Source organism: Variovorax sp. 54 (assembly GCF_002754375.1).
Lineage (GTDB): Bacteria > Pseudomonadota > Gammaproteobacteria > Burkholderiales > Burkholderiaceae_C > Variovorax.
On sequence record NZ_PEFF01000001.1, the window covers coordinates 3,888,874 to 3,945,787 of the forward strand.

Genomic DNA, 56,914 nt, shown 5'->3' on the forward strand with positions numbered 1-56,914 from the left:
CGCGCGGCGATCCATGCCTCGCACGGTGCGAGCTGGAGGCGCAGCGATTGCCACTGCGCCTCCTCCAGCGCGTCGCGTTCGCCGAGCAACGGCACCACGGTGTCGCGCGCGAACGTGGCCATCGCATCGGCCCAGGCGGGGTTGAGGCACGCGCCGTGCAGTGGCAATGCGCGACGCGGGGTCACGGGCGCCAGCGGCAGTTCGGCGATTGGCTGCGCGTTCGCGTCGAGCGTGTGCCCGGCGAGCGCGTCGTAGGCTTCGGGCGAAGGGTTGAGCGCCGCCACGGCCTGCACGTCGTAGGCGGCCACGCGGCAGCGCGCGAAGAAATCGTCGACCTTGGGAACGACCGCGCGCAAGGCCTCGGCCGCCGCCAGCGTGCGCGCGCCCAGCGGCGGCAGCGCCTCTTCGTCGCCCTGCGCATACCAGTCGCGCATTGCCAGCGCGTCGGCCATGAAGGCTCCGGCGCGGGCGCGATCGAGGCCGGGCTTGTTCTGATGGCGATCGGGTGTGCTGCCGTGGGTGCGGATCGCTTCCTCGATGACCGCGCGCAGCGCGTCGTCGTCGTCCGCGGTGTCGGGCGTGACCACGCCGTCGCCGTTGAAGCGCATCGACGCCAGCCACTCGCCGCGGTCGGCGATGTCGGCGAGCGTCAGCGTGTGCGTGTCCTGCTTGCCGAGCAGGTCGAGGATGCGCCGGCCTTCCTTCGCAAGGTCGGCACCCGGCGCGCACGTGGGGTCGAGGTCGTCCAGCGACAGCGTGCCGCTGCCTGCGAGCAGCACATCGGCGCTGCGCAGCCGTTCGCACGCCCATTGGCAGGCCGCGATGACCTCGGGCGGACGCACGCGGCCGTCGCTGTCGGTGTCGATGAGGTCGAGCGTGCGCGCATCGAAGTCGATGCCACGCGTGGGGCAGGCGAGCGCGACCCAGAGCTTCTGGTCGAGTTCGGCGATGCGCGCAATGTCCTCGCCGTTGCGGAACACCACCTGGTCCACGCCGCCCGCGCGAAGAAACTGCCAGCGGTGTGGCGAGCGAGGTGGAGTGGGGTGGCCGGGCGTGCCGGCGGGAACGGGGGCGGTGGCGGTCGTCAACGGACTGAATCCCTTCTGATGAGTGGGCGGCGCACGCGTCACCAACGCGAGCGGGCTGCGTATCGGCCCGTGGGGGCAGGCGGTGGTGTCGAATCTTGCACCGTTTGCAAGCAACGAGGTCGAGCTCGACCCCAAGGGGCTGCCGATGAGCGTCGAGCTGAAATCGAGCACACAGCGTGTCGCCCCCACGGCAGGCGCCGTGGTCAAGCTGAAGTTCGAGACCTCGGGCGGCGGGCGCTCGGTGCTAGTGCGTGTGACCCTGGCCGACGGCACGCCGGTGCCGTTCGGTGCGCGAGTGACCGACGCGGACGGGCAAGAGGTCGGTACGGTGGGGCAGGACGGGCGGCTTCTGCTGCGCAGTGTGATGGGCGATGCCATGCGCTACGAGTTGGCATGGGGTGAAGGAGGCGACCAGCGCTGCAGGTTGCCGCTCGTGCTGCATGACACCCCAGCCGATGATTCCGTCCCCGGCCGTTCCTCGCCATGGCGAGTAATCGATGCCCGATGTGTGATGTGAGTGCCGAACATGGCATCCGAGCATTCAAGGAAAAGGGAGACCCGTGCGATGAACTGCAACCCGTGGCCATCGAAGCCTCTTGACAGGATTGCGGGCCGGTTGTTCGCCGGTCTGGCGTTGTTACTTTTCCTGTGGTGGCCGGCTTCTGCTGATGCACAGCCGAAGTGCGAGTTGACGACGACCGCCTTCAAGTACATGTACCAACCGTCCTACTTGCTCGCACCTCGCGATCTGCCGATCGGTGGTGCGCTTTCGGCCTGGTCGGCGCCGCCCACAGGGGATCATGTCTATCGATGCACCGGGACTGGTGCCTTTGGCTTGGCGATGAAGGTGACGGGGCTGTCGACCGCGGGTATGCAGACAACGGGGTCCGCGGGGGGCATGGTCACTGTTTTCAACACCAGCCTGCCTGGGGTTGGCGTTGCATTCGAGGGGCGTATCGAAGCGGGGAGTTGCAGGCTGACCAACGTGGACCTTGGTGGCCCTGGTGCGTCGTCAGGATCGGCTATCCCGAAATGGACCGCTACGGATGGTCAATGGCTTGAATGTACGAGCGCTGTTCAGGCGACCGAAGCCAACCCGGTTTTTCTGAGGGCTTCTGCTTGGATGCGCTACATCAAGACGGGCCCCACCAGTGCCGGACTGGCGACCTTCGACCAGCCGCTTATCGAGTTGCGCCACAGTATCAATGGCGTCATGACTCGTGCCAACTGGGGATACACGGCCTGGCCGTTGAATGTTCAAGGCCCCCCGACCTGCACGACGCAGGACCTGACCGTGGCGATGGGCACGCACAAGAGTTCGGCATTCACGGGCATCGGCACGACATCGGCGCCCGCGAAGATGTTCACCGTCTCCGTGGCTTGCCCTCCCGACATGCGCGGCAACATCGCGGGCGTCGGTGCTAGCTTGGTGAAGATCGGCTATAGGTTCTCCGCGCCCGCTGGCCTGGCCGTGCCTGCCCAGGGCGTGATCGTGCTGTCTTCCGGCTCAACGGCAACGGGCATCGGGCTGCAGTTGAAAGATGCCGCCGCTGTCCCGCTGCAGTTCGAAACGCTCTACCCACTCACGGGCTACGACTACAAAAACGGCACCAACTTTGCGATCGTGTTGCAAGCGGCCTACTACCAGACCAGCGCCACCGTCGGGCCCGGCACCGCGAATGCCGTGGTGACCTTCACGTTGAACTATCAATAGGCAGGAGCAGGCAGACGGGCAGGCCGCCTGCCTTCTTCATGCGCCCAAGCGCACCGATCTTCCCGCCTGTCGCTTTCGGGTCTCGGCATGAGTGAATGCACCGAGACAAACGTCATGTCCCGCGCGTAATATGCTCTCGCCGCCTTGTCAAAGGCGCCCTTGAATGTGTCGCCTCGGCGGCGGATGGTAGGGAAGGGGAAGAACATGAAACGACGTGCGCGCTCTTTTCGTCAGCTTGCCACCATGGCTTGCTTTCCTTTGATTGGCGGGCTGGCGCTTGGCAGCCACGCCGGCGACGGCGTCATTCATTTCGTCGGCGCCATCGTCGCCGCGCCCTATGAGATTGCCCCGGCCCCACCTCCTGCGCGGATGAAGGTGGCATCGGCACGCGGACGCCAAGCCGAACTGGTCTTTGTCCGAGAGGCCGTGGACCGCCCCAGTGCCAGGGTGAAGGTCGAAACGGTCCACACACAGGCGGTATCGGCGCGCTTCATGGACAGCCAGGGGCGGGCGCGAGCCATCGATCCCGCGCAATGGCATGTGATCGGCCAGCACGGCGGCACGCTGTCGCTGAGGACATCTGCAGCACCGCCGGCCGGCGGCCCGTCGGCTGCGCTGGTGACCGTCGCCTACGACTGAAGGTACAGCCCGGCGTTGGCGCGAAAGGTGCCCGCTGCGGCCATCGCGCCGACGCCAATGCCTTCCATCTCGAAGCGCGAGATCGGCAGCGTTTGGCTCCGGCTGTGGCGCATGGCCGCCTGCAGGCGGAACGCCTTGGGCGTCATGCCCTTGAGCTTCAGGAAGCGTCGGTTGAAGTTCGCGATGTTGTTGAACCCCGCGGCGTAGCAGATGCTCGAGATCTGCTGGTCGCTCTCCATGAGCAACTGGCAGGCCTTGCCGACGCGCAGCCGGTTCACGAAATCGGTGAACGCGACATCCGTGGACTGGCTGAACAGGCGGGAGAAGCTGCTCTGGCTGATGCGTGCGTGTTCACAGACGCTCGCAACTGACAGCGGTTGATCCAGGTGCAGCCGGATGTAGGTGACGGCCTTGCCGATCGCCTCGACGATCTCCGCATTGCCCTTGATCGGCAACCATCCCGAAGAGAGCACGCGGTGGTTCTTGCATCGCGCGAGCCGGTTCAGCAAGCGCAGGAACTCGGCAAAGCGCTCCGGCCCCTCGCTGCCTTGGAGGCGGTCGAAGTGCTCACGCACGCTGTCGCTGATGCCGAAGAACTCGACGCCATGACGCGCCTTCTCCAGCAATGGCGCGGCTTCCTGGAGTTCGTTGAACACCTCCATGCCCTTGCGCAGCGGCGCGTCCGAGAACTGAAGCGCCATGCTGCGTAGTTCCACGCCCTCGGACGGGAGGTTGTGCGAGACCCAGTTGTGCGGCAACCGCGGGCCGGTGAGCACCAGGTGGCCGGGCTCGAAGCGCCCGACGTGGTCGCCGACGAAGGCCCAGCCTCGGGTGTCCGCGATCAGGTGCAGTTCGTATTCGTCGTGGCAGTGCCAGCGCTCCAGCGGCGACGGGCTGCCGTGCTGCAAGCAGTGCAGGAAGCCGCGCTGGCCCGAAGGTGCAGGGCCGCTTTGCGATGCACGCATGAAGCTGTGCTCGATTTCCGGTGCGGGGTTGCGGCGCACGCCCTGCGGCATTGCGTTTCTCATTGCAAACGCGGTGCCGCAGCACGCCGTGCAGTCTTCGTCTCCAGTCCAGGCATCGGACGCTCCTCCTTCGCATGTCTTGTGTCGGGCGGCAGGTCCTCGGCATCGCGGGGCGAGCAGGGGACCTTCAAGACGCTATTGGGGCGGAGCTTCGTAAATAAAAAGTAAACAATTAAAAGAGATGACGAAACACTCGCAATGCAAACAAATGTGGGCGCGCGCGTGCGGGCCCACGTCGCGGCAGGCGGCGGCTCGAGTGGCTCTGGCAGTGGCTCAGGCGGAGAGAGCGGCGGGGGACGGCGAGTCGGCGCTGTGTGACGCCAGTGCCTGTGCAATGGCCTGCATCAGCTCGCCGTTGAGGAACGGCTTGCGCAGGATGCGCGTGTTCGGCGGCACCGCGTAGCGGCGCGCGAGCAGGTCGGAAGGGAGGCCCGAGATCAGCACCACGGGGATGCGGGGATGAAGGCGATGCACGTCGCGCATCAGCTGCAGGCCGTCGCCGCCCGGCCCCAAGCTGACATCGGACAGCACCAGGTCGAAGGCCTGGGCCTGGAGCGCCGCAGCCGCGTCCGTCGAGGACGCCACCGCCTGCACGCGCGCACCGCGCTCCTTCAGAAATTCGAAGGTGGCGTCGCGCACATCGGCGTCGTCGTCCACCAGCAGCACGCGCATCTGTGCGAGCGACAACGCGGACTGCGGCGGCGCGCACGCAGGCGCGGAATGCGGCGGGGCTTCGGGCAGCGCCAGCGTGAAGCTCGTGCCCTGGCCGACCACGCTCTGCACCCGGATGTCGCCGCCGGATTGCTTGACGAAGCCGTAGACGATGCTCAGGCCGAGTCCGCTGCCCTCATTCCCCTTGGTCGAGAAGAACGGCTCGAAGATGCGTTCCAGCATGTGGGGCGGCATGCCGCTGCCCGTGTCGCTGATGCGGATTTCCACCGTCGCGCGCTCGGGACCGTTGGCCGCCTCCCCCGGCACTGCAGGGCGCAGTGCGCTGTGCAGGGTGAGCACGCCGCCCCGGGGCATGGCGGCACCTCCGTTCAGTGCGAGGTTGAGGATCGCGTTCTCGAGTTGCCCGCCGTCGAGCAGCACATAGGCCCCGTGGGCCTGCAGGTCGAGCTCGACGCGGATGTCCTGCCCCAGCGAGTACGAAATCAGGTCTTGCAGCCCGGTGAGCATCTGGTCGACATCGAGCACTTCGACGCGCAGCGTCTGCCGGCGGGCGAAGGCCAGCAGGCGCGTCGTGAGCACGGCGCCGCGCTCCGAGGCCCGGAACGCGCGGTCCACGATGCGGCGCATGTCGGGCGACAGGTCGTCGCGCGCTTGCAGCAGCTGCAGGTTGCTGAAGACCGCCGCGAGCAGGTTGTTGAAATCGTGCGCAACACCGCCCGTGAGCTGGCCCAGCACTTCCATCTTCTGGGTCTGCCGCACCTGCCGCTCGAGCGCGCGGCTCTCGCTCTGGTCGCTGTACAGCGTGACGAAACCGCCGGTCGGCATGGCGTGGTTGCGCACGGCCAGCACCTGGCCGTTGTCGAGCAGACAGTCTTCGCGCCGCCGCTGCGCATCGGGCGGCCCCAGCAGGTCGACGGCGGGGCGGCCGTCGGCCAGCGGTGGAAGGGCGCCGCGCAGCGCGTCGAGTGTCGCGCCGGTATGCACCGCCTGCGAGGGAAGGCGCAGCAGGGTGGCAAAGCGCGGGTTCCAGGCCACGAGCCGGCCTTCGGCGTCGAACGCGCCCAGGCCGTCGTCGATGCTGTCGAGCACCGTGCGCAGCAGCCGCCGCTGTTCGGAGATGTCAGCGCCCATCCGGCGCATCGACAGTGTGTTCTCGCGGAACACGTTGAACGCGCCGATGAGCGCACCGACCTCGTCATCGCGCTTCGAAACATCGGGCTGCGGGCTCGCGTTGCCGTGCGACAGCTCGGTGATGGCGGAGGTGATGCGCGTCAGGTCGCCCAGCGAATCCCGCAGGCTCCAGAACCCGAGCAGCAGCGCGGCGGCTGCCACCAGCAACGCGAGGGTGACCGCGATCAGTCCGGAGCGGACGATCAGGCCGACCGAATGCTCGCGCGACGACACCTCGGCGCTGAGCATCGTCACATGGCGGTCGACCGAGCGCGTGAGTTCTTCCGACAGCATGCGCGTCGAGGTGAGCAGCAGGGTCTTGCGGTCGCGCAGCGCGAGGTGCTGCCTGCGCAGCGCGAAGATGCTGTCGGCCAGCTCGGCGATCTGTGCGCGGATCGTCCGGTCGATGCGCAAGGCGCTGCCGGATCGCGTGTACGCAAGGTACACGCGCTCGGCCTCGTCCAGGTCGAGCGTGTTGTGGGCGTACAGGGCAACACGCAGCAACTGCAGCGCGTGGTCCGCCGCGTGCCTCGGGCGCTCGGGCATGTCGGCGATGCGCTGCTCCAGCTGGCTCAGCGCATGAATGCGCCCGCGGCCTTCTTCGCGCAGCGCGAGGTCCAGGCGCTTGTATGCGATCAGATCGTCCAGCACCCCCTGCATCGCGTTCAGCACCTTCGGCACGCCGGTGGCCGCTCCGCTGGCCGGAGGCAGCTGCGCGGCGAGGGCGCGCGCTTCGTCTTGTCGTTTCAGCAGTTCGGCCTTCTCCTGGTCGAGCCGTGCCGAGATCGAGACTTCCGCCACGTAGGGCGCGGCCGCCGCAAGGTGCGTGACGCGCTCCGACAGCGCGAGCGACTTCGCCACTGAAGGCAGGATGCGTTCGTCGAAGCCCTGGATCGCGGCCTTGGCGTTGAACAGCGCCACCATGGCCACGGCGGCCAGCACGATCAGTGCGATCGACAGCACACCGAGTGCGAAGGCCCACCGGCTGCGCAGCGTGCACGACCGAAGCCCCCGGGCCGTAGGGAAGGACCGAAGAAGTCTGTGCATGAATTCGGCCTGAACCGCCGCCTCAGCAGCGGACCACGTTCGCGGCAAAGCGATAACCCGCGCCGCGTTCCGTGCAGATGAAACGCGGGTTGTCCGGGTCGTCTTCGATCTTGCGGCGCAGCCGCGACACCAGTACGTCGATCGTGCGGCTCACGGCATCCGACTGGGCGCTGCGTGTCTTGAGCAGCAGCTGCTCGCGGTCGATGACCCGGTTGGCGTGCAGCACGAAGACCTCGAGCAGGGCGAACTCGCCATGGGTCAGGTCGCAGGGCGAGCCGTCGCTGTGCAGCAGCTCGCGGGCGGTGATGTTGAGGGTCCAGTCGCCGAACAGGTAGCGTTCGTGGCTCAGTCGGTCGGCGCGCAGCGAGCGCGGCATGCCGGTGCCGGCCGAGCGGCGCAGCAGCGCACGGATGCGCGCGATGAGCTCGCGGTTGTCGAAGGGCTTGGCGATGAAGTCGTCGACGGCGGTTTCGAGGCCCAGCACGCGATCGGCGGCCGTGCCCTGGCCAGTGAGGATGATGATCGGAATGCGCGAATGCGTGCGCAGCTGGCGCGCGAGCTCGATGCCGTCTTCCTTCTTCAGGCGCAGGTCGATGATCACGAGCGAGAACGCGCGTTGGTCGAGGCGCGCCGCCATGGCCAGCCCGTCCGGCACGGCCTGCGCACGAAAGCCCGATGACTCGAGCAGTTCGACCAGCGTTTCGCAGACCTCGGGGTCGTCGTCGACCACGAGGATTTCGGGTTTCACTACATCAAGCATGGGGATTCCAAAGGGCTGAGCGTTGCGCCCGGCCATTCAGAATTTTTACAGACGTATGCACACCAATTGATACTAAATGGTGATATGCGACGTTTGTTCACGCTATTTTGAGACTTAATTCCATCGCCGATTCACACTTTCTTCGGCGAAGGCTCCGCTCGCGCCGCTGTCAGGGCGCTGGCGGCTCGACCGGCAACGCCCGCTTGTGGGCGCTCTTGCGGTGCGTCGACAGGATCACCGCGCGCGCCGCCGCAGACACGGGCTTGCCTTCCAGGAAGTCGTCGATCTGTTCGTAGCTCACGCCGAAGGCGTCTTCGTCGGGCTTGCCCGGCACCAGCGATTCGAGGTCGGCGGTGGGCACCTTGTAGACCAGCGCATCGGGCGCGCCGAGCAGCTGCGCCACCGCGCGCACGCGGCGCTTGTTGAGGCCGGTGAGCGGCGTCACGTCGGCCGCACCGTCGCCGAACTTGGTGAAGAAGCCCATCAGCGCTTCGGCCGCGTGGTCGGTGCCGATCACGAGGCCGTCGTGCGCGCCGGCCACCGCGAACTGCGCAATCATGCGCTGGCGCGCCTTGATGTTGCCGAGCACGAAGTCTTCGTGCTCCGCGTCGCGAAAGACCTGACCACCGGCGTGCAGCGCGGCCAGCATGGCATCGGCGGTGGGGCGGATGTCCACCGTCAGCAGGCGGTCGGGGCGGATCACCGCCAGTCCCGCCTGCGCCTCGGCCTCGTCGCGCTGCACGCCGTAGGGCAGGCGCATCGCGATGAAGGTGGCGTCGCGGCCTTCGGCGCGCAGCTTCTCGACCGCGCGCTGCGCGAGGCAGCCGGCGGTCAGCGAATCGACACCGCCGCTGATGCCCAGCACCAGCGTCTTCAGGCCGGTGCTGCGCAGGTAGTCCGCAAGGAAGTCGGTGCGCCGCGCGAGTTCGGCGGCGGCATCGAAGGCGGGCGCCACGTGCAGGGCCGCGATGATCTCGCGCTGCGTGGCATCGACGGGGGAGAGGTCTGCACTCATCGGTAGGGCCTGGATGTGAGGAAGATCAGAAATCGACAAGGCTGAGACCGATGCTCAGCACGGTGCGCTTGCGGTTGTAGTCCACCAGCGTGTCGCCGTAGCCGTGGAACAGCTGCGTGTGGAAGCGCAGGTTGCTCTTGGTCGGGTCGCCGATGGCCTTCAGCCATTCGAGGCGCACCGAGCCGCGGCCGCTGTCGCGCAGGTTGTTGCGCACCGTGAGGCCCAGCTGGTTGTCGCGGTTGAGGTTCCAGCGGCCCGTGACTTCGGCGCGGCCGATGTAGTCGGCGATGTCGGGGTTGTCGTCCTTCGCGGCGCTTTCCGACATGCGCTTCCAGATGCGGCCGGTGATGGTGAAGCGATCGTCGAGCTCGGCGCCACCCATCAGGTACACGCGGTTCCAGCTGCGCGACAGCGGCAGGCTCTGGCCGTTCGACTGGTGCACGATGCCCACGCCCGCATAGCGCCAGCGCCAGCCGCCGGGCAGCTTGAAGTCGGTCGGGTAGACATACATCAGCTCGGGTTCGTGGTCGGTGGTGCGGAAGGGCCGCGAGATGGCGCCGTTGAACAGCTGCCAGGTCGACTGCTGCGAGTACGCGAACCACAGCGAGTCTTTCTTGACCGGGTCGTTCTGCGTGAGCATGCCCTGCGCGAGCTTGGTGCGCACCGACAGGCCGATGCGCATCTCGTTCGCCTGGTAGGCCACGGGCTCGGCCGTGTGGCTGGCCGACGGCGAGGTCGGTGGCTGGGGCTTGTCGGTGGCGGCCGAGGCCGACACCGTGAGCGGGCGGTAGCCGCGGAAGCCGAAGGTGCCGCAGTCGGTGGCGTTCTCGAGTTCCCAGAAGCGCGACAGCGTGGAGTACTGCCGGTCGCGGCAGCCTTCGGTGGTGGCGACCGACACCACGCGCGTGGCCGGAATCGTGCCGTCCACCGGCGGCTGCGTGCTCGCGAGCACGGGCGGCGCGACGGGCACCGACACCGAGGGCAGCGTCTGCTGCTGCGACCAGCGGTCGTAGCAGGCCAGCCGTGCCTCGTTGTTCGCGCCGAGCGCGGCGCACTGCTGCCAGGTGAGCTGCGCATCGGCCAGCGGACTGGCGGGCTTGTCGACGGCCTGTGCTTGCGCGGCAGATGCAGCGCCGAGGCACGCGGCCACGGCCGCGACGGTGCGCAGATTGAACAAAGAGGCGGGGTGTCGTCGTTTCGTCTTCATGGCTTTCCTTCCTGTGCGACGGTCTTGCGCAGCACGAACGGGTGCGTGCGCTCGGTCGCGGCATCGCGCCACGTGCCGCGGAACTCGCGGCCGCAGGCGCCGGGTTGCAGCGTGCCCGACCAGACGCCGCTGATGGCGCGGCCGTCCAGCGATTCGTCGATGGACAGCGCGCCCTCGTCGTCGACGTCGCCCGCGAGCTGCGCGACGGTCGTCTCGGTTGAAGCGTCGGCGCGGCGCGTGATGGTGCCGCGCACGCCGGCGTACTCGGGGTGCTTGCCCAGCTGCACGACGGCCGCGCCGGGCAGGTCGTCGAAGCGGGCTTCCCACTGGCCGTACAGCGCCTGCAGCGGCAGCTCGCGTGCATCGGCGGGGCAGTTGGGGTCGCGGGGTGCGGCGCAACCGGCCGCGAGTGCGGCGGCGAGCAGCGCGGCCGCGATCGTTGCCGTCCTCGACATCATCCTCATGGCGTGGCCGCGGCCTTGGCCGCGCTGTCCAGCGCCTTGCGTGCGAACTCGGCGCGCAGCGCCTTCAGTTTCTCGCGCGGGTCTTCCTTGGTCGTGGCCTTGTCCAGGCCCATCTCGGCGATGAAGCGGCTCGGCATGCAGGGCACCATCTCGCGGCCCTGCTTGCGCTTCTTGGTCCAGCTCACGGCCAGGCTGCGCTGGGCGCGGGTGATGCCCACGTACATCAGGCGGCGTTCTTCCTGCAGGCGCTGCGTGGTCTCGTCGCTCACCACTTTCTGGCGGCCGTTGTCGTCGTCGAGCTTGAAGGGCAGCAGGCCCTCGGTCACGCCGATGAGCATCACGTGCGGCCATTCGAGGCCCTTCGATGCATGCAGCGTCGAGAGCGTGACCACGTTCTGGTCTTGTTCGCGCTCGCTGATGGTCGACAGCAGCGAGATGGTCTGCGCCACCTCGAGCAGGCTCTTGTGCTCGTTCGGGTTCGTGTCGTCCGCGCCCGAGGCGTCGTCGAGCGAACCGCCGGCGCGTTGCGACATCCAGTCGACGAACTCCAGCACGTTGGTCCAGCGCGTGGCGGCCGCGGCCTCGCTGTCTTCGCCTTCGTAGAGATGGCGCTCGTAGTCGATCTCCTTGAGCCATTCGAGCATGAAGGCCCGCGAGGCTTCGGCGCCCATGGTGCGGCGCGCGCGGTACTCCAGGTCGTTGATGTAGCGACCGAACTCGTGCACGCCGTCAAGCGTGCGCTTGGGAATCACGCTCGGCAGCGACGGGCTGAACAGCGCCGCGAACAGGCTCAGCTTGTACTGGCTCGCGAAGCTGCCCAGGCTGGCCAGCGTGGTGTGGCCGATGCCGCGCTTGGGCGTGGTGATGGCGCGCAGGAACGCCGGGTCGTCGTCGTTGTTGACCCACAGGCGGAACCAGCCGCACAGGTCCTTGATTTCGGCGCGGTCGAAGAAGCTCTGGCCGCCCGACACCTTGTACGGAATCTGCGCCTTGCGCAGCGCCTGTTCGAAGATGCGCGCCTGGTGGTTGGCGCGGTACAGGATCGCGAAGTCGCGGAACTCCTTGTACTGCTTGCCCTGCGAAATGGTGTCGCCCGCGCGCAGGCTGATGATGCGCGCCACCGTGCGCTCGGCCTCGTGCAGTTCGGTGTCGGCATCGACGATGCGCACCGGCTCGCCTTCGCCCAGTTCCGAGAACAGCGTCTTCGGAAACAGCTTGGGGTTGGGGCCGATCACGTTGTTGGCCGCGCGAAGAATGGCGCTGGTGGAGCGGTAGTTCTGCTCCAGCTTGATGACCTTGAGCGTCGGGTAGTCGACCGGCAGCTTCTTCAGGTTGTCCAGCGTGGCGCCGCGCCAGCCGTAGATCGACTGGTCGTCGTCGCCCACCGCCGTGAACTGGCCGCGCTCGCCGGCGAGCGCCTTGAGCACTTCGTACTGCGTGGCGTTGGTGTCCTGGTATTCGTCGACGAGGATGTGGCCCAGCGCGGCCTGCCACTTGGCGCGCACCTCGGGGAACTCGTACAGCAGTTTCAGCGGCATGCCGATGAGGTCGTCGAAGTCCACGCTCTGGTAGGCCTGCAGCCGCTCTTCGTACTGGACCATGATCTCGGCCGTGATGCGCTCGTTGTCGTCCACCGCGGCGGCCGCGGCCTGCGCAGCGTTCAGGCCCATGTTCTTCCACTTGCTGATCGTCCACTGCCAGATGCGGGCGGTGGCGATGTCGACGGTGCCGCCGCAGTCTTTCAATATCTTGGTGACGTCGTCGCTGTCCAGGATGCTGAAGGCTTTCTTCAGGCCCAGCACGTGGCCGTCCTCCCGCATCATGCGCACGCCCAGCGCGTGGAAGGTGCACACCACCACCTTGCGCGCGTCGCGCCCGATCAGGTCCTTGGCGCGCTCGCGCATTTCGGCGGCCGCCTTGTTCGTGAAGGTGATGGCCGCAATGCGCTCGGGCTTCAGGCCCGACTGGATCAGCCGGCCGATCTTGTGCGTGATCACGCGCGTCTTGCCCGAGCCCGCGCCTGCGAGCACCAGACAGGGACCGTGCATGTAGTTGACCGCTTCTTGCTGGGCGAGATTGAGACCGTGGGACATGGGGGAGGGGGAACCGGGAAAGCGGGAACGCGAAAACGCAGGAGGGGGCCGCAGGGCGCGGCCGTCGCAAAGCGGGCAATGATACGGGCCCGGCTCCGGCCGGCTGTGTCAGCGGGCATCGCGCGACGAAGGAGGACGACAATGCCGGCGTGCTGCCTGTTTTCCTTGTTACTTTTCCTTTCTTCGCCCTGATCGCGGCCGGCTACGCCGCCGCCCGCACCCGCATCCTTCCGCTGGAGGCGATTCCGGGGCTCAACACCTTCGTGCTGTATTTCGCGCTGCCCTGCATGCTGCTGCGCTTCGGCGCGGGCACGCCCATCGCGCAGCTGCTGGACGGCAGCGTTGCACTGATTTGGGGCATCTGCGCGCTGGCCGTGGTGGCGGGCGTGGTGCTGTTCACGCGCAACGCGCGCATCGGCTGGAACGACGCGGCCTTCGGCGCGCTGGTGGCGGCCTTTCCGAACACCGGCTTCATGGGCGTGCCGCTGCTGGTGGCACTGCTGGGCGCGCAGGCGGCCGGGCCGATCATCATCACGATCGCGTTCGACCTGGTCGTGACCTCGTCGCTGTGCATCGCGCTGTCGCGCCTCGACGGCGCCGGCAGCGCGGGCCGCCATGGCGCGACGTTGGCCGCGCGCAAGGCGCTGCGCGGCATCCTCGTGAACCCGATGCCCTGGTCGATCCTGCTGGGCGTGCTGCTGTCGGCCGTGCGCTGGCAGCTGCCCGGGCCGGTCGAACGCACCATCGCCATGCTGGCCGACGCGGCCTCGCCCGTGGCGCTCTTCACCATCGGTGCGGTGCTCGCACGCTCGGCGCTGCTGGCGCGCGAGCACGGCGCCAGCGCCATGGTGGCGGCGGCAATGGGCACCGGCGCGGGGCCCGCGCCGAAGGCCCCGCTGGCCGATGTGCTGCCCGTGGTGCTGGTGAAGCTGGTGCTGCATCCGCTGGCGGTCTGGGCACTGGGGCGCGGCGCGATCGCGCTGGGGCTGCCATTGGCGCCCTCGGCGCTGGCGGTGATCGTGCTGGTCGCGGCGCTGCCCAGCGCGAGCAACGTGTCGATGCTGGCCGAGCGCTTCGGCGCCGACAACGGCCGCATCGCACGCATCATCCTGTGGACGACGGTGGCGGCGTTCTTCACCTTCCCGGTAGCGGTCGGCGCGTTGCGCTGACCTGGGGCGCTACTCGGTCAGCACGCCGAGCTTGTACGGGTCGGCGTCGGAGAGCCGCTCGCACTTCGAGAAGTCGCGGCCCTGCGTGCCGTCGCAGTAATACGTGTTGTAGATGCGGCCGAACAGCGTCGGACTGGCCGTGAAGAGCACGCCGTGGTCGGGCTGCCAGTTGTCCTTCGGCGTGGGCGCGGTGGCTTCGATCGGGCGTGCCGCCTCGGCGGTGGTGGCTGCGGCTGCGGCGGGCGAGGGCGGCGTGAAGTCGGCCAGTGTCTTGCGGGCCTCTTCGCCGCGCCAGCGCACCGCCAGCTCGGCCGCCGTGGGGCGGGCCGCCACCGGCACCAGGATGCCGTTGACCTGCAGGCCGCGTCCGAAGCGGTGCGTCTTGCCGGCCAGGAAGGCATACGCACAGGCCGCCATGCAGTGGCCGCGCACCTCGGTCTGCACGCCGCTCTCGCGGATCGCGTCGGCATACGCGCCGGCCGCTTCGGCGGTGCCGCCGAACGAGTCTTCGAAGACCACGGTGCGCACCGTGCCGCTGCCCAGGTGCTCGGTGAAGGCCTTGACCTTGCTGCCGTCGAGCGTGCCCGACACCACCAGCCGCCGACCCTGCAGTTCGAGTTCTGCCGCGCCCGCGGACCCTGCAACAGCAAGGCACGAGAGCGACACGGCGACAGCGACAACGACCCCAGCCAGAAGAGACGACGATTTCACGGCGACCTTTGCATCAAGCGAACGGGCACGAAACAACGCGGACCCTGCAATGGAACCGCACAGGCACAGCTTGTGCAAGGCCGGGGGTACCGTCAACTCTTTTTGCAGATTATTTCGGGGTAATCCCAGGGCATGTCTTAAGGCATAGCGTGCGTTATCTCTTCAGATGAATGCTTGCGTATGCACTTGCGCTGCTACAGTGGTTCCGAGTCCAAGGTGTGAATGGTGCAAGTGTGAGGTCCAAGTGGGGCGCGCGATGGCAATACTGGTTCGCATCCTGATGTGGTTGGCCTGGCTCGCTGCGGTGGGCTGGTTCTGGCATGCCGGCACGCTCGGCACCGCTGCCGCGCTCGCGCTGGCCGCGCTGAGCCTCGTGGTGTTCGCCTGGCCGAACAGCATTGCACGGCGCCGTCACAACGAGCTGCGCTACGTCGACATGGGCAAGGAGCCCACCGGCTACCACTGACGACTGACACGCCGCGCATAGGACTTTGGTCCAATGCGCAACGACGCGAGGCTTCCTAGGATGGCGGCGCCCACCGCCACCAGGAACTTCGCCGTGTCTTTTTTCCCCCTGCGTTTTCGTTTCGCCCGTCTTCTGCTGCTGTCCGTTCCGATGGCCGTGCTCGTTGCCTGCGGCGGCGGGGGAGACGCAGGCTCTGGCGTCAGCTTCCTGCCGAACAGCGGCACGGGCACCACGCCGCCGCCCACCACTCCACCCACGGCACCGCCCGATGCGCCCGACGACGGCGATGCCTTGCGCAACGCGCCCTGGGTCGAAGGCGTGTTCCGCACCGCGAGCCTCTACAAGGACCGCTGCGCGGCCCCGCGCACCGGCACGGGCTACGACGGCAAACCCTTCGCGGACAAGGCCGGCCGCACGCTCGACGAGAACAACTGGCTGCGCGCGTGGGTCAACGACACCTACCTCTGGTACGACGAGGTCCCGGACCTGGACCCCGCGCGCTACGCCACGGCCGACTATTTCGACGTGCTCAAAACCCACGCCGTGACGCCGTCGGGCAGGGACAAGGACCAGTTCCATTTCACCTACACCACCGAGGAGTGGAATGCGCTCTCGCGCGCCGGCTCGTCCGTCGGATACGGCGCGCAGTGGGCCTTCCTTTCCTTCTTCCCGCCGCGCGATGTGCGTGTGGCGTACGTGGAGCCCGGCTCTCCCGCGGCCACGACGGGCGCCGGCCTGCCGCGTGGCGCCCAGGTGCTCAAGGTCAACGGTGTCGATCTGGTGAACGACGACACACCGGAAGGCGTCGACGCCCTCAATGCCGCGATCTTTTCGCCCGTGCCGGGGACGCTCACGCGCTTCACCGTTCTCGATGTGGGCAGCCGCACCCCGCGCGACATCACGCTGCCGGCGATGCCGGTGATTTCGACCCCCGTCCAGAACGTCAAGACGCTCCCGAACGCGGGCCGCACGGTCGGCTACCTGCAATTCAACGACCACATCGGCACGGCGGAACTGCAACTGAAGGCCGCCATGGAGTGGCTGCGCACGCAGCGGGCCACCGAGCTGGTCGTCGACCTGCGCTACAACGGCGGCGGCTACCTGGACCTGGCCAGCCAACTGGCTTTCATGGTCGCTGGCGAGGCGCAGACGCGCGACAAGGCCTTCGAGACCACGCGGTTCAACAACAAGCACACCGAGCGCGATCCGGTGTCGGGCGAGCCGATCCTTCCCACGCCTTTCTGGTCCACCACCAGCGGCCTGTTTGCCCCGGCCGACCAGCCTCTGCCCAGCCTCGACCTGCGACGCGTCTACGTGCTCACGGGGCCCGACACCTGCTCGGCCAGCGAGGCGTTCATCAACGGCCTGCGCGGCATCGACATCGACGTGGTCCAGATCGGTGACATCACCTGCGGCAAGCCCTATGGCTTCTATCCCCAGGACAACTGCGGCACCACCTACTTCAGCGTGCAGTTCCAGGGCGTGAACGCCAAGGGCTTCGGCGACTACCCGGACGGCCTCGCACCCACCTGCTTCGTGCCCGACGATTTCAGCCATGCGCTCGGCGATTCGCAAGAGGCGCGCCTGGCCGCCGCGCTTGCGTATCAGGTCACGGGCGCCTGTCCCGCCGTACCAGCCGGTCGCCTCGCCAAGAGCGCCGTCACCGGCCCCGCCGCGCCCTTGCTGCGCAAACCCGAAGGCCTGCGCAACCGCATCCTGCGCCCGCGCTGAGGCAGGCGCCTGCCTCAGATGCTGTGCGGGTCCACGTCCACCAGCCAGCGGATCACGCCCTTGCCCTCGGGCGTTCGCCGCAACTCGTGCAGCAGCGGCTGCCAGGCGGCCAGCAGGCGCTGCAGGGCGGCGCGTGACGGGCTCTCGATGAGCATCTGCGCGCGCTCCACATTCGCCACGCGCTGGATCGCCAGCGGCACCGCCGGGTAGCGCGTGACCAGGTCGGCGCCAGGCAGCGCCTCGGCCTTGTCGGCCGCGAGGTTCAGGAAGCCTTGCGCGACGGATTGCTCGCGCGCGTCGGCGCGCAGCAGTGCCTGGAACGCGAAGGGCGGCATGGCGGCGGCCTGGCGTTCTTCCAGCTGCTGCTTGGCGAAGGCCTCGTAGTCGTGCCGGCGCAGCGCCGCGAACAGCGGATGCGGCGCGTGGTGCGTCTGGATCCACATCTCGGCCTTGGTGCCCTGCGCCGCGAGGTAGGCGGCGTCGCGGCCCGCGCGGCCGGCCGACTGCATCAGCAGGCTGAACAGGCGCTCGGGCGCGCGGAAGTCGCTGGAGAACAGCGCACCGTCGGGGTTCACCGCGGCCACCAGCGTGATGCGGCGGAAGTCGTGGCCCTTGGCGATCATCTGCGTGCCGACGAGCACGTCGACCTCGCCCGCGTGCACGGCCGCGAGCTGCGATTCGAGCGCGCCCTGTTTCTTGGTGCTGTCGGCGTCGATGCGCGCGATGCGCACCGCGCTGCCGTCCGCATGCTTCACGCCGGCGAACAGCTCGGCCAGATGTTCTTCGAGCCGCTCGGTGCCGCGGCCGACGGGCGCGATGTCGGGGTTGCCGCAGGCCGGGCAGGCGCGCGGCACGCGCTCGGTGAAGCCGCAGTGGTGGCAGCGCAGCGTGCGGTCGATCTTGTGGAACACGCGGTAGGCGCTGCAGTGCGGGCATTCGCTTTTCCAGCCGCAGTCGCCGCAGGCCAGCACCGGCGCATAGCCGCGCCGGTTCAGGAAGATCATGCTCTGCTCGCCGCGCGCGATGCGCTGGCCGATGGCGTCGAGCAGTGCGCCCGAAATCACCGTCTTCGGCGGCTGCAGGTTCATGTCGACCAGCCGCACGGCCGGCAGCGCGCCCGCGCCGATGCGTGACGGCATCGCCAGTCGCACGTAGCGCCCGCCCGGGTCGTCGCCCTCGGGCGGCCGGCTCTGGTGCCAGCTTTCGAGCGAGGGCGTGGCCGAGCCCAGGATCACCTTGGCTTTTTCGCGCTGGCCGCGCCACACGGCGAGGTCGCGTGCCGAGTAGCGCGCGCCTTCCTGCTGCTTGTAGCTGGGGTCGTGCTCTTCGTCGACCACGATGAGCTTCAGCCCCGGGATCGACGCGAACACCGCCATGCGCGTGCCCAGCACGATGCGCGCGGCGCCGCCGTGCGCCGCCAGCCAGCTCGCGAGGCGCTGTGGGTTCGTCATGCCGCTGTGCAGCGACACCACGGCCTCGTCGCCGAAGCGGGCCTTGAAGCGGGCTTCGAGCTGCGGCGTGAGGTTGATCTCGGGCACCATCACCAGCGCCTGCGCCTCGGGGTCGCGCGCCAGCAGGTCGGCCACGCAGCGCAGGTAGACCTCGGTCTTGCCGCTGCCGGTGCTGCCCACCAGCAGGAAAGTGCCGGTCTCGGCCTCGATGCGGGCCAGTGCGGCCGCCTGCTCTTCGCTCAGTGCGATCAGGTTCGCGGATTCGGCCGTTTCGGCCACCGGCCCGGCCGTGGTCTTGCGCTTGAGGCGGCGCGCCAGCTGCGTCGTGCTCAGGTCGCGCAGCTGCGGCGGCAGGGCGGCCAGCGCGATCTCGCCGATCGAGCGCTGGTAGTAGCGCCCGGCGAACGCCACCAGGTCGCGCCAGGCCTCGCCCAGCGGCGCCAGCGCATCGAGCGCGGCGCCCACGGGCTTGAGCGCCATGTCGGGCTCGGCACCTTCCAGCGAAGTCGGCTCGTTCCAGACCACGCCCAGCACCTCGCGTTTGCCCAGTGGCACCCGCACCAGCGTGCCCGGCACCAGCGGCTCGGCGCCGGCGTAGCTCAGCAGGTCACCGAGCGCGGCATGCGCGGGCGTCTGCACCGCGATGTCGAGTCGCCAGGGGCAGGAGACATTTGTGGCGGATGTGACCGTCGGCGCGCCGGCTTCGGGCGGCGATTCGGCGGAGGGGCTGGGCGTCCTTTTTGGCAAGGTTTGTTAATGCGTTTTGGAGCAAGACCGCTTAAGTTGTTGATTTCACAGCGCTTTGGCGGTCATCCAGAGTTTCTGTGGATAACTTTGTTGACAAGATGGCTGGATGGCCGCCGAAGCCTTGATTTTCAAGGCTTCCGCTGGAATGCCTGTAAAAAAAGCAAAAATCAAAACCTATATAAATCAACCACTTAGCGTCGCTATTGGTTTAGGAGCAGAACCAACGCCCCCTCAGACAATCTTGCGCAGTGCAACACGCGTTTTGTGCATAAGTCGGGCGTCCGGGGCCGTTTTAGGGCTTGACAAACGCCGGGCGACTGGCTTTCAGGGGGCGCTGAGTCTGCCAACCGGGCGGTCGGCAGATCACACTTGTCAACTCAGGCGCGCAGCGCGCGCGACTGGTCGTGCACCGCCTGAACCAGCGCCGACACGTGGTCGGGCGGCGTGAACTGGCTGATGCCGTGGCCCAGGTTGAAGATGTGCGTCGGGCCCGCGGTGGTGCGGTCGGTGTGGGGCTTGCCGAAGGCCTGCAGCACCTTGCCGACCTCGGCTTCGATGGCTGCGGGCGGGGCGAACAGCACGTTCGGATCGATGTTGCCCTGGATCGCCTTGGCCTTGTCCTCGGCACCTTCGGCCACGAGGCGGCGCGCGGCCGCGAGGTTCACGGTCCAGTCGACGCCGAGCACTTCGCAGTCGAGCGCGCGCATGGCGCCCAGCCACAGGCCGCCGCCCTTGGTGAAGACGAGGCGCGGCACCGGCTGGCCGTCGGGGCCGTGGCGCTTCAGGCCGGCGAGCACGCGTGCGGTGTAGGCCAGGCTGAATTCGTGGAACGCGCCGTCGGCGAGCACGCCGCCCCAGCTGTCGAAGATCATCACGGCCTGTGCGCCGGCGTCGATCTGTGCGTTGAGGTACGCGGCCACCGAATCGGCATTGACCGCGAGGATGCGGTGCATCAGGTCGGGGCGGCCGTACAGCATGCTTTTGACGAGGCGGTAGTCGCTCGAGCCCGCGCCTTCGACCATGTAGCAGGCCAGCGTCCAGGGGCTGCCCGAGAAGCCGATCAGCGGCACGCGGCCGTTGAGCGCCTTGCGGATCGAGCCCACGGCGTCGAACACATAGCGCAGCTTGTCCAGGTCGGGCACTTCGAGCGCGGCCACGGCCGCTTCGTCGCGCACCGGTCGCGCAAAGCGCGGGCCTTCGCCGGCCTCGAACGACAGGCCCAGGCCCATCGCGTCGGGCACCGTCAGGATGTCCGAGAACAGGATGGCCGCGTCGAGCGGGTAGCGCGCCAGCGGCTGCAGCGTGACCTCGGTGGCGTAGTCGGTGTTGGTGGCCAGCCCCATGAAGCTGCCGGCCTTGGCGCGCGTGGCAACGTATTCAGGGAGGTAGCGGCCGGCCTGGCGCATGAGCCAGACGGGCGTGTGATCGGTGGCCTGGCGCCAGCAGGCCCGCAGGAAGGTGTCGTTTTGCAAAGGGGCGAAAGGCATGGCCCGATTGTCGCAGGGCCCTTGCATTCGTCGTCAGTTGACCGACAGCGCACTTTGCGTTGCATCAACCCGCCGCGATGCGCCACGGCGCGCGCCAGCCGCGAGCATCCGTTCCCGACACAACTTCGGTCTGGAACGGACATGGCGCAGCAGGTTTTCGATGTGGTGGTGGTGGGCGCCGGCTCGGCCGGCTGCGTGCTGGCGCACCGGCTGGTGCGCGCCGGGCGCCGCGTGCTGCTGCTGGAGGCGGGCCCGCCCGACGACGACCGCTTCATCCACATGCCCGCCACCTTCGTGCGCGTGATCGGCACCGAGCGCACCTGGGCCTACGAGAGCGAGCCGCAGTCCGCCGCGGCCGGCCGCAGGATGTTCGTGCCGCAGGGCCGCACGCTGGGCGGCGGCAGCTCGGTCAACGCCATGGTCTACGTGCGCGGCACGCCGGCCGACTACGACGGCTGGGAGGCGCAGGGCTGCGAAGGCTGGGGCTGGCGCGACGTGCTGCCGTGGTTCCGCAAGGCCGAGGGCAACGCGCGCTTCGCCTGCGAGCTGCACGGCACCAACGGGCTGCTGAAGGTGAGCGACACGCGCTTTCGCCATCCGCTGAGCCTGGCCTTCCTGCGCGCCGCGCAGCAGAGCGGACTGGCCTACAACGACGACTTCAACGGCGCCGGCCAGGCCGGCGTCGGCTTCTACCAGACCACCACCTTCGAAGGTCGGCGCGCCAGCACCGCCGCCACCTACCTCGCGGCTGTGCGCGACGACCCGAAGCTCACGGTGGTGACGGGCGCGCACGTGCTGCGCGTGCGGATGCAGGAGGGCGCGGCGACCGGCGTGGTCTACCGCACGGGCCGCAGCGGCAGCGGTGAAGAGGTGGTCGCCACCGCGCGCGATGAAGTGATCCTCTCGGCCGGCGCGCTCGCTTCGCCCAAGTTGCTGCTGCTCTCGGGCATCGGCCCCGGCGCACAGCTGCAGGCGCTGGGCCTGCCGGTGGTGAAAGACCTGCCCGGCGTGGGCGAGAACTTCCAGGACCACCTGGAGGTGTCGGTCTACGGCCGCACGCGCGAGCCCGTGAGCCTGTTGGGCAACGACCGCGGCCTGGCGGCGCTGAAGCACGGCCTGCAATGGATGTGCTTCGGCTCCGGCCTGCTCACGTCGAACGTGGTCGAGAGCGGCGGTTTCGTCGACACCACCGGCGAGGGCCGGCCCGACCTGCAGTTCCATGTGCTGCCCGTGCTCGTGGGCGACGTCGACCGCGCGCCGCTGGCCGGCCACGGCCTGTCGATCAACCCCTGCTTTTTGCGCCCGAAGTCGCGCGGGCGCGTGGCGCTGCGCAGCGCCGACCCGATGGCGCCGATCCTGTTCGACGGCGGCTACCTGCAGGCGCAGGACGACGTCGACACGCTGGTGCGCGGCGTGAAACTGGCGCGCCGCATCCTGCGCGCGCCGGCGCTGCGCGAGGTGGTGTCCGAAGAGCTCGCGCCCGGCGCCGCCGACACGCTGCCCGACGACGTGCTCGAGGCCTACGTGCGCGAGCGCGCCAAGACCGTCTACCACCCGAGCGGCACCTGCCGCATGGGCAGCGACGGCATGGCCGTGGTCGATGCGCGCATGCGCGTGCATGGCGTGGCGAGGCTGCGCGTGTGCGATGCCTCGGTGATGCCCTCGCTGATCAGCGGCAACACCAACGCACCGACCGTGATGCTGGCCGAGCGCTGCGCGGACTTCGCGCTGTCGGGCGGGAAGGTGTGAACGAACCCGCCATGTCCGCTCATCCCGCCCAGGCACGCCCACTCTGCGTTGCAAATGCTCGCCATAGCTTGGGCTATGGCTGCGCTTTGCGCCTTGATTGGACGCGCCTGGACGGGCTGCTCGGCCACGCCGGATTCATTCACACCTTCCGAAGCTGCGCGCTCGGTCAATCGTCGATGCGCGGCTGGTCAATCGCAGAAGCGCGCCCGAACCTAGAGTCGTTCCCAACAAGGAGACAGAGCGAATGAGTGCTACAGAGTCCATGGCCGGCAAGGTCGCCTTCATCACCGGCGGCGGCACCGGCATCGGTGCGGCGGTGGCCGCGCAGTTCGTCGCGGCGGGCGGTCGCGTGGTGCTGATGGGGCGTCGCCTCGCGCAGCTCGAAGCGGTGGCTTCCAAGCTCGGCGGGCTCGCGGTGGCGGGCGATGCGGCGAACACCGCCGATGTGCAGCGCGCCCTGGCCGCTGCGCGCGAACGCTTCGGCGGCGTCGACGTGCTGGTTGCCAACGCGGGCGGCCACGGCGTGGGCGACGCGCTGTCGACCGACGACGCCTCGTGGGCGCTGTCCACGCGCCTGAACCTCGACACCGCTTTCGTCTGCGCGCGCGAGCTGCTGCCCGAGCTCATCGCGCGGCGCGGCAACATCGTCGTGCTCTCGTCGCTCGCGGGCCACTTCGCAGGGCCGGGCGTGGTCGGCTACGTGACCATGAAGCACGCGCTCATCGGCCTCGTGCGTTCGCTGGCGCGCGACTACGGCCGGCAGGGCGTGCGCGTGAACGCCGTGTGCCCCGGCTGGGTGCGCACCGAGATGGCCGATGAGCAGATGCAGGTGCTCGTCGACAAGCACCGCCTGCCGAACACCGACGCGGCCTACGACCTCGTCACGCGCGACGTGCCCATGGGCCGCGCCGCGAGTCCGGACGACGTGGCGAACGCCGTGCTGTTCCTCGCCTCGCCGCTGGCCGCCATGGTCAGCGGCAGTTCTCTGATGGTCGATGGCGGCGCGTCCGCGGTCGACCTGCCCACCATCGCCTTCGCGCACGACGTCTGAAGAAGGGAAGGATTTCATGAGCACCGACACCACGAAACCCGCCGACTGGAAGACCTACGACCAGTTCGCCCTCGGCATCGCGACCAACCGCCTGCCCGCCACCGATGCACTCGCCGGCCAGACGCTGAGGCTCGCGCTGCCCGATTTCAAGCTCACGCTGCAGCCGCGCGCACAGCACACGCTCGACTGGCACGAAGACGGCGCACGCGGCGGCCAAGGCACCGGCGACTGGTACGAAGCCATCGAGGTCGCGCCCGACACCTTCTTCCTCGACATCACGCAGTCCAGCCGCCCGACCGAGGCGCTGACCGTCGTCGTCAACACGCGCACGCGCCGCGTGCTCGCGATTCGCTGCCGCATCGTCGGCGCCGACGAGGCCGCCGGCCAGCCGCGCGTGCCGCAGGACTTCTGGCCCGGCACGCTCGAAGGCGGCACGGCAACGGGCAGCGCACCGCATGCCACGCGCGATCTCATCGGCCTGCGCACCTGGCAGACCTACAGCCCGAACCACACCTACGAGCACACCTACCTGAGCGCCGAGCGCTACGCCTGGCAATGCCTGGTGGGCGTGCAGCGCGGCCACGGCGACGTCGACCTCGCGAGCTACTGGAAGTTCGACGACGAACAGTACGTCTTCACCTTCCGCGAGTTTTTGATTCCGGTCGCGTCGGTGTTCTTCTTCGACTTTGCGAACGGCCGCTCGACCGGCAAGTTCCTCGGCGTCACCGGCGCCGGCGAGATCGCCAACAACCCCGCGGGCGCCTTCATGCGCAAGGCCTCGCAGACCTTCTATCCGCCCGAATTCGGGCCCGTCTGAGTTCACCGTTTTTCCAGGAGCTTTCGTCATGCGCACCCCCTACCAGATCGTGGCCGACCACTACGCCGCCTCCGACCGCCACGACCTCGCCGCGATGTTTGCCGACGTGGCCAACGACGTGCAGTGGACCGAGATGGCCGGCTTTCCCTGCGCCGGCACGCACGTCGGCCCCGCGCAGGTGGTCGAGAAGGTTTTTCAAGTGCTCGGCGCCGAGTGGGAGGGCTACCGCTTCGTGCTCGAGCGACTGGTCGATGGCGGCGACACCGTGGTCGGCATCGGCGACTACCACGCGCGCCACCGCACCACCGGCAAGCCGATGCAGGCCCGCGTCACGCACGTGTGGCAGGTGCAGGGCGGCCAGGTGCGGCGCTTCGAGCAGTTCACCGACACGCTGCTCGTCGCGCGCGCCATGCAGCCGTGACGCTTCCTTCTTTCGCATCCCTTCCCGGAGCCCGCCCATGAATCTGCGCGACCTGTCGATCGAACACCTCGGCCAGGTGGGCCTGCAAGCGCAGCGCCGCCGCGGCAACCACATCGACGGCCACGAGGTCGTGCCCCGCAATGGGCAGTACCTGCCGGTGGTCGATCCGGCCACCGAGATGACCGTGGCCGAGGCGCCCGACAGCGGCGCGGACGACGTGCACGCGGCCGTCGCCGGCGCGCGCCGCACCTTCGAGAGCGCCGCGTGGAAGTCGCTGCGACCGGCCGACCGCGAGCGCATGCTCTATGCGCTCTCGACGCTCATCGAATCGCACGCCGACGAACTCAGCGCGCTCGAAACCTTGCAAAGCGGCAAGCTGCGCGGCATCGCGCGCATGGTCGATGTGGGGGCGGGCGCGGAGTTCGTGCGCTACATGGCGGGCTGGGCCACCAAGCTCGAAGGCCAGACGCTCGACAACTCCATCGGCATTCCCGGCGCGCAGTGGGTCACGTACACGCGACGCGAGCCGGTGGGCGTGGTCGCGGCCATCGTGCCGTGGAACTTTCCGCTCGCCATCGCGCTGTGGAAGGTGGCGCCCGCGCTCGCGGCCGGCTGCACCGTGGTGCTCAAGCCCTCGGAAGAAACGCCGCTCACCGCGCTGCGGCTGGCCGAACTGGCGCTGGAGGCGGGCTTTCCGCCGGGCGCGCTCAACGTGGTGTGCGGGCGCGGCGCCACGGCGGGTGCGGCGCTCGCCGCGCACCCGGACATCCGCAAGATCAGCTTCACCGGATCGACGGCGGTGGGCCGGCACATCGGCCACGCGGCCGTCGACAGCATGGCGCGCTTCACGCTGGAGCTGGGCGGCAAGTCGCCGCTCATCGTGCTCGGCGATGCCGACCCGGTGGCGGCGGCGCAGGGCGCGGCCAACGGCATCTTCTTTCACCAGGGCCAGGTGTGCACAGCCGGCTCGCGCGTGTACGTGCAGCGCAACCTGTTCGACGAGGTGGTGCGCCGGCTCGCGCAGGCGGCCGAGGGCCTGCACATCGGCTCGGGCTTCGACCCGAAGGCGCAGTTCGGGCCGCTCGTGTCCAAGCGCCACCTGGCGCGCGTGATGGCGCACATCGACGGCGCCGTGGCCGAGGGCGCAACGCTGGTCACGGGCGGGCGCCTGGCCTTCGACGGCGGCTGCTTCGTGCAGCCCACCGTGTTCGTCGATGCGCAGCCGTCGATGCGCATCGCACGCGAAGAGGTGTTCGGGCCCGTCGCGACGGTCGTGCCCTTCGACGATGTCGATGAGGCGGTGCGCCTGGCCAATGACAGCGCCTACGGCCTGGCCGCCAGCGTCTGGTCGAACGATCTCTCGGCTGTGCACCGCATCGTGCCGCGCCTGCAGGCGGGCGTGGTCTGGGTCAACGCGCACAACGTGCTCGACAACGCGCTGCCGCTGGGCGGCGTGAAGCAGTCGGGCAGCGGGCGCGACCTGGGGCGCGCGGCGGTGGAGAGCTTCACCGAACTCAAGAGCGTGTGCATGGCGGTGTAGCGCGCGGTTCCGATCACAACAGGAGACATTCATCATGCAGAGCAACAAGAAGATCGCGCTGTCGGCCATCGTCGGCATCCTGGGCCTCGCCGGCTTCAGCGGTGCCTGGGCGCAGGCCAGCCCCGACTGCGGCCTCAACACCGGCAAGCCCGCCACGGGCGAGCCCATTCCTATCGGCGCCGTGGTCGGCAAGACCGGCCCCGACGACTTCAGTGCCTCGGGCCAGGCGGCGGCCGCGTACTTCAAGTGCGTCAACGCCAACGGTGGCATCCACGGCCGCCCGGTCGACTACCTTGTGCTCGACGACCAGTGGAACCCCGAGACGGCCGCGCAGGTCGCGTCCAAGCTCGTGAAGGACCGCAAGGTGGTCGCGCTCGTGGGCAGCACCAGCTTCGTGGAGTGCGGCGCCAACGCCAAGATGTACGCCGACGAGGGCGTGATGGTCATCGCCGGCACCGGCGTGCCGCGCGAGTGCTTCAACGCGCGCAACTACGTGCCGGTGAATGCGGGGCCGCGCGTGTCGGCCACCATCGCCGCGATGTACGCCGCGCAGAAGTACAAGGCGAAGAAGATGGTCTGCATCATTCCGAACATCCCGAGCCTGGGCAACTGGGCCTGCGAAGGGCCGAAGGAATGGGGCAGGAAGAACGGCGTGACGGTCGAGACCCTCACCATCGATCCGGGTTCGGCCGACGCCACCTCGACCATGCTGCAGGCCGCCGCGAAGAAGCCCGACACCATCATCATGAACGTGCCCAAGGGCATCCTCGTGCCGATGCTGGCCGCCGCCGAGCAGCAGAACCTGGGCAAGAAGATTCACTTCGTGTCGGCCGCGCCGGCCTACAACGTCGACGTGCCCAAGGCCATCGGGCCGTACTGGAAGGGCAACTTCGACGTCAACCTCGAGTTCAACCCGCTCGAATCGGCCGGGCCCGACAACAAGAACTGGCTGGCCGTGATGGACAAGCACGGCGCGAAGAGCGACCCGCGCGACACCTTCTCGCAGGCCGGCTACCTGGCCGCACGGCTCGTCACGCAGGCGATGCTGAAGATGGACCCGAAGAAGATCGACCGCGCCGGCGTGACCGACGCGCTGCGCAAGGTGAGCGACTTCCGCAGCGACATTCTTTGCAAGCCCTTCTACGTGGGCAGCGGCAACCGACACAACGCGAACAACAGCGGCCCCATGGCCAGTCCTGACGGCAACGGCTGGCGCTTTGCGCCCGGCGGCTGCCTCACGGCGGACGACCCGGAGCTGGTCGACATCCGCGCCGACGAGCAGAAGATGGGCCTCAGGTAAGCGCGCCGGGCCATGGAGGACTACCTGCCTTTCGTCATCTCGGGCCTGGGCCTGGGCGCGGTCTACGCGCTCTCGGGCGTGGGGCTGGTGGTGCTCTATCGCTCGTCGGGCGTGCTGAACTTCGCCTTCGGGGCCATCGGCGCGCTCGGTGCGTACGTGGCCTGGACGCTGCTCGACGCCGACTGGCCGCAGGGCCTGGCGTGGTGCGCGGCCATCGCCGCGTCGATGCTGCTGTCACTGGCCTACGGGCGCCTGCTGGCGCCGCGCCTGTCGCACCGCGACCCGACCATCCGCAGCATCGCCACGCTCGGTTTCGCGCTCGTGGTGGTGGGTTTCACCGAATGGACCTGGGGCGAGCAGCCGCGCCGCCTCGTGCTGCCGACCGACGGCGGTGCGCTCGAATTCGTGCTGGGCGAAGTCGAGGTGCGGCTCACGCACACGCGCGCACTCGGCCTGGCGCTCGCGGTGCTGATGATGGGCGGCGTCGGACTGCTGCTGTCGAAGACGCGCGTGGGTTTGAAGATGCGCGCGCTGGCCAACGACCGCGACCTGAGCGCGCTGCTCGGCATCCGCGTGCTTGGCGTCGACACCGTGGCGTGGATCTTGAGCGGCGCTTTCGCGGGCGTGTGCGGGCTGCTGCTTGCCAACATCGTGCGGCTGCAGGCCACGCTGCTGACCTTCCTCGTGATTCCGGCGTTTGCCGCCGCCATCATCGGCCGGCTGCATTCGCTGCCGGCGACCGTGGCGGGCGGCATCGCGATCGGCGTGCTGGAGGCACTGGCGATCACCGTGCCGGGCTTCGCGGCCTTTCGCACGGCCACGCCGTTCCTGATCGCGCTGGCCATGATCGTCTTCTATCGCGCGGGGACGCGCTCGGCATGAGCGCGTCGATCCTCGAAGGCACCATGCCCACGTCCGACGCAGCACCCGCAGCGCTTGCGCAGGCCGCGCGCCGCGCCCGCCGCTCGCTCGTGCTCATGGTGGCCTGCGTGCTGCTGATCGGTTGGGTCGTGCCGTGGTTCGCGAACGCGTACTGGATCAAGACGTTGACCTCGTCGCTCGCGCTGTCGGTCGCGGCGGCCGGCGTGGCGCTGCTCTATGGCCAGCTCGGGCTGGTGTCGCTGTGCCAGTACGCGCTGCTCGGCGCGGGCGGCTGGGTTGCGCTGCGCGCGGGGCACGGGCTGGGCTGGCCCTTCGAGCTGTCGGTGCTTGCGGGCGGGCTGCTGTCGTGTGCCGTCGGCATGCTCGCGGGCCTGCCGGCGCTGCGGCTCAAGGGGCTGTACCTCGCGCTCGTCACGATGATGATGGCGGGCGGCTTCCAGGTCGTCATCAACGTGACGGGCTTTCCCGACGGCGGCGCGGGTTGGCTGGGCCGTGTGTTCGGCAGCGAGCGGTTGATGATGCCGCGCCCCGCGCTGGCGCTGTCCGATGCGGCGTACTTCCGCTACGTGGCCGTGTGGCTGGCGGCGGTGCTGGCGCTGATCGAGCTGCACCGGCGCACGCGCGCGGGCCGCTCGTGGGCGCTGATAAGGCGCGGCGAGGCGGCGGCCGTGGCGGCCGGCGTGAACATCCTGCGCTACCAGACCTGGGCCTTCGGGCTCGCGGGCTTCTGCGCGGGCGTGGCCGGTGCGCTGCTCGCAGGCGGCGTGGGGCAGCTCGACGGGCGCGCGTTCACGGCCGGCGAATCGGTGATGCTGTTCGCGCTCACGGTGGTGGGCGGCGTGTACCACTGGGCCGGCGCGCTCATCGCAGGCTTGCTGCTGCGCGCGGTGCCGGCGCTGTTGACCGACTTCGGCGTCAACGGCTACCTCGCGATGATCTTCTTCGGCGTGGCGCTGCTGCATGCGCTCATCACCGCACCGAGCGGCATCGCGGGGCAGCTGATGGGTGCGTTCGAGGCGGTGCGCAAACGTTTCGCTTCGCCGAAGGACAAGGACGCCGCGCCATGATCCGCATCGACGATCTCACCGTCGCCTTCGGCGGCGTCAAGGCCATCGATGCGCTCACGGCGCAGCTCGACGCGCCCGTGTGCGGCCTCATCGGCCCGAACGGCGCGGGCAAGACCACGCTGGTCAATGTGCTCAGCGGCCTTGTGTCGCCGGGTGCCGGCCGCGTGGCGGTGGACGGCACCGACCTGCTGGGCCTGAAGCCCATCGCGCGCGTGCGCTTCGGCCTGCGCCGCTCGTTCCAGACCGAGCAGGTGGTGGAAGACCTCAGCGTGTGGGACAACGTGCGGGCCTTGCTCGACCACGTGCCGCATGCGCGCAGCGAGGCCACAGCGCAGGTGGCGCGCGCGCTGTCGCACACGGGCCTGCTCGATGTGGCGACCGTCATGGGGCATCGCCTCAACCTGTTCCAGCGCCGCATGCTCGAGTTGGCGAAGTCGCTGGTCGGCGCGCCCAAGCTGCTGCTGCTCGACGAGCCCGGCGCGGGCCTCACCGAGCAGGAGGCCGGCGTGCTGCGCCGCACGATCGGCTCGGTGCATGCGTTCTGCGGCGCGCAGGTGCTGTTGATCGACCACGACGTGGACCTGATCGCCGCGACCTGCACGCAGACCCTGGTGCTCGACTTCGGCCACCGTCTCGCGCTCGGCCCGACGCGCGAGGTGCTCGACGATCCGGCCGTGCGCAAGGCCTATTTGGGAACGGAGTGACAACCGCATGCTGAACGTGACGGATCTGCGCCTGCAGCGCGGCGGCAAGGCCGTGCTGCACGGCATCGACCTGCAGGTGCCGCCGGGCGAGGTGACGGCGCTGCTCGGCGCCAATGGCGCGGGCAAGTCGAGCACCGTGATGGCCATCGGCGGCGTGCTGCCGCTCACGGGCGGGCGCATCGAGATCGAGGGCCACGCGCTGCACGGGCAGCGGCCCGAGCGCGTGCGTGCGCTGGGTGTGGCGGTGGTGCCCGAGGGGCATCGCGTGCTAGGCGAGCTGTCGGTGCTCGACAACCTGCGCGCGGCCGCCACCGCGCTGCCTGCGGCCAGCGTGGCCGATGCGGTCGAACGCATGCTCGGCGTGTTCCCCGAACTGCGCGTGAAGCTCGCGCTGCCCGCGCGTTCGCTGTCGGGCGGACAGAAGCAGATGGTCTGCATCGCGCAGGCCCTCATCGGCAAGCCGCGCTACCTCGCGATCGATGAACTCTCGCTGGGGCTCGCGCCCGCGGTGGTCAAGCGGTTGGTCGAGGTGGTGCAGCAGGTCGCGCGCGAGGGCGTGGGCGTGCTGCTGATCGAGCAGTTCACGACCGTGGCGCTGGCGGTGTCGAGCCGCGCCTATGTGCTGGAGCGGGGGCGCATGGCGTTTGCGGGCTCGTCACAGGCGCTGCGCGAGCGGCCGGAGATTCTGCACAGCAGCTATCTCGCGGCGGTCTAGATCTTGATGCCCGTCGTCCGGATGAGCTTGCCGAAGTACTCGTGGTCGCGCTGCATCGCCTGTGCGAACTCCGGCGCGTCCAGGTAGGCGAAGCCGAGGTTGAGCTTGTCCAGGCCCTGGCGCAACGCCGGGTCGTCGGCCGTCTTGCGTGCCACCTGGCGCAGAACTTCCACCACGGCAGGCGGCGTGGCCTTGTGCACCGCCAGGCCGCGCCAGGTTCCCAGCGCCAGGTCGATCTTGCGTTCCTTGAACGTCGGCACGTTGCCGAAAGCCGGGATGCGCTGGTCGGCCATGATGCCGAGCATCTTGAGTTTGCCGCCCAGCACGTGGGGGCCGACTTCGGCCGGGCTCACGTCCAGTGCATCGATGTGCCCACCCAGCAGTGCCACGACGGCGGGTGCCGCGCCCGAGTACGGGACATGGTTGAACTTGATGCCCGTCTTGTCTTCGAGCCCGATGGCCGAGAGGTGGTAGACCGAACCGCTGCCGGCGTTGCCGATCTTCATTTCACCGGCCTTGGCCTTCGCCGCTTCAAGAAATTCTTCCAGCGTGTTCCATGGTGCATCGGCACGCACGGTGATGGCCGCGGGGTCGGCGTTGAGCCGCGCCACAGGCTGGAAGTTCGTGTAGTCGAACTTCGCAAGCCCCAGGTTCGGCAAGGTGGTGACTTCGGCGATCACCATGCAGACCTTGTAGCCGTCCGAGCGGCCGTTGAGCACGTCGCTCATGCCGATCACGCCACTAGCCCCGGGCTTGTTGTTCACGATGAAGGGTTGGGGCAGGTGCTTCTTCGCCACTTCGGCAAACACGCGCGCCAATGCGTCGGTGCCGCCACCGGCCGATGCCGGAACGATGATTTCGATCGGCTTGCTGGGGTAGTCGTTGTTGGCGAAGGCCGACCACGGCAGCGGCAATGCGGCCAGGCCCAGCCCCTGGACGATGCGCCGGCGGCTGAAGTCGTTCCGGGTCTGCGGCTTGCGCGTTGCAGGGGTCTGTTGGTTTTCGCGTTCGATGGTCATGTCTGTCTCCGTCATTGAAGTTGTGGTTTCGCTTCGGCATCCCTCAGGAATTGCCGTTCGTCCGTTCGCGTCGCAGGGGTCTGTGATCGTGTGGCGTGCGGCACCTCCTTCAGGTCGAGGGCCTGGCCCGTGCCGCCAGCGCCTCGCTGCGCGCGGTCATGCCCGTCATGACCAACACCAGCATGGCGCCCACGAAGAGGCATGCGGCCAGGAAGAACATCGGCGCGATCGTGCTGCCGGTGGCGTCCTTGACCCAGGGCACTGCGTTCTGCGCGATGAAGCCGCCGAGGTTGCCCACGGCATTGATGGCCGCCAGCCCGGCCGCCGCGCCGGCGCCCTTGAGAAAGCGCGAAGGCAGGCTCCAGAACACAGGCTGGCCCGCGAAGATGCCGGCGGCCGCCAGGCACAGGAACATGAACTGCAGCGCGTGGTTCTGCAGCAGTGCCGACAGCAGCAGGCAGGCCACGCCGAAGAGCGCGGGGCCGACGATGTAGGGCGTCTTCGACTTCGCCTTTGCAGCAGCCCGGGGAACGGTGTACAGGCCGATCGCCACCAGCACCCAGGGAATGATGTTGAGAAATCCGTTCGCGGTGTTGCCGACGCCGAAGCTCTTCACCACGGTCGGCAGCCAGTAACTCAGGCCGTAGGCGGACAGCGGAAACGCGATGAAGCACAGCGCCATGAGCAGCACGCGCGGGTCGATCAAGGCACGCAGTGCATGGCTTGCGGAGTCGTCCATGCCCACCTGCTCGCTCGCGAGCTTCGCGCCGAGCCAGGCCTTCTCGTCTGCCGTGAGGAACGAGGCACGCGCCGGGTTGTCGGGCAGGTAGAAGAAGGTGACGACGCCCATCACGACCGCGGGAATGCCGGTCACGATGAACACCCATTCCCAGCCTGCCAGTCCGTGCAGCCCGTCAAGGTCGAGCAGCATTCCGCCCAGCGGCCCGCCGATCGCATTGGCCAGCGCGCTGAAGATCATGAACAGCCCGACCATCGTTCCGCGATGGGCCGACGGATACCAGAGCGTCAGCAGGTAGAGCACGCCCGGAAAGAAGCCGGCCTCGCAGGCGCCCAGCAGAAAACGCAGGATGTAGAACATGGTGGCGTTCTGCGTGAAGGCGAGCGCCACGGTCACGAGGCCCCACGAGACGAGGATGCGGGCGAACCATTTGCTCGCGCCCACCTTCGCAAGGATCAGGTTGCTGGGCACCTCGAAGAGAAAGTAGCCGATGAAGAACAGCGACGCGCCCAGGCCATAGGCAGACTCGCTCATGCCCAGTGCATCGACCATCTGCAGCTTGGCGAAGCTGACGTTCTGCCGGTCGATGTAGGCGATGAGGTAGAGCAATCCCAGGAACGGGATCAGTCGCCACGAGATTTTTCGGATCAATTGTTTTTCCACGATCACCGGGTCTCTCCTGTTGTGTGTGTCTCTTGTTTCAGCGCGCACGGCTCCGCTCAGGCCAGACGGCCTGTGCGCTGCAGATCCGGCGTTGGCCGGGTCGGCGAGAAGCCCTAGATGAAATTTCTCTGGTAGGTGTCTTCGAGCAGCTTCGTGGCTGCGCGCGCCGCGGCCTCGGGCTTGCGCTGCTCGATGGCCCGGGCAATGTCGGCGTGCATGGCCATGGAGTGGTCCATGCCGCCGAACTTTTCAAATGTCTTCGGCACGCTGACCATCAGCGCGGCCCTGATCACCGAGGCGACCGGCATCAGGAAGCGGTTGTGCGCCGCCGCGATCACCTGCAGGTGAAAGTCCACGTCCGCCTCCATGGCGCGTTGAGGGTTGTCGTGGCTGTCGCCCATCGCTTGGAGTGCCGTGCGGATGCGCGTGATGTCTTCGGGCGTGGCGCGCTGTGCCGCCAGCCTGGCCGCCATCGGCTCGATGGACAGGCGGATCTCGAACAGCTCCTGCATCAGCGTGCCCGGCGCTTCGGTTTCACCGTGCCAGGCCATCACCATCGGGTCGAGCGTGTTCCAGTGGTCGGGCGTGCGCACGCGCGTCCCGATGCGCTGCCTGGCTTCTACGAAGCCATTGCTCGAAAGCAGCGCGAAGGCTTCGCGCAGCGTGGTGCGGCTGACCTGCAGTTCCGCCAGCAGGTCGAGCTCTTTGGGCAAGGTGTCGCCAGGTTTCAGTTCGCCCTGGAGGATGCGGCGGCCGATCCGTCCGGCGATCTGCGCCGGCAGGCCACGCTCCAGGTCCCGGGCGCCGGTGTCGTTCGAGAGATTCATGGTGAATTTTCCTGCGGGCCACCGAGCGGCCCCAATGCCTTGGCGAAACGCGCGACCATGGCTTCGCCGGCCGCGACGGGGCGCAACGCAGGCGCCCGGTCGTGGATGTCGATGCCCGCGCGCGCGCCGAACAGGCGCTTGCCGTAGCACAGGAGATTCTCGATGCCCTGCATGCCGAACACGGCCGCCGGCAGCATGGCCTGGTACGCGCGCTCGGCGGCCGCTTCGTCGCCACGGCGAAACGCCTCGTAGGAACGGACCGCATGGTCGATGCAATCGGGCGCGAGGATCATGCCGCGGCACCCCGCGCGCAGGTTGTCGACCAGCTCCAGTCCGCCGCGGCCGTTGAAGACCGGCACGCGTCCCTGGGTGCGTTCGATGAGCGCGGCGATGTCGACCACCGGCCCTTCGCCCTTGATGAGCTGGATGTTCGGATGTTGCGAGACCAGTTCGCGGATCTCGTCCGCCGTGAGGCCGCGGCCGAAGAAGGCGGGCGCATTCTGGATCGCCACCGGCAGTGCGGTCGCCTCGGCGACGCGGCCGAAGAAGCGGATGTACTCGGCCGCGCCGAAGGCTCCGGCGGCGGGCGGCTGCAGGATCACCCAGTCGGCGCCGGCGCGCTCGGCATGCCGCACCTGCGCGACCTGCTCGGCGACCGACGATCCGAAGATGGTGAAGGCCAGCGGCACGCGGCCGGCCGTGTCTTCGGCGACCCAGTCCATCACCGTGCGGCGCTCGGCCTCGGTCAGCTTGGCCACCTCGGTCGCGAGGCCGAGCGCGGCCATGCCGTGGACGCCGCTGGCCAGGCAGGCCTGCACCTGCCGGCGCATCGCGGCGCGGTCGAGTTGTTCTTCGGCGTCGAACAGCGCATAGACGATCGCGTGGATGCCGTGGAAGGTGTCGGGTGTGAAGGCAGGCATGCGCAACCTCAATGGCTTTCGCGAGGAATTGCGTGGCCGCGGCAACCGACCAGGAAGTCGAGGTCCGCGCCGCGGTCGGCCTGGATGACACGCTCGACATACAGGCTCTGGTAGCCGCCCTTCATGGCCGGCACCGGTGCCACCCAGGCGGCGCGGCGCTCGGCCAGCTCGGCTTCGCTCACGTCCAGGTGCAGGCGCCGGGCCTCGACGTCGAGCTCGATCATGTCGCCATTGCGCACCAGCGCCAGGGGGCCGCCCACGGCGGCTTCGGGTGCGACGTGCAGCACCACCGTGCCGTACGCGGTGCCGGACATGCGGGCGTCCGAAATCCGGATCATGTCGCGCACGCCCTGCTGCAGCAGCTTCTGCGGGAGCGCCATGTTGCCGACCTCGGCCATGCCGGGGTAGCCCTTGGGCCCGCAGTTCTTCAGCACCATGATGCAGTGCGCGTCGATGTCCAGCGCGGGGTCGTCGATGACGGCCTTGTAGTGGTCGATGTCCTCGAACACCACCGCGCGGCCGCGGTGCTTCATGAGCGCCGGCGAGGCGGCCGATGGCTTGAGGATGGCGCCGTCGGGCGCCAGGTTGCCGCGCAGCACGGCCATGCCGCCTTGCGGCGTCAGCGCCTGGTCGCGCGGGCGGATCACTTCGGTGTTGTGGTTGCGCGCATCGGCGATGTTCTCGCGGACCGGCTTGCCGGTGACCGTCAGCGCGTCGAGGTCGAGCAGGTCGGCCATCTCTTTCATGACCGCGGGAATGCCGCCGGCGTAGCAGAAGTCTTCCATCAGGAAGCGGCCCGAGGGCATGAGGTCCACGATGGTGGGCACGTCGCGGCCGAAGCGGTCCCAGTCGTCCAGCGTCAGCGGCGTGCCGATGCGGCCCGCGATGGCCAGCAGGTGCACCACCGCGTTGGTCGATCCGCCGATGGCGCCGTTGACGCGGATGGCGTTGATGAATGCCTCTTTCCTGAGGATCGCCGAGAGCCGGAGGTCCTCGTTGACCATCTCGACGCTGCGGCGGCCCGTCATGCGGGCGAGTCGGTTGCGGTGCGCGTCGACGGCCGGGTAGGCGGCATTGCCGGGCAGCGCGATGCCCAGGGCTTCGACCATCGAGGCCATCGTGGAGGCGGTGCCCATGGTCATGCAGCTGCCCGGCGAGCGCGACATCGCGCTTTCGGCAGCGGCGAAATCCTGCGCGCTCATCACACCCGCACGCACGTCTTCGGAAAACTTCCACACGTCGGTGCCCGAGCCGATGGTGCGGCCCTGGAAGCGGCCGTTGAGCATCGGGCCGCCGGAGATGACGATGGAGGGCAGGTCGCACGAGGCCGCGCCCATGACGAGCGAGGGTGTCGTCTTGTCGCAGCCGGCCATCAGCACCACGCCGTCCATCGGGTTGCCGCGGATCGCCTCCTCGACATCCATCGACGCCAGGTTGCGGAACAGCATCGCGGTCGGGCGCAGGTTCGATTCGCCGCACGAGAACACTGGAAACTCCAGCGGCAGCCCGCCCGCCTCCAGGACGCCGGCCTTGATGTGCTCGACCAGGCCGCGGAAATGCGCGTTGCAGGGCGTGAATTCGGAGAAGGTGTTGCAGATGCCGATCACCGGCCGTCCGTCGAAGGCATCGTCGGGCAGGCCGTTGTTCTTCATCCAGCTTCGATGGATGAAGGCGTCCTTGCCCGTGCCACCGAACCAGTGTTGCGATCGTCTTTTCTTCACTCGCTCTTGCTCCAAAACATCCGGAAAACGGCAGCGCGGGGCTGTCGTTGATAAGTAATATTATCGGAGTTATTGAGCGAACGGGCCTAGGGAATCACCGGATATGGCTGCTGCATCGTCACGGGTTTCCGGCACCGGGCAGTCCGTGCCCGCAGGGTCGGCGGCAGGGGGCGCTGCGCCGCCGGTGCCGCGCGCGTGAAGCCTCTTCGATGGGCTCAGTGCGTCAGCGCCGGCGACGCCGTCCGCTGCGCTTCGCGCCTTTGGAACTCGCGCGGCGACACGCCGTACTGCGCCTTGAACACGCGGCAGAAATGCGCGCTGCTGTTGAAGCCCCAGGCGAAGGCGATCTCCGACACCGAGGTGCGGCCGCCCGCGGCGTGGCGCAGCGCTTCGCTGCAGCGCTCCAGCCGCATCTGCCAGATGAAGCGGTCGAGCGTCTGGTCTTCGTCTTCGAACACGCGGTGCAGGTAGCGCTTGGAGCAGCGCAGCTGCTGCGCGATGAGGTCGAGCGACAACGCCGGGTCGGCCAGGTGCGCGTGCACGAACTGCTTCACGCGCGCCTTCAGCACGCCCGGCAGCGGCTGCGCGCCGAACTGTTCGTCGGCATGCGTGGCGAGCGTGGAGGCCAGCAGGCCCAGCACGGTGTCGCTGACCGAGCGGCCGACGGCGTTGGGCAGCGAGGGCAGCTGGTCGGCCAGCGAGGTAAGGAACGAACCGAGCACCGCGTACAGCCCCTGCATGGCGGGCGTGTGAGCCTCGCAGGTGTGCAGGTCGGGCATCTTCATGCCCTTGAACTGCTGGCGCGGGATCGTGATGGCCAGCAGGCGCGAGCGCTCGGGGTTGGTGATGGCATAGGGCACGCGCGGGTCGTACAGGCTCCAGTCGCCGGGGTGCAGGTGGAACTCGCGGTCGCGCTGCGAGATGTGGCCGTGGCCTTCGAGCTGCAGCACCAGCTTGTAGTGCGCGTCGAGCGCGATCTCGCGGTGCGTGTCGGGCCGCGCCACGCGGTGCGAGGGCGCCTCGATCATGAACATGCCCAGCGGCCCGAGTTCGTAGGCGTCCATGCGCGCGTCGAACGGGCCCGGGTCGAGGCACTGCACGCGCAGCGCGCCGAAGTACGACTCGTTGATGCGGCCCCAGCAGGCCTGCCGGTCGGCCGGGTGTTCGAGCCGGGTGCTGAAGTGGTGTGCGTTCATGCCATGGTTCCCTGGGGGGCGCCGGAAGCGCTTGTGCAGGATAGGCAGAACGATGTTCACAATCATCGGTACTTCCACCCGGGACCATCGGGCGGTGCGCTCCGGGTCAACGGCCGGTGCGCGCAGGGTCAATGCAATGCAGGGGCCGCGGCTCAGACGGCGGGCACGCGGCCCGCGTCGGCGGGGTCGACGTTGCGGCGGTACAGCACCAGCGTCGCGATCAGCCCGCAGACCGCGGCGGCGGTCATCCACAGGCCCGGTGCGCCCTTGTCGCCGGTCATCTCGATCAGGCCCGTGGCAATGGCCGGCGTGAAGCCGCCGAACAGTGCCGTGGCAAGGCTGTAGGCCAGCGAGAAGCCGGCGGTGCGCACGCTGACGGGCATCACCTCGGTGAGCGCCACCACCATCGCGCCGTTGTAGCTGGCGTACAGGAACGACAGCCACAGCTCCACCTCGAGCATGCGCGCAAAGCTCGGCGCACCGACCAGCCACTTGAGCGACGGGTAGGCCGTGAGGATGGTCAGCACGGTGAACAGAACGAGCAGCGGCTTGCGCCCCACGCGGTCCGACAGCGAGCCCATGATCGGCAGCCAGATGAAGTTCGAGATGGCCACGCACAGCGTGACGATGAGTGCGTCGGTGGTGCTCAGGTGCAGCACGGCCTTGCCGAAGGTGGGCGTGTAGACGGTGATCAGGTAGAACGACACGGTGGTCATCGACACCAGCATCATCCCGGCGACCACGAGACCCCAGTTGGCGACCATCGAGCGGAAAATTTCGCGCGCGTCGGGGCGGTGCTTGCGCGCCATGAACTCCTCGGTCTCCTGCAGCGAGCGGCGAATGATGAACAGCACCGGCACGATCAGGCAGCCCACGAAGAACGGAATGCGCCAGTAGAAGTCGCCGATCTCCTGCGAGGTGAAGGTCACGTTGAGCCAGTAGCCGAGCGCGGCCGCGACGACGATGGCCACTTGCTGGCTGGCCGACTGCCAGCTCACGTAGAAGCCCTTGTGGCCCGGCGTGGCCATTTCCGACAGGTACACCGACACGCCGCCCAGTTCCACGCCGGCCGAGAAGCCTTGCAGCAGCCGTCCGACCAGCACCAGCAGCGGCGCGATGACGCCGATGGTCGCGTAGCTCGGCACGCAAGCGATCAGCAAGGTGCCGACGGCCATCAGCGCAAGCGTGACGATCAGGCCCTTGCGGCGGCCCACGCGGTCGACGTACGCACCGAGAAAAATGGCTCCCAGCGGCCGCATCAGGAAGCCTGCGCCGAAGGTCATGAAGGTCAGCATCAGCGACGCGAACTCGTTGCTGGCGGGAAAGAAGGCCTTCGAGATCTGCGTGGCGTAGAAACCGAACAGGAAGAAGTCGAACATCTCCATGAAGTTGCCGCCGGTCACGCGCAGGACGGTGGCGAATTTCGAGGAGGGCTGCGCGTGGGCAGGCACGGAAGTCATGGTGTGTCCCCTGGGGCGATGTTGTGGGCCCAAGGGTAGGTGGGGGTTCCCGACCGGGACCTGACGAGGGGAGTCAGGTAGCTGTCAATGCGCGCTGCGCGTGCTGCACGTGCTGCACACGCGTGGGGCGCTTGTGCAGGATCGGCAGAACGATGTTCGCAATCATCGGTACTTTCACCCCGGACCATCGGCCGGCACGCGCTGGGTCAATGCCCTGTCAATCTCCCCCGCACCCGCTGCGCTGGAGCACGGGCAGCAACTGCGGCCCCAGCGACTTCAGCAGTTGGGTCGGCAGTGCGCTCGTGAACCGATAGCGTGCTGCATGGGGTTCGCGCACATACGCGAGGATGGTGCCGAAGTAGCGGTCGCCGATCATGAACACGAAGGTGGCCGAGCGGCTGATCTTGCGCTCCGAGAGCATCCGCCCGCCGCGGCCGGTGTGCCCGTAGCGATGGTCGCCGGTGCCGGTCTTGCCGCCGATCTCGATGGCACGGCCGCTCTCATCCACGAGGGCGCCCTTCAGTCGCCGTGCGGTGCCGTCGTTCACCACCTCGACCAACGCACGGCGCACCGTGGCGGCCACCTCGGCGGGCAGCACCTGTTCCGAGCTCGCATGGCGCGGCTCGAGCCGCGTCTCGTAGGGCGTGTCGCGCGCGAAGTGCAGCGCGCCGACGCGTTGCGTGGGCCGCCGCACGCCGTCGTTCGCGATGATGCCCATCAGCTCCGCCAGGGCGGCCGGCCGGTCGCCCGACGCGCCGATCGCGCTCGCGTAAGACGGCGTCAGCGAGGCGAACGGATACCCCACGCGCTGCCATGAGCGATGAATCTGCGCGAAGGCGTCGAGCTCGATCAGCTCGCGCACGCGCCGGTCCTGCGCGCCCTTGTGGCGCGTCTTGAAGAGCCAGGCATAGACCTCCTGGCGTTCGCGCGTGCTCGCGTCCAGCACCTCGGTCAGCGAGGCGCCGGGGTGCGTCCGCAGGAAGCCGACCAGCCAGAGCTCCAGCGGATGCACGCGCGCGACATAGCCGCGATCGGCCAGCGACAAGCCGGCGTAAGTGCTGCGCAGCACGCCCAGTGCGCGCGGCGAGTCGGCGCCGCGGCCCAGTCGCTGCACCAGCAGCGCGTCGAGCCGCTCTTCGCTGGCCTCGGGCTCGATCGTGAACAGCACGCTCGCCAGGCGCGGTGCCGATGGCCTAAGGCCGCGCAGCAGCAGTGCTTCGGCCTCCGTGGCCGACAGGCGCTGGTACTTGCGATGAAAGCGGATGAGGAAGGCCGAGCCCTCGCGGTCGGCAAAGCGCGCGAGCAGCTCGCGCCGGCCCGGGTCGGCAGGGTCCTTCAGCAGGCGCTCGGCGTCCGATGCGCCGCCGAACATGCGGTGCCGCACCAGGTCGCGCATCAGGCGGATGAACACCAGGTTGACCGAATGCTTGAAGCCCTCCCGCACCGTCATCGAACTGCTGTTGCGCGAGCGCTCGAAGTTCTCGAACTGGTGCAGGCCGCCACCCGTGAAGAAGGACTCGCCCGGGTTCGCCGAATACTTCCGCTCCATGGCCGCTTCGAGCATCGGCGCAAGACGGCGATCCTTGGCGCGCAGCAGGTACTGCCGAGCCCACGCGCCCAGCGGGTCGCGCGGGTTCGGCGCCAGCGCCGACAACTGGGCCGGGCTCAGATCGACCCAGTTCGCGTGCAGCTCGGCCACGAGCTCGAGGTAGCTCACCAGGGTGCGCAGCTTGGCGGTGGAGCCCAGGTCCAGCCGCGCGCCCTGGTTCACGTCGAAGGGCTGGTCGATGTTGTCGGCCTGAACACGCAGCAGGTTCGCCCCGGCGCTGCGCTCGAACAGCGTGAAGCTGTAGACCAGCGGGCGAGGGTCCGCACCCGGGTCGAGCATGTGGGCGCCGATCAATCCCGCCGCCTTCGTCGCGGCGGGCGTTCGCAGGCCGGCCAGTACCTGCGCCACGAGCGCTTGCGCTTCGCCGTCCAGGCTGGTTTCGGCTTCGAGGTCGAGGCGCTCAAGGTCGTAGGCCCGCGGCACGTCGAGCAGCGTGGCGATGTGGGTGCGCAGCGCGCTCGCGGCCTTGCGCTGCACGAAGTCGGGCCGGGGCGTGGGGGGCAGTTCGGGCTGCAGGCGCAAGGGCAGCGGCAGTGCCGCATCGCGCAGCGTGGGCGTGATCAGGCCCGCCTCGGCCATCAGCCGCAGGTAGCTGTCGGTCAGCCGGGCCAGGCCTGCGCCGTCGCCGAGCAGGTGCTGCGACGGACGGCGCTGCGCGATCATCAGCGACAGCGCCTGCTTGAAGGCCTCGGCCTGCTGCAGGAGTGCTTCGTCCGTGGGCGCTGCGGCCTCCTCCGAGCTGTCGGCGAGCAGGCGGTTGACCTCGTTGAAGTCGCGTCCGTACCAGGCCCACAGGCCGTCGCCCAGGCCGTGCACCTCGCCCATGCCCGGGCGCGCGGCCAGCGGCACGGTGTCGAGGTAGTCGACGACGATCTGGCGGCGCCGCGACAGCGTGTCGTCCCCGTCCTGGTAGGCACGCAGCGAGGCCGACGCCATCTGGCGCAGCTTGTCGCGGACCGACCCGGTGCGGCCCTGCGGCGAATGGCGGTACTTCTCGATCTGGGTGGCCAGCGTGCTGCCGCCCGTCGCCGTCTGGCCCAGGCCGACCGCGCGCAACGCCTGCTCGAGCGCAGCCTTCGCGAAGCGTTCCGGATCGATCGCGGGGTTGCGCTGCGGCGGCTGCGCGTCCAGCAGATGACGGTCTTCGACGAACAGCAGGGCGCTCACCAGCAGCGGCGGCACGTCCTCGAAGCGCTCGTAGGCGCGCTTCGGCACGCGGGTGTGCAGCAGTGCCGCGTTCCGGCAGTCGCGGACGGTCAGGCCGGCCTGGTTTTTCTCACGGTAGGGCGCGTAGAGCCCGTGTTCCTGCAGTTCGATCAGCCGCGGCGACATGCGGGCCTGGCGGGTGACGACATAGCCCTGCGGCGTCAGGCGTTCGATGTAACCGGGAAGCTGGTGGTAGCCCAGCCGCTCGTCGTAGGGCCCGGTCTGGGGAAAGCGGATGGCGTCGCTGGCACCGGCGTCGACGCTGAAGCGGGCGTCGCCGGCAAGGTCGCGCCACAGGGCCGATTGCAGCCGGGAGGTCTTCAGTTCGTCCGCCACGAACACGGCAAGCCCGCCTCCGGCGGCGAGTCCCGCGCCGATCCAGAAAAGCTTCTTGAACCAAGTCATGCTCTGCCTCGCGAACAGTCTGCACCGTGGGTTCGTCAGTGAAGATGATGCGCTTTTTGCGGCGACTTGGCTTCGGCCCGAGTTGGCCGACGGGCGCGACGCGGGATGGGCGTGCGGGCCGGGCATGGGGGCGACCCGGCTCGGTCATTCGCGGCCAGGCACGGACGCGCCGGTTTCAGGCCAGGACAGAACGCGTCCGCGTCATCGAGGAAGCGGGATGGAGATGCCCCTGCGTGTCACCTCGCGCGAGATCCTTGCGGGCGCCGCGCCGGCCCGCTCAACTCTTGTACTTGATCGAACACCCGTACGGCCGCGTGCTCGCGGTCGACACCGGTTTTCCGCCGAACACTTCGCCCAGCGCCTGGTTCACGTAGTTGGTGGCGGTCTTGATGTCGTCCGCGCGTGCCGAGGCGATGCTGTCGATGCCGCCGGCATACACCAGCGTGCCCTTGGGGTCGATGATGAAGATGTGGGGCGTGGTGCGCGCGCCGTAGACCTGACCGATGACACCGTCTTCGTCCATCAGCACGGCGGTGGGCGCGGCCTTTTGCGACTTCATCCAGGCGTCGAGCGCGTCGGCCTTCAGGTAGTCGCTGGCGGCGCGTTCGGTGGAGTTGATCGCGAGCCAGACCACGCCCTTGTCGGTGGCCGCCTTCTGCGTGGCCGGCATGTTGCCGCTGCCGTAGTGCTTGCGCACGAAGGGGCAGCCGGGGTTGGTCCATTCGAGCACCACGAATTTGCCCGCGAAATCGGACAGCTTGTGCTTGGCGCCGCTGGTGTCGACGGCGACGAAGTCGGGCGCCTGCTGGCCCACGGCGGGCGCGGCAAAGGCGTTGGTGCCCATGAGGAAGGTGGCGCCCAGCGCCACGGCGGCGGCCACGACGGCGCGGCGGGAAGCGCGGCTGAGGGCGGCGCGCGCCTGGCGCGCGGCGCGAAGGGAGCGTGAGTCGACAGTGGGCGAAAGCGTCATGGCCAGCTTGAACTCCAAAAAACAAAATTCCAAACAACAACTGCAGCTTAGAACGGTTTCTTCAAGTGCGTGTGACAACCCATGACAGCGGCGTTGTCATCTTTTTTCAATTCACCGCATCGGCGCTCAAAGCGCTGCCAACGCGGCGCGCACTTCGTCTTTGCTGAGGATTTCGGTCAAGACGACGGGCGCCTTGCCCGGCGCTTGCAGCACATACACCGGCACGCCACTGCGGCCCAGCGCGGTGAGCGCGGCGGTGATGGCGGGGTCGCGCCGGGTCCAGTCGGCGCGCAGCATGGCGACCTGCTTGGCGTCGAAGTCGGCGAGCACCTCGGCGTCGGCCAGCGTGCTCTTCTTGTTGTACTGGCAGGTCACGCACCACGCGGCGGTGAAGTCGATGAAGACGGGGCGGCCTGCGCCGGCCAGTTCACTCACGCGCTGGGCCGACCACGGCTGCCAGCGCTCGCCGTCGTTCGGTGATGCCGAGGCCAGCTTCGCCGTCGGCTCGGGCACCTGCACGATGTTGCGGCCGATGGCGCCGGCCAATACGGCGGTGAAGGCGATCATCACGGTGGCGATCACGACCCGTGTGCGTCCGCGCAGCGTGAACGCCCAGACCACGGCGGCCAGGCACACCAGCAGCGCGAGCAGCGTGCCCGCGCCGTCGATGCCGCTTTGCTGGCCCAGCACCCAGACCAGCCAGGCCACGGTCGCGAACATCGGGAAGGCGAGCAGGCGGCGCAGCGTGTGCATCCACGGGCCCGGCTTGGGCAGCAAGCGCGCCACGGCCGGCACGAAGCCCGCCACGAGGTAGGGCAGCGCGAGGCCGAGGCCCAGCGCCGCGAACAGCATCAGGGCCTGGGTGGCCGGCAGCCCGATGGCAAAGCCCAGCGAGGCGCCCATGAACGGCGCGGTGCAGGGCGAGGCGATCACCACGGCCAGCACGCCGGAAAGGAAGTCGTTGGCCAGCGGGTGCTTGGCCTGCGCGCTGCACACCGACTGCGGCGCGGCGCGGCCGAACTCGAACACGCCGGCCAGGTTCAGGCCGAGCAAGGTGAAGAGCGCCGCCAGCGCCGCCACCACGGCGGGCGACTGCAGCTGGAAACCCCAGCCGAGCTGGGCGCCGGCCGCGCGCAGCGCGAGCATGGCGCCGCCCAGCGCGAGGAACGACAGCATCACGCCGCCCGTGTAGGCCAGGCCCGCCTTGCGGTGCGCGCTGGCGTTGCCCGCCTGCCGCGCGAAGCCCAGCACCTTGATCGCGAGGATCGGGAACACGCAGGGCATGAGGTTGAGCAGCAGGCCGCCGAGCAGTGCGCCGAGCAGGGCGACCATGAAGGCGCCGGCGGGCTGGGCTTGCGCAGCGGCAGCAGGGGCCGCAGCCTGTGCGGCATTGGCCGCCAGCGCCGCCTGCAGCGCGGGCGACACCTCGGCGGCGCGCGGCGCGGCCGCAGCGGTGGGCCAGGTGCCCGACACCGGCGCTTCGGCGCGCCAGGCCATGGGCTGGCCGGCCTGGCGATCGGCTTCGGCCAGCACCACCACGACCGGCATGACGGTGGGGCTTTCGCTGCGCTGGTCGGCCAGCGGCATGGTGGCGGTCCAGGTCGCACCGTCCCAGGCCTGCGTCCAGTCCTTTCCGGAGACGGCGGCGGTGTGGATCACCTCGGGCGTTTCGGGGAAGAACTCGAGCGTCTTGCCGCGCACCGCGGCGGGCAGGCCGTCGAGGCGCACCTTCAGCTGCTGGCCGTCGACGGCGATGGTGCCGGGCGCGCCCAGCGGCTGCGGCTGCGCGGCCTGCGCGGTGTCGAAGGCCGCCTTGTTCAGCGCGGTGGAACCGCGCGTGGGCAGCGACAGCGTGAACTCGCCCTCTTCAGGAATGCATTCCTTGCGGCAGACCAGCCAGGAGGCCTGCAGCTTGATGTCCATGGCCGGCGATCCGCCGGTGAGCGCCACGTCGGGCTTGTAGAGCGTCGAAACCTCGAGCGGCACCGGCAGCAGCACGGTGTTCTCGTAGCCGTAGTTGGCGAGCGTGCCGACCGGGATCTTCTTGGGCACTGGCCAGGCGATCTCGCCGGTCGAGACGCCGGCGGGCAGCGTCCACTTCAGCTCGGTGGGCAGACCCGAATCGCCGGCGTTCTTCCAGTAGGTGTGCCACTCGGGCTGGTGGGTGATCTGCAGCCCGACCCAGACCGGCGCGCCGGGCGCCACGCCCTCGGGCGCATGGGCGACCAGTTCGGCGCGCACATGGGGGGTGGTGACCACGGCCCCGGTCTTCGGGGCCAGCTGGGCCGCAGCCGGCATGCAGGCTGCGGCGGTAGCTATCAGAAAGGGAGCGAGAGAGATGCGCGAAAGGATCATGCCGGTCAGTCGGAGCCAGAGGGCGGGGCGAAGTTCCTGGGGGCCGGGTCTTTCCGGGGGCTCAGGCCGCGGTGGCTGCGGTGGCCGCGGGCCAGCCCAGGACCACGCGCCGGGTGGTCGCGCTCTTCTTCTCGATCTTGGTGACGACCATGGCGCCGATTTCCGCCGTGTTGGCCACGTGCGTGCCGCCGCAGGGCTGGAAGTCGATCGACGGCGCGCCGCCGTCTTCGCCCGTGCCGCCGATGCGGATGGTGCGCACCGTGCCCGTGCCGCGCGGCGGCTGCACGCTCATGCTCTTGACCAGTGCAGGGTTGGCGTCGAGCTCGGCGTCGCTGATGGCGCCCACGGTCAGCGGGTGAGCGGCTTCGACCAGCTTCGCGAGGCCGGCGGTGAGCGTTTCCTTATCGAGCGGGTCGGTGATGTGGAAGTCGATGCGCGCGTACTCGGGCGTGATCGAGCAGCCGTTCACCGGCACCGGCACGAGGTGGCACAGCAGGTGGCTCGCGGTGTGAAAGCGCATCAGCCGGTGGCGGCGCTCCCAGTCGAGGCGGGCGGTGACGGTGTCGCCGGGCGCCAGCGCGGCCAGCAGTTCGGCCTGGTCGGGCGCGGGCACGTGAACGAATTCAGCGGTCGGCAGGCCCTCGGCGTCCTTGGCCTTGCGGGTGTCGACGATGGTGATTTCGCGGCCATCGGCGAGCACCAGCACGCCGGCGTCGCCGGCCTGCCCGCCGCCCAGCGGATAGAACACGGTGCGGTCCAGCACGATGCCGGTGTCGTCGAGGCGCAGGATGCGGGCTTCACAGGTGCGCAGGTAGGCGTCGGCGCGGAACAGGTCGTCGGTCATGCGGCGATGGTAGCGACGATGCGCGAAGGAGGTGCGCGCACGCCGGAAAGCGCCCACGACCGACACGCCCGCGCCGCGCGATTGCGCATGATCCGGCGGTCTGCGGCCGCCTGCCGCGCAAGGAATCTGCATGAACGCATCGCCGCACCTTCCCGCTCGCCTCGCTCTTTCTGCTGCGGCCGTGGCCGCCGTGCTGCTCGTCGCCGGCTGCGGCGAGGCCGCCAAGCTCGCGCCCGAGCTCACGATCGGCCCCCGGCCGCAGCTCGTCGATCCGAACAAGACGCTGATCCCCACCGTCAACGTGGCGCCCGCCGTCGGCTGGACCGACACCGCCGCGCCCACGCCCGCCGAAGGCCTGCGCGTGACGGCGCTGGCGCGCGGGCTGGACCATCCGCGGTGGGTCTACACCCTGCCCAACGGCGACGTGCTGGTGGCCGAGAGCAACAAGCCGCCCCAACCCGAAGGCAGCGGCGCCGGCGGCCCGGTCGCCGCGGTGCGCAACTGGGTCATGGGCAAGGTCATGGGGCGCGCGGGCGCCGGCGTGCCCAGCGCCAACCGCATCACGTTGCTGCGCGACGCGGACGGCGACGGCCTGGCCGAGGTGAAGCAGGTGTTTTTGTCGGACCTCGTCTCGCCCTACGGCATGGCGCTGGTCGGCAGCGAGCTCTTCATCGCCAACGCCGACGCGCTCGTGAAGGTGCCCTACACCGAAGGAGACACGTCTGCCCGCGCCAAGCCGGTGGTCGTGACGGCGCTGCCCGCGGGCATCAACCACCACTGGACCAAGAACGTCATCGCCAACGCCGACGGCAGCAAGCTCTACGTCACGGTCGGCTCCAACAGCAACATCGGCGAGAACGGCCTGGCGGCCGAAGAGGGCCGCGCCGCGATCTGGGAGGTCGATCCGAAGAGCGGCGAGAAGCGCCTGTTCGCGAGCGGCCTGCGCAACCCCAACGGCCTGGCCTGGGAGCCGGAGACGAACGCGCTGTGGACCGTGGTGAACGAGCGCGACGAGATCGGCAGCGACCTCGTGCCCGACTACCTCACCTCGGTGAAAGACGGCGCCTTCTACGGCTGGCCCTGGAGCTACTGGGGCGGCGTGGTCGATGCGCGCGTCACGCCGCAAAAGCCCGAGCGCGTGGCGAAGGCGCTGGCGCCCGACTACGCGCTTGGCTCGCACGTCGCGCCGCTGGGGCTGGTGTTCTCGAACCCGCGCGGCATGCCGCCCGAGTTCGCGAACGGCGCCTTCATCGGCGAGCACGGCTCGTGGAACCGCAAGCCCAAGTCGGGCTACAAGGTGGTGTTCGTGCCCTTCATCGGCGGCAAGCCGAGCGGGCCGCCGGTCGACATCCTCACGGGCTTTTTGAGCGCCGATGAAAAGGCGCATGGCCGGCCGGTGGGCGTGGCGCTCGACAAGAGCGGCGCGCTGCTGGTGGCGGACGACGTGGGCAACGCGGTGTGGCGCGTGTCGCGCAGCAAGCCCAACTGACGCGCACGCGCAGCAGAAGGGGCGATCAGCGCTGGCGTGCCGACGACAGGCGCGGCACCAACTGCGCCGCCGGCCCGTCGACGCGGCGCCGGCTGGTGTCGCCGCGCAGGTGGTCGAACAGCAGCGCAATCGCCTGCTGCGCGACCTCGTCCAGGTGCAGGTCGACGGCCGTGAGCGGCGGCACGCAGGTGCGGGCGCGCAGGCCGTCGTAGCGCGTGACGACCATCACGTCGTCGGGAATGCGCCGACCCGATTCGAGCACCGCCGTCACCGCGCCCGAGGCGAAGGCGTCCACCGGCACGCAGAAGGCGTCGATGTCGGGGTGTGCCGCCAGCAGCGCCAGCGCGGCCTGCCGGCCGCCGTTCTCGCCCTCGGCCTCGTCGACCAGCGACAGCAGCGGCGCCTGTCCGTGTGCGGCGGCGAAGGCCTGGTAGGCCGCCTGGCCTTCCACATACGAGTTGCGCGCGGCCGAGCCGAGGATCATCGCGACCTTGTGCGCGCCCTGGTCGTGCAGGTGTTCGAGCAGCAGGCGCGTCGTCTGGCCCGAGTGGATGTCGACATAGGGCGGCATCGCCGGCCCGTCGGCCGCTTCCTCGGCCGGCTTGCCGATGGCCACCACCGGCAGGCCGCGCCGCAGCAGGTACGCCAGGTTGGGGTCGCCCGCCGAGGGCTCGATGACCAGTGCGCCATCGACGTCGAGCAGCTCCATCGGCACCCGCCCGGTTTCCATGGGCGGCGCCAGCACCAAGGCCAGCCGGCGGTCGAGCGCCGCCGCCGCCGCCACGGCCGCCACTTCCATCAGGAAGCCGAGCCGCGACGGGCCGCCGGCCACCGCGAACGGCATCGACGACAGCAGCACGATCATGTGCGCCTCGCCCGTGCGCAGCCGCTGCGCATTGCGGTTGGGCCGGTAGCCCAGCTTCAGCGCCGCCTGTTCGACGCGCGCGCGCGTTTCCGCATCGACCTGGCCCCGGGCGTTGAGCGCGTGCGAGACGGTGGTCGGCGACACGCCCGCTTCGCGCGCCACGTCCTTGATGTTTGCCCGCGGCGATGGATTGGTGCTCATCCCGTTGACCTTTTCGAAAAGCGGTGATTCAATTCCCAAATCGTTTTGGGGCTCGCCGCCACGGAATGTACTTCACCCGCTTCGGCGGCTTTTTTTGCCAGTGCGCCCAAATCGATTTGGGTGCGGTCCCGGTTCAAGGATTCCATGATGTCCCGTGTTCCCGATGCCTCTGCTGTGCCCCCTGTCGTGCCTGGCGGCGCGTCTCCTGCCATCGCTCCGGTCGACGCGGTGCTGCCCCTGTCGCAACTGCTCCTGTTCGGCCTGCAGCATGTGCTGGTGATGGCCGCCGTGCCCATCACGTCCGTGTTCCTCGTGGCCAAGGCGCTGGGGCTGGAGTCCGCGCTCACGGTCAACCTGATCAGCGCCACCTTTCTGCTGTGCGGCGTGGGCACCTTGCTGCAGTCGTTCGGGCCATGGAAGTTCGGCGCGCGCCTGCCGTTCGTGATGGTGCCGGGCGGTGCGCCCATCGTGATGTTCGTGACCATCGCCCAGCAGCGCGACCTGCAGACCGCCTCGGGCGCGGTGATCCTCACGGCGCTGTTCTACTTCCTGGTGCTGCCGGTGTTCGCGCGCTGCCTGCGCTTCTTTCCGAAAATCGTCATCGGCACCTTGCTGCTGCTGGTGTCGATCAACCTCGTGAAGGTGTACGGCGGCATCATCGCGGGCAAGGCCGGCACGTCCACCTTTGCCGACCCGGTGAACATCGGGCTGGCTCTGGCGACCATCGGCTTCACCGTGCTGTTTGCGCGCGTGTTCAAGGGCACGCTGGGCCAGCTCGCGGTGCTGCTGGGCCTGCTGGCCGGCACGGTGCTGGCGGCGGCGTGCGGGCTGATGGACTTCAGCAGCGTGGCCGCCGGCCCCTTCTGGAGCGCCCCGACGCTGCTGCCTTTCGGCATGCCGCGCTTCGACCTGGTGGCGGCCGTGCCGCTCCTGATCTTCAGCATCATCTCGATGGTCGAGGCAACGGGGCAGACCGTGGCGGTGGCCGAGGTGGTGGGCCGCAAGATCGATCCGCGCGACGTGGTGCCGCGCACCATCCGCGGCGACGCGCTGGTGTCGCTGGCGGGGGGCTTCTTCGGCACCTCGATGATCATCACCAGCGGCGAGAACATCGGCATCGTGCGCGCCACCAACGTGCGCTCGCGCTACGTGACGGCCGCGGCCGGCGTGATCCTGGTCCTCATCGCGCTGTCGGCGCCGCTGGGCCGGCTGGCCAGCGCCATTCCTTCGGCCGTGGTCGGCGGCACCGCGATGGTGGTGTTCGCGATCATCGGCACCATGGGCATCGACATGCTGCGCAAGGTCGACCTGCACGAGCGCGGCAACATGTTCGTGCTGGCCGGCGCGCTGACCATGGGCCTGCTGCCCATCGTCGTGCCCGGCCTGTACAGCCGTTTCCCCGACACGCTGCAGCTGGTGCTGGGCAACGGCCTGGCCATGGGCTCGCTCACGGCGGTGGTGCTCAACCTGGTGTTCAACCGCGTGCAGGCCGACAGCCCGGCCATTGCACCTGCGCCGCAATGAGCGCCGCGCGCCTCTCCCTTTCTTTTCCCGTTCTCTCCTTTCACCATGTCTCCTGAACTCGATGCCGCGCTTTTCGCGGCCGACGAGCTGCTGCTCGTTCCCGACCACCTGATGCTGCGCGACGGCCCCGCCACCGGCCATGCCGTGCGGATCGAAGGCGGGCGCTTTCGCGACGTCGGCCCCGCCGAAGCGCTCATCGTCCGCCACCCGCATCTCACGCCGCGGCATCTGCCCGGCAAGCTGCTGATGCCCGGCATGATCGATGCGCACCACCACCTCACGCAGTCCTTCGGCAAGTCGCTGGCCTATGGCGAACCGTCGGAAATCTTCCGGCGCGTGTGGGTGCCGCTCGAGTCGAGCCTGGACGACGAGTTCGTCTACATGGCCTCCAAGCTCGCGGCGCTCGAATCGCTGCGCGGCGGCTTCACCACCGTGTGCGACGCGGGCACGCGCGCACCGGGCGACATCGGCGCCGTGGCCGCCGCCGTGAAAGAGGCCGGGCTGCGCTGCGTGCTGGGCCTGATCTGCAACGACGGCGGCAACGACAGCACCGCCGCCGACCGCCAAGCCATCCAGTCGCACGCCGCGCAGTTCCTGCAGCAGTGGTCGGGTGCAGAGCTGGTGCATCCCTCGCTTGCCATCTCGGTGCCCGAGGCCGCGTCCGACGAGATGCTGGTTGCCGTGTCGGCCCTGTGCGCCGAGGCGCGCACCGTGTTCCAGACGCACGTCAACGAGCACCTCGCCTCGGTCGAGCGCTCGGTCGTGCAGCGCGGCAAGCGGCCGCTGGAGCTGCTGGCGCACCTGGGCGCGCTCGGCCCGCAGGTGCTCATTGCGCACGGCACGCTGGTCACGCCGTCGGAGCTCATGGTGCTGCGCGACACCGACACCGCCGTGAGCTACAACCCCGTCGCCAGCCAGTGGAAGGGCAACGCCGTGGCGCCCGCGAACCTGATGGCCGCACTGGGCATCCGCTTCGGCCTGGGCACCGACGCCACGCGCAGCGACGCCTTCCGCCTCATGGACGCGGCCGAGGCCGCGCAGAAACTCGCCTTCGGCATGGCCATCGGCGATGCGTCGAGCGGCGGCGGCTGGACGTGGTTCGACCACGCGACGCACGAAGGCGCGCGCGCCGTGGGCCTGGGCCACCTCACGGGCGAGATCGCCGTGGGCAAGGCGGCCGACTTCCTCATCGTCGATGTCGACACGCCCGAGATGTGCACCTCGGTCGATCTCACGTGGGACCTCGTGCGCCTGGGCAACCGCGACCAGATCGTCGCCGTGTTCGTCGACGGACGCCTGCGCCTGTGGGAAGGCTGGCCGCCCGACTGGGATGCACGCGCGCTGCAGCGGCAGCTCGCACATGTCGCCCATGCGGCGATGGACCGCGCGCCCATCGTGCGGCTGCATCCCCCGGCGGCCACGCACCGCCGCCTGGCCACGGAGCGGCATTCGCAGTGAGCGCGCAGCACCTCTTTCTCGTCTCCATCGCCGTGCTGATCGCCGCCTTCGTGCAGGGCGCGACCGGCGTGGGCTTTGCGCTCATCGCGGCGCCGGTGATCGGCATCGTGCGTCCCGACCTGCTGCCCGTGTGCGTGCTGGTGCTGATGCTGCCGCTGAACTTCTACGTGATGTGGCGCGAGCGCGGCGCCATCGACCGCACCGGCGCCAGTTGGATCACCGGCGGGCGCCTGCTCGGCACCGTCGGCGGCCTGTGGGTACTGGCGGCGCTGAGTGCGAGCCATCTGTCGCTGTTCGTCGGCGCATCGACCATCGCGGCGGCGCTCGTCACCTTGATGATGCCGGCCTTCTCGCCGGGCCGCACCGCCTTCGTGGCGGCGGGGCTCGTCACCGGCGTCACCGAAACCGCGACCGGCATCGGCGGGCCGCCGCTGGCGCTGGTCTACCAGCACCAGCCGGCGCCCACCATGCGTTCGACGATTGCGCTGTGCTTCCTGGTGGGCGAGCTGGTGTCGTTGGCCACGCTGATGGTGGCGGGGCGCATCGATGGTTCACAGCTCTACGCTGCGGCCTTGCTGCTGCCCGCGCTCGTCGTCGGCGCGGTGCTCAGCCGTGTGGTGCATCGCCGCATCAACGGCCGCGTGCTGCGGATCTTCGTGCAGGTCTTTGCGATCGTGTCGGGCGCCGCGCTGCTGCTGCATTCATTCTGAAGCGCTGCGCGTGGCCTGCCATGCCGCGCGGCCGATGCGGAACAGCCGGTGCCGGCGCAGCGCATGGCCTTCGGGCACCGCCGGGTGCTCGAAGGCGCCGGCCACGTCCTCGTGCATGCCCAGGCGTTCCATCACCGCAGCCGAGCGCACATTGCGCTCGGCGGTGAACGCCACGATCTCGCCGAGTGCGAGTGGTTCGAATCCGACCTGCAGCGCGCCGCGCGCCGCCTCGGTCGCGAAGCCCTGGCCCCAGCTGGCGCGCGCAAGGCGCCAGCCGATCTCGACGCAGGGCGAGAAAGGCAGTGAAGCCATCGGCACGTTCAGGCCGGTGAAGCCGATGAACTCGCCCGTGTCCTTGCGCTCGACGGCCCAGAAGCCCCAGCCGTTCTTCGCGATGAGCGCTCGGGCACGGTCTGCCGATGCATCGCTGTCGGCGCGCGTGGGCAAGGGCAGCAGGAACTCCATCACCTGCGGGTCGCAGGCCAGCGCGAAAAATGGCGCGAGATCGCTCTCGCGCCATTGGCGCAGCCGCAGGCGCGGCGTGTCGAATTCGATGATGAGGGGCGGGTGTGTGCTTTCTTCGGTCATGCGACCGATTGTGCGCAGATCAGAACCCGGCCAGCACCACCTTGCCCTGCGCCTTGCCGCTCTCGATGAGCGCATGCGCCTTCTTCAGGTTCGCGGCGTTGATGGTGCCGAAGCTCGCATTCGCCGTGGTGCGGATGCGGCCCGCGTCGACCAGCGCGGCCACTTCGGCGAGCAGCTTGCCTTGCTCGGCGATGTCGGACGTGGTGAAGCGCGAGCGCGTGAACATCATTTCCCAGTGCAGCGAGATGCACTTGGTCTTCAGCGGCATCGCGTCGAGCACCTTCATGTCGTCGATCACCGCGAGCTGGCCCTGGGGCTTGAGGCTTTCGATGATCTGCGCGTAGTGCTGCTCGGTCTGCGTGAGGCTGGCGACCATGTCGACTTCGTCGATGCCGGCGGCCTTGAGTTCAGCGGCGAGCGGCTTCGAGTGGTCGATGACGACGTGTGCGCCCAGTGCCAGGCACCATTCGCGCGTTTCGGCGCGCGAGGCGGTGGCGACGACGCGCAGCTTGGTGAGCTGGCGCGCGAGCTGGATGAGGATGGAGCCCACGCCGCCCGCGCCGCCGGTGATCAAGAGCGTCTGGCCTTCGCCGCCGCCCTTGGGCACCTGCAGGCGGTCGAACAGCAGTTCGTAGGCGGTGATGGTGGTCAGCGGCAGGGCGGCGGCTTGTGCGTCGTCGAGACTCTTCGGCGCGAGGGCGGCGATGCGCTCGTCGACCGCGTGCAGCTCCGAATTGGCGCCGGGGCGAATGATCGAGCCGGCGTAGTACACGCGGTCGCCGACCTTGAAGTGCTGCACGCCGCTGCCGATGGCCTCGACGGTGCCGACCGCGTCCCAGCCCAGCACCTTGGCCTGGCCGGCTTCGGGGGCGGCGTTCTTGCGGACCTTGGTGTCGACCGGGTTGACCGACACGGCTTTCACGCGCACCAGCAGGTCGCGGGCGCCGGGCACCGGGGCGGGGAGTTCGATGTCCTGCAGCGATTCGGGGTTGTCGATGGGGAGGGGCTGGTAGTAGCCGACGGCTTTCATGGCAAAGGACCTTCTTCTTTCTGAAACGATGGCTGAACTGTAGGATGACAACGTCTGTTTGATAAGGTGGGATGAATCACCAACACTTTCAAATGAAGATTGAAAATATATCGGACCTGCAGGTGCTCGTGCAGACGGCGCGTGGCGGCACATTGACGGCTGCGGGGCATGCGCTGGGGATCACGCCCGCCGCGGCCAGTGCGACGTTGAAGCGGCTGGAGACGCAGTTGGGGGCGCGGCTGTTCGAGCGGTCGACCCGGGCGATGCGCCTGACGCCGCAGGGGCAGACGCTGCTCGACTATGCGGTGCGTGCTTTTGAACTGCTGGACGAAGGGGAGTCGCTGGTCACTGCGGACCGGGGGGAGCTGGTGGGGACCTTGCGGGTGGCCTCGCCGTCGGACCTGACGCGCAGCACCTTGCTGCCATGGTTCGACGAGTTTCTGGCGCTGCATCCGGGGGTGCAGTTGTCGCTGTCTGTCGGGGATCGGCCCCTGGACGTGATGCGCGATGAGGTGGATGTGGCGTTGCGCTACGGGGCGCTGGCGGATTCGCGGTTGGTGGCGCGGGCGTTTGCGATGACGAACCCTGTGCTCACGGCTTCACCGGACTATCTGCGTCGGCATCCTTTGCCTCGGGTTCCGCAGGATCTGCTGCAGCACAACTGCCTGACGTTCAACCGGAGTGGGCGACGGCACCGGGTGTGGCGGTTTGCGCAGTTGGGGCAGTGGACGGAGGTGCGGGTGAATGGGAATCGCAGTGTGGACGATGCTTCGCTGGCGCGGGAGTGGACTGTGGCGGGGTATGGGATTTCGCTGAAGTCTGCGTTGGATGTGCGGGAAGACATTCGCTCAGGGCGGTTGGTGCGGCTGCTGGCGGATTGGGAGACGGAGCCTTATCCGTTGCATGCGCTGTTGCCCAGTGGGCGGTTTGTGCCGGCTCGGGTTCGTGGCTTTGTTGATTTTTTGGCGTTGAAGTTCGAGGGGTTGTTGGCTTTGGGGTGAGTTTTTGAGGTGGCTGGCCGGGACTCGCCCCGGCAGGCGACCTACTTTTCTTTGCTTCGCCAAAGAAACGTAGGCAAAAGAAAGGCGACCCCACTGTCCGCGTCCCTCCGCTTCGCTGCGGGCAACCTGCGGTGCTCGCGTTTCGCGGGGTCTCGCCCAAACTCGCTTCGCTCAAACAAGGGCGAGCCCTGATCCGCGAAACGCTCCGCTCCTCGGCGCGGCCAGAGGGGAGGGGGCGCACTCGGGCCATCGCTGCGCTCGGCCTGGGAGATCGCATCACTGCGTTCGCTCCCCGGCTGGATTTACTCCCTCTCCCTCTGGGAGAGGGTTGGGGTGAGGGCAGCGGCCTTCGAACCCGCGATGTCCGTCATCAAATCATCGGCGTCACCGCCCCATCCATCGCCACGATCGCCCCCGTCACATAACTCGCCTTCGCCGACGCCAGGAACAGCACCGTATTGGCCACTTCCTCCGGCGTCGCAATGCGCCCCAGCGGCAGGCGCGCAGTCGCGCGCTCCAGCGCCTCATCCGTGCCGATCCCTGCCAGCTTCGCATCGGCCTTCATGCCTTCCTGCAGCCGCGCAGTCAGCGTGAGGCCGGGGTTCACGGCGTTCACACGCACGCCCTTGGCCGCATAGGCCGCGGCCATGCCCGCACTCACAAGCATCAGCGCGGCATTGGCCGCACCGCCGGCCATGTGCACGGGGCTCGCGACCTTGCCGCCCTGGCCGATGACGTTGACGATCGCGCCGCGGCCGCGCGTGCCCATGCGCTTCACGACCGGATCGATCATGTGGATGTAGGTGAAGTACTTGGCGTCCATCGCGTCGTGCCACGCGGCGGGCGTGAGTTCGTCGGGTGGGGTGCGGCGCGCGGCGCCTGCGGAGTTGACGAGCACGTCGACGGGGCCGAAGGCGTGTTCGGCGGCGTCGAGTGCGGCGACTGCGCCGGCGGGATCTTTCAGGTCGGTGGCGTGCAGGGAGACGCGGCCTTCGGCTTGCGGGAATGCGGCGATCAGCGACTGCTGGCCCTGCTGCAGGTTCTGCAGGTCGCGCGAGACGAGGCTCACGCGTGCGCCTTCGCGCAGGAAGCCCAGCGCGCAGGCCAGGCCGATGCCCTTGCTGCCGCCGGTGATGAGAACGTGCTGGTCCTGGAGCTGGAGGTCCATGTCGGGGTTCCTTGAGGGAAGAAGGTGATTCGATCGCGGCGCTG

General features: G+C 68.9%; 46 protein-coding genes and 1 pseudogene (1 of these 47 cut by a window edge). 21 read left to right on the forward strand and 26 right to left on the reverse strand.

Annotated features, from left to right (window positions below; genetic code table 11):
* A protein-coding gene (locus CLU95_RS17980) for a hypothetical protein (protein WP_099794862.1) crosses the window boundary here: on the reverse strand, positions 1-1,088 show its start. Its footprint begins 1,168 nt before the window's first position; only the first 1,088 of its 2,256 coding nucleotides appear in the window; its start codon is at positions 1,086-1,088; its stop codon lies beyond the left edge, outside the window.
* Between the two features lie 22 nt (positions 1,089-1,110).
* Between CLU95_RS17980 and CLU95_RS17985 the strand changes: the two genes are divergently transcribed.
* The 3 genes from CLU95_RS17985 to CLU95_RS17995 all read left to right on the forward strand — a co-directional run bounded on the left by CLU95_RS17985 (position 1,111) and on the right by CLU95_RS17995 (position 3,441).
* Positions 1,111-1,605: a FimD/PapC C-terminal domain-containing protein gene (locus tag CLU95_RS17985; protein ID WP_099794863.1), complete on the forward strand. Its 495-nt coding sequence runs from the start codon at positions 1,111-1,113 to the stop codon at positions 1,603-1,605.
* Between the two features lie 48 nt (positions 1,606-1,653).
* The gene (locus CLU95_RS17990; RefSeq protein WP_180288632.1) at positions 1,654-2,802 is read left to right on the forward strand and encodes a fimbrial protein; all 1,149 of its coding nucleotides are present in this window, start codon (positions 1,654-1,656) and stop codon (positions 2,800-2,802) included.
* A 204-nt stretch (positions 2,803-3,006) separates the two neighbouring features.
* Positions 3,007-3,441, forward strand: a complete 435-nt coding sequence (locus tag CLU95_RS17995) for a hypothetical protein (RefSeq protein ID WP_143606012.1) — start codon at positions 3,007-3,009, stop codon at positions 3,439-3,441.
* On the opposite strand, the gene CLU95_RS18000 is transcribed toward CLU95_RS17995, so the two are convergent.
* From CLU95_RS18000 to CLU95_RS18030, 7 genes are all read right to left on the reverse strand, one after another.
* A complete protein-coding gene (locus CLU95_RS18000) occupies positions 3,432-4,469 on the reverse strand; it encodes an AraC family transcriptional regulator (protein ID WP_257214657.1) in 1,038 nt (345 codons plus the stop codon). The two genes, CLU95_RS17995 and CLU95_RS18000, sit on opposite strands and share 10 nt — an antisense overlap.
* A gap of 270 nt (positions 4,470-4,739) precedes the next feature.
* Positions 4,740-7,355: an ATP-binding protein gene (locus CLU95_RS18005; protein WP_099794867.1), complete on the reverse strand. Its 2,616-nt coding sequence runs from the start codon at positions 7,353-7,355 to the stop codon at positions 4,740-4,742.
* 22 nt (positions 7,356-7,377) lie between these two features.
* Positions 7,378-8,115: a response regulator gene (locus CLU95_RS18010; RefSeq protein WP_099794868.1), complete on the reverse strand. Its 738-nt coding sequence runs from the start codon at positions 8,113-8,115 to the stop codon at positions 7,378-7,380.
* 169 nt (positions 8,116-8,284) lie between these two features.
* Positions 8,285-9,130: an ammonia-dependent NAD(+) synthetase gene (nadE, locus tag CLU95_RS18015; protein ID WP_099794869.1), complete on the reverse strand. Its 846-nt coding sequence runs from the start codon at positions 9,128-9,130 to the stop codon at positions 8,285-8,287.
* A 25-nt stretch (positions 9,131-9,155) separates the two neighbouring features.
* Complete coding sequence (locus CLU95_RS18020; RefSeq protein ID WP_099794870.1) at positions 9,156-10,337, reverse strand: phospholipase A; 1,182 nt, start codon at positions 10,335-10,337, stop codon at positions 9,156-9,158.
* On the reverse strand, positions 10,334-10,801 hold the full coding sequence (locus CLU95_RS18025; RefSeq protein ID WP_257214658.1) for a hypothetical protein: 468 nt from the start codon (positions 10,799-10,801) through the stop codon (positions 10,334-10,336). The genes CLU95_RS18020 and CLU95_RS18025 overlap by 4 nt, the downstream gene beginning before the upstream one ends.
* Positions 10,798-12,894, reverse strand: a complete 2,097-nt coding sequence (locus CLU95_RS18030) for an ATP-dependent helicase (protein ID WP_099794872.1) — start codon at positions 12,892-12,894, stop codon at positions 10,798-10,800. Before CLU95_RS18030 ends, CLU95_RS18025 begins: the two co-directional genes overlap by 4 nt.
* 149 nt (positions 12,895-13,043) lie before the next feature.
* On the opposite strand from CLU95_RS18030, the gene CLU95_RS18035 reads away from it, so the two are divergent.
* Positions 13,044-14,063, forward strand: a complete 1,020-nt coding sequence (locus CLU95_RS18035) for an AEC family transporter (RefSeq protein ID WP_099794873.1) — start codon at positions 13,044-13,046, stop codon at positions 14,061-14,063.
* Positions 14,064-14,072: 9 nt separating this feature from the next.
* On the opposite strand, the gene CLU95_RS18040 is transcribed toward CLU95_RS18035, so the two are convergent.
* Positions 14,073-14,774: a hypothetical protein gene (locus CLU95_RS18040; protein ID WP_257214659.1), complete on the reverse strand. Its 702-nt coding sequence runs from the start codon at positions 14,772-14,774 to the stop codon at positions 14,073-14,075.
* Positions 14,775-15,030: 256 nt separating this feature from the next.
* Between CLU95_RS18040 and CLU95_RS18045 the strand changes: the two genes are divergently transcribed.
* Together CLU95_RS18045 and CLU95_RS18050 are read left to right on the forward strand one after the other, a co-directional pair.
* Entirely contained in the window at positions 15,031-15,240 is a 210-nt protein-coding gene (locus tag CLU95_RS18045; RefSeq protein WP_099794875.1) for a hypothetical protein, read from the forward strand.
* 93 nt (positions 15,241-15,333) lie between these two features.
* On the forward strand, positions 15,334-16,971 hold the full coding sequence (locus CLU95_RS18050) for a S41 family peptidase (RefSeq protein ID WP_180288633.1): 1,638 nt from the start codon (positions 15,334-15,336) through the stop codon (positions 16,969-16,971).
* 14 nt (positions 16,972-16,985) lie between these two features.
* On the opposite strand, the gene priA is transcribed toward CLU95_RS18050, so the two are convergent.
* Together priA and hemE are read right to left on the reverse strand one after the other, a co-directional pair.
* A complete protein-coding gene (gene priA / locus CLU95_RS18055; protein ID WP_099794877.1) occupies positions 16,986-19,061 on the reverse strand; it encodes a replication restart helicase PriA in 2,076 nt (691 codons plus the stop codon).
* A 485-nt stretch (positions 19,062-19,546) separates the two neighbouring features.
* Positions 19,547-20,656, reverse strand: a complete 1,110-nt coding sequence (gene hemE, locus CLU95_RS18060) for a uroporphyrinogen decarboxylase (RefSeq protein WP_099794878.1) — start codon at positions 20,654-20,656, stop codon at positions 19,547-19,549.
* Between the two features lie 141 nt (positions 20,657-20,797).
* Between hemE and CLU95_RS18065 the strand changes: the two are divergent.
* From CLU95_RS18065 to CLU95_RS18110, 10 genes and pseudogenes are all read left to right on the forward strand, one after another.
* Positions 20,798-22,390 (forward strand): annotated as a pseudogene (locus CLU95_RS18065) (GMC family oxidoreductase); the annotation flags it as partial.
* Positions 22,391-22,649: 259 nt separating this feature from the next.
* Positions 22,650-23,456, forward strand: coding sequence for an SDR family NAD(P)-dependent oxidoreductase (locus CLU95_RS18070; RefSeq protein WP_180288634.1), 807 nt, complete (start codon positions 22,650-22,652; stop codon positions 23,454-23,456).
* A 16-nt stretch (positions 23,457-23,472) separates the two neighbouring features.
* Positions 23,473-24,273 carry a MoaF C-terminal domain-containing protein gene (locus CLU95_RS18075; protein ID WP_099794881.1) on the forward strand — a complete coding sequence of 267 codons (801 nt, stop codon included), beginning with the start codon at positions 23,473-23,475 and terminating at the stop codon, positions 24,271-24,273.
* Between the two features lie 28 nt (positions 24,274-24,301).
* Positions 24,302-24,694 (forward strand): nuclear transport factor 2 family protein, encoded by a 393-nt coding sequence (locus CLU95_RS18080; RefSeq protein WP_099794882.1) that lies wholly within the window; start codon positions 24,302-24,304, stop codon positions 24,692-24,694.
* Positions 24,695-24,731: 37 nt separating this feature from the next.
* Complete coding sequence (locus CLU95_RS18085) at positions 24,732-26,234, forward strand: aldehyde dehydrogenase family protein (RefSeq protein WP_099794883.1); 1,503 nt, start codon at positions 24,732-24,734, stop codon at positions 26,232-26,234.
* 34 nt (positions 26,235-26,268) lie between these two features.
* Positions 26,269-27,534 (forward strand): ABC transporter substrate-binding protein, encoded by a 1,266-nt coding sequence (locus CLU95_RS18090; protein WP_099794884.1) that lies wholly within the window; start codon positions 26,269-26,271, stop codon positions 27,532-27,534.
* A gap of 12 nt (positions 27,535-27,546) precedes the next feature.
* Positions 27,547-28,416: a branched-chain amino acid ABC transporter permease gene (locus tag CLU95_RS18095; protein WP_099794885.1), complete on the forward strand. Its 870-nt coding sequence runs from the start codon at positions 27,547-27,549 to the stop codon at positions 28,414-28,416.
* Positions 28,413-29,483, forward strand: a complete 1,071-nt coding sequence (locus CLU95_RS18100; RefSeq protein WP_306512792.1) for a branched-chain amino acid ABC transporter permease — start codon at positions 28,413-28,415, stop codon at positions 29,481-29,483. Before CLU95_RS18095 ends, CLU95_RS18100 begins: the two co-directional genes overlap by 4 nt.
* Positions 29,480-30,187, forward strand: a complete 708-nt coding sequence (locus CLU95_RS18105) for an ABC transporter ATP-binding protein (protein WP_099794886.1) — start codon at positions 29,480-29,482, stop codon at positions 30,185-30,187. Before CLU95_RS18100 ends, CLU95_RS18105 begins: the two co-directional genes overlap by 4 nt.
* 7 nt (positions 30,188-30,194) lie before the next feature.
* Positions 30,195-30,902, forward strand: a complete 708-nt coding sequence (locus CLU95_RS18110) for an ABC transporter ATP-binding protein (RefSeq protein WP_099794887.1) — start codon at positions 30,195-30,197, stop codon at positions 30,900-30,902.
* On the opposite strand, the gene CLU95_RS18115 is transcribed toward CLU95_RS18110, so the two are convergent.
* From CLU95_RS18115 to CLU95_RS18165, 11 genes are all read right to left on the reverse strand, one after another.
* The gene (locus tag CLU95_RS18115) at positions 30,899-31,921 is read right to left on the reverse strand and encodes a Bug family tripartite tricarboxylate transporter substrate binding protein (protein ID WP_099794888.1); all 1,023 of its coding nucleotides are present in this window, start codon (positions 31,919-31,921) and stop codon (positions 30,899-30,901) included. The genes CLU95_RS18110 and CLU95_RS18115 overlap by 4 nt on opposite strands.
* 109 nt (positions 31,922-32,030) lie before the next feature.
* On the reverse strand, positions 32,031-33,329 hold the full coding sequence (locus CLU95_RS18120; RefSeq protein WP_099794889.1) for an MFS transporter: 1,299 nt from the start codon (positions 33,327-33,329) through the stop codon (positions 32,031-32,033).
* A gap of 107 nt (positions 33,330-33,436) precedes the next feature.
* Entirely contained in the window at positions 33,437-34,150 is a 714-nt protein-coding gene (locus CLU95_RS18125; RefSeq protein ID WP_099794890.1) for a FadR/GntR family transcriptional regulator, read from the reverse strand.
* Positions 34,147-35,070, reverse strand: a complete 924-nt coding sequence (locus CLU95_RS18130) for a dihydrodipicolinate synthase family protein (RefSeq protein WP_099797367.1) — start codon at positions 35,068-35,070, stop codon at positions 34,147-34,149. The genes CLU95_RS18125 and CLU95_RS18130 overlap by 4 nt, the downstream gene beginning before the upstream one ends.
* Positions 35,071-35,078: 8 nt before the next feature.
* Entirely contained in the window at positions 35,079-36,791 is a 1,713-nt protein-coding gene (locus CLU95_RS18135; RefSeq protein ID WP_099794891.1) for an IlvD/Edd family dehydratase, read from the reverse strand.
* 215 nt (positions 36,792-37,006) lie between these two features.
* The gene (locus CLU95_RS18140; RefSeq protein WP_099797368.1) at positions 37,007-37,987 is read right to left on the reverse strand and encodes a helix-turn-helix domain-containing protein; all 981 of its coding nucleotides are present in this window, start codon (positions 37,985-37,987) and stop codon (positions 37,007-37,009) included.
* 152 nt (positions 37,988-38,139) lie between these two features.
* Positions 38,140-39,447, reverse strand: a complete 1,308-nt coding sequence (locus CLU95_RS18145; protein WP_099794892.1) for an MFS transporter — start codon at positions 39,445-39,447, stop codon at positions 38,140-38,142.
* Positions 39,448-39,664: 217 nt separating this feature from the next.
* Complete coding sequence (locus CLU95_RS18150; RefSeq protein WP_099794893.1) at positions 39,665-42,667, reverse strand: transglycosylase domain-containing protein; 3,003 nt, start codon at positions 42,665-42,667, stop codon at positions 39,665-39,667.
* A gap of 277 nt (positions 42,668-42,944) precedes the next feature.
* The gene (locus CLU95_RS18155; RefSeq protein ID WP_180288635.1) at positions 42,945-43,637 is read right to left on the reverse strand and encodes a thioredoxin family protein; all 693 of its coding nucleotides are present in this window, start codon (positions 43,635-43,637) and stop codon (positions 42,945-42,947) included.
* 126 nt (positions 43,638-43,763) lie between these two features.
* Positions 43,764-45,992, reverse strand: coding sequence for a protein-disulfide reductase DsbD family protein (locus tag CLU95_RS18160; RefSeq protein ID WP_180288636.1), 2,229 nt, complete (start codon positions 45,990-45,992; stop codon positions 43,764-43,766).
* A 61-nt stretch (positions 45,993-46,053) separates the two neighbouring features.
* The gene (locus CLU95_RS18165; RefSeq protein WP_099797370.1) at positions 46,054-46,836 is read right to left on the reverse strand and encodes an alanyl-tRNA editing protein; all 783 of its coding nucleotides are present in this window, start codon (positions 46,834-46,836) and stop codon (positions 46,054-46,056) included.
* A 130-nt stretch (positions 46,837-46,966) separates the two neighbouring features.
* On the opposite strand from CLU95_RS18165, the gene CLU95_RS18170 reads away from it, so the two are divergent.
* On the forward strand, positions 46,967-48,325 hold the full coding sequence (locus tag CLU95_RS18170; RefSeq protein ID WP_099794895.1) for a PQQ-dependent sugar dehydrogenase: 1,359 nt from the start codon (positions 46,967-46,969) through the stop codon (positions 48,323-48,325).
* A 25-nt stretch (positions 48,326-48,350) separates the two neighbouring features.
* Here CLU95_RS18170 and CLU95_RS18175 read toward each other — a convergent pair whose 3' ends face one another.
* Complete coding sequence (locus CLU95_RS18175; RefSeq protein WP_099794896.1) at positions 48,351-49,391, reverse strand: LacI family DNA-binding transcriptional regulator; 1,041 nt, start codon at positions 49,389-49,391, stop codon at positions 48,351-48,353.
* Between the two features lie 147 nt (positions 49,392-49,538).
* Here CLU95_RS18175 and CLU95_RS18180 point away from each other — a divergent pair, with 147 nt between their 5' ends.
* From CLU95_RS18180 to CLU95_RS18190, 3 genes are read left to right on the forward strand one after another with little or no spacing between them, the layout of a single operon-like run.
* Entirely contained in the window at positions 49,539-50,915 is a 1,377-nt protein-coding gene (locus tag CLU95_RS18180; RefSeq protein WP_099797371.1) for a uracil-xanthine permease family protein, read from the forward strand.
* 45 nt (positions 50,916-50,960) lie between these two features.
* Complete coding sequence (locus CLU95_RS18185) at positions 50,961-52,373, forward strand: amidohydrolase family protein (protein WP_099794897.1); 1,413 nt, start codon at positions 50,961-50,963, stop codon at positions 52,371-52,373.
* Positions 52,370-53,083 (forward strand): sulfite exporter TauE/SafE family protein, encoded by a 714-nt coding sequence (locus tag CLU95_RS18190; RefSeq protein ID WP_099794898.1) that lies wholly within the window; start codon positions 52,370-52,372, stop codon positions 53,081-53,083. Before CLU95_RS18185 ends, CLU95_RS18190 begins: the two co-directional genes overlap by 4 nt.
* On the opposite strand, the gene CLU95_RS18195 is transcribed toward CLU95_RS18190, so the two are convergent.
* Positions 53,075-53,671: a GNAT family N-acetyltransferase gene (locus tag CLU95_RS18195; RefSeq protein ID WP_099794899.1), complete on the reverse strand. Its 597-nt coding sequence runs from the start codon at positions 53,669-53,671 to the stop codon at positions 53,075-53,077. The genes CLU95_RS18190 and CLU95_RS18195 overlap by 9 nt on opposite strands.
* Positions 53,672-53,690: 19 nt before the next feature.
* On the reverse strand, positions 53,691-54,701 hold the full coding sequence (locus tag CLU95_RS18200) for a zinc-binding alcohol dehydrogenase family protein (RefSeq protein ID WP_099794900.1): 1,011 nt from the start codon (positions 54,699-54,701) through the stop codon (positions 53,691-53,693).
* 92 nt (positions 54,702-54,793) lie between these two features.
* Between CLU95_RS18200 and CLU95_RS18205 the strand changes: the two genes are divergently transcribed.
* Positions 54,794-55,702: a LysR family transcriptional regulator gene (locus tag CLU95_RS18205; protein WP_099794901.1), complete on the forward strand. Its 909-nt coding sequence runs from the start codon at positions 54,794-54,796 to the stop codon at positions 55,700-55,702.
* Between the two features lie 370 nt (positions 55,703-56,072).
* Here the strand turns inward: CLU95_RS18205 and CLU95_RS18215 are convergent, their stop codons facing one another.
* Positions 56,073-56,870, reverse strand: coding sequence for an SDR family oxidoreductase (locus tag CLU95_RS18215; RefSeq protein ID WP_099794902.1), 798 nt, complete (start codon positions 56,868-56,870; stop codon positions 56,073-56,075).
* Positions 56,871-56,914: the final 44 nt, after the last annotated feature.

Excerpts from the sequence above, each read along its gene's own strand:
- CLU95_RS18215 (WP_099794902.1), bottom strand. The coding sequence starts at position 56,870 with ATGGACCTCCAGCTCCAGGACCAGCACGTTCTCATCACCGGCGGCAGC.
- CLU95_RS18165 (WP_099797370.1), bottom strand. The coding sequence starts at position 46,836 with ATGACCGACGACCTGTTCCGCGCCGACGCCTACCTGCGCACCTGTGAA.
- hemE (WP_099794878.1), bottom strand. The coding sequence starts at position 20,656 with ATGCCTTTCGCCCCTTTGCAAAACGACACCTTCCTGCGGGCCTGCTGG.
- CLU95_RS18170 (WP_099794895.1), top strand. The coding sequence starts at position 46,967 with ATGAACGCATCGCCGCACCTTCCCGCTCGCCTCGCTCTTTCTGCTGCG.
- CLU95_RS18030 (WP_099794872.1), bottom strand. The coding sequence starts at position 12,894 with ATGTCCCACGGTCTCAATCTCGCCCAGCAAGAAGCGGTCAACTACATG.
- CLU95_RS18090 (WP_099794884.1), top strand. The coding sequence starts at position 26,269 with ATGCAGAGCAACAAGAAGATCGCGCTGTCGGCCATCGTCGGCATCCTG.
- CLU95_RS18115 (WP_099794888.1), bottom strand. The coding sequence starts at position 31,921 with ATGACCATCGAACGCGAAAACCAACAGACCCCTGCAACGCGCAAGCCG.
- CLU95_RS18160 (WP_180288636.1), bottom strand. The coding sequence starts at position 45,992 with ATGATCCTTTCGCGCATCTCTCTCGCTCCCTTTCTGATAGCTACCGCC.
- CLU95_RS18080 (WP_099794882.1), top strand. The coding sequence starts at position 24,302 with ATGCGCACCCCCTACCAGATCGTGGCCGACCACTACGCCGCCTCCGAC.
- CLU95_RS18105 (WP_099794886.1), top strand. The coding sequence starts at position 29,480 with ATGATCCGCATCGACGATCTCACCGTCGCCTTCGGCGGCGTCAAGGCC.
- CLU95_RS18200 (WP_099794900.1), bottom strand. The coding sequence starts at position 54,701 with ATGAAAGCCGTCGGCTACTACCAGCCCCTCCCCATCGACAACCCCGAA.
- CLU95_RS18095 (WP_099794885.1), top strand. The coding sequence starts at position 27,547 with ATGGAGGACTACCTGCCTTTCGTCATCTCGGGCCTGGGCCTGGGCGCG.
- CLU95_RS18100 (WP_306512792.1), top strand. The coding sequence starts at position 28,413 with ATGAGCGCGTCGATCCTCGAAGGCACCATGCCCACGTCCGACGCAGCA.
- CLU95_RS18110 (WP_099794887.1), top strand. The coding sequence starts at position 30,195 with ATGCTGAACGTGACGGATCTGCGCCTGCAGCGCGGCGGCAAGGCCGTG.
- CLU95_RS18005 (WP_099794867.1), bottom strand. The coding sequence starts at position 7,355 with ATGCACAGACTTCTTCGGTCCTTCCCTACGGCCCGGGGGCTTCGGTCG.
- CLU95_RS17990 (WP_180288632.1), top strand. The coding sequence starts at position 1,654 with ATGAACTGCAACCCGTGGCCATCGAAGCCTCTTGACAGGATTGCGGGC.
- CLU95_RS18085 (WP_099794883.1), top strand. The coding sequence starts at position 24,732 with ATGAATCTGCGCGACCTGTCGATCGAACACCTCGGCCAGGTGGGCCTG.
- CLU95_RS18205 (WP_099794901.1), top strand. The coding sequence starts at position 54,794 with ATGAAGATTGAAAATATATCGGACCTGCAGGTGCTCGTGCAGACGGCG.
- CLU95_RS18125 (WP_099794890.1), bottom strand. The coding sequence starts at position 34,150 with ATGAATCTCTCGAACGACACCGGCGCCCGGGACCTGGAGCGTGGCCTG.
- CLU95_RS18000 (WP_257214657.1), bottom strand. The coding sequence starts at position 4,469 with ATGAGAAACGCAATGCCGCAGGGCGTGCGCCGCAACCCCGCACCGGAA.
- CLU95_RS18130 (WP_099797367.1), bottom strand. The coding sequence starts at position 35,070 with ATGCCTGCCTTCACACCCGACACCTTCCACGGCATCCACGCGATCGTC.
- CLU95_RS18075 (WP_099794881.1), top strand. The coding sequence starts at position 23,473 with ATGAGCACCGACACCACGAAACCCGCCGACTGGAAGACCTACGACCAG.
- CLU95_RS18185 (WP_099794897.1), top strand. The coding sequence starts at position 50,961 with ATGTCTCCTGAACTCGATGCCGCGCTTTTCGCGGCCGACGAGCTGCTG.
- CLU95_RS18010 (WP_099794868.1), bottom strand. The coding sequence starts at position 8,115 with ATGCTTGATGTAGTGAAACCCGAAATCCTCGTGGTCGACGACGACCCC.
- CLU95_RS17995 (WP_143606012.1), top strand. The coding sequence starts at position 3,007 with ATGAAACGACGTGCGCGCTCTTTTCGTCAGCTTGCCACCATGGCTTGC.
- nadE (WP_099794869.1), bottom strand. The coding sequence starts at position 9,130 with ATGAGTGCAGACCTCTCCCCCGTCGATGCCACGCAGCGCGAGATCATC.
- CLU95_RS18175 (WP_099794896.1), bottom strand. The coding sequence starts at position 49,391 with ATGAGCACCAATCCATCGCCGCGGGCAAACATCAAGGACGTGGCGCGC.
- CLU95_RS18145 (WP_099794892.1), bottom strand. The coding sequence starts at position 39,447 with ATGACTTCCGTGCCTGCCCACGCGCAGCCCTCCTCGAAATTCGCCACC.
- CLU95_RS18045 (WP_099794875.1), top strand. The coding sequence starts at position 15,031 with ATGGCAATACTGGTTCGCATCCTGATGTGGTTGGCCTGGCTCGCTGCG.
- CLU95_RS18155 (WP_180288635.1), bottom strand. The coding sequence starts at position 43,637 with ATGACGCTTTCGCCCACTGTCGACTCACGCTCCCTTCGCGCCGCGCGC.
- CLU95_RS18025 (WP_257214658.1), bottom strand. The coding sequence starts at position 10,801 with ATGAGGATGATGTCGAGGACGGCAACGATCGCGGCCGCGCTGCTCGCC.
- CLU95_RS18140 (WP_099797368.1), bottom strand. The coding sequence starts at position 37,987 with ATGAACGCACACCACTTCAGCACCCGGCTCGAACACCCGGCCGACCGG.
- CLU95_RS18070 (WP_180288634.1), top strand. The coding sequence starts at position 22,650 with ATGAGTGCTACAGAGTCCATGGCCGGCAAGGTCGCCTTCATCACCGGC.
- CLU95_RS18180 (WP_099797371.1), top strand. The coding sequence starts at position 49,539 with ATGTCCCGTGTTCCCGATGCCTCTGCTGTGCCCCCTGTCGTGCCTGGC.
- CLU95_RS18020 (WP_099794870.1), bottom strand. The coding sequence starts at position 10,337 with ATGAAGACGAAACGACGACACCCCGCCTCTTTGTTCAATCTGCGCACC.
- CLU95_RS18195 (WP_099794899.1), bottom strand. The coding sequence starts at position 53,671 with ATGACCGAAGAAAGCACACACCCGCCCCTCATCATCGAATTCGACACG.
- CLU95_RS18150 (WP_099794893.1), bottom strand. The coding sequence starts at position 42,667 with ATGACTTGGTTCAAGAAGCTTTTCTGGATCGGCGCGGGACTCGCCGCC.